Raw genomic sequence first — 42,170 nt, forward strand, 5'->3', positions numbered from 1 at the left:
TGCATATCGTCGGCAGCGTCAGATGTGTATAAGAGACAGGCCCCCGCCGCGCCCACCGCCCCCGCCCCGTCCGCTCCTGCCGAGCCCGCTCCGGCCCAGCCCGCTCCCTCCGGCAGCCCGCAGCCCAGCCAGACCCCTGGAAGGTGACGTCGTGACGCGGATCCCGTCCGAACCAGCCACCGGAGCGCCGCGGACGGTGGCCGGGTGAGCCCCCAGGAGCCGCCGCGACGGCGGGTGCCCGGCCCCGCCCGGCCGGCCCGCCCGGGCGACCGGCCCCGGTCCACCGCCCGCCCGGCCTCCCGGCCCGCGACCCGCCGCCCCGCCGGCCCGCGCCCGCCGCACACCATCCGCCTCGGCAGCCCCCGGCCCCGGCTGCGGCTGGTCGGCGTCGGTCTGACCCTCGTCATGCTCGCCTTCGTGGTCCGGCTGCTCCAGGTACAGGCCGTCGACGCCTCGTCCTTCTCCGCGGCCGCCTCCAAGAACCGGTACACCAGCGTCAAACTGGCCGCCGAGCGCGGCGAGATCACGGACCGCAAGGGCGTCGCCCTCGCCACCAGCGTTGACGCGTACGACATCACCGCCGACCCGAAGATGTTCACCCCGCAGGAGAGCAAGGCCCCCGACGCCCCCGAGCAGGCGGCGGCACTCCTCGCGCCCATCCTCGGCAAGGACGCCAAGGAGCTCACGGAGAGGCTCAGGACCAAGAACAGCCGGTACGTGGTCCTCGCCCAGCGGCAGACCCCGCAGGTCTGGAACCAGATCAAGGACCTGAAGCGCGTCTTCGCCGAGAAGGCGACCGCCGACAAGAGGAACAACGGCCCCGGCGCCAACGTCCTGGCCGGCGTGTTCAAGGAGGACAGCAGCAAGCGCGTGTACCCGGGCGGGGACCTCGCCGCCGGGATACTGGGTTACGTCAACGCCGAGGGCAAGGGCGCCGGCGGGCTGGAGTCCTCCCTGGACAAGAAGCTGGCCGGCAAGGACGGGGAGATCACCTACGCCCAGTCCGGCGGCCGCAAGGTCCCCACCGCAGGCTCCAGCGAGAAGCCCGCCGTGCCCGGCGACGACATCGAGCTGACCATCGACCGGGACATCCAGTGGGCGGCGCAGAGCGCCATCGCCGAGCAGGTCCGCACCTCCGAGGCCGACCGCGGCTACGTCATCGTCCAGGACACCCGCACCGGCGAGGTGCTGGCCATGGCCAACGCTCCCGGCTTCGACCCCAACGACCTGACCCGGGCCAGCTCCGCCGCCATGGGCAACGCCGCGCTGCAGGACGTCTTCGAACCCGGCTCCACCGCCAAGGTGATGTCGATGGCGGCCGTCCTGGAGGAGAAGAAGGCGACCCCCGACACGCGCGTCGAGGTCCCCAACCGGCTCCACCGCGGCGACCGGCTCTTCAAGGACGACGTCGACCACCCCACCTGGTACCTGACCCTCAACGGGGTCCTCGCCAAGTCCTCCAACATCGGCACCATCCTGGCCACCGGTCAGCTCGGACCGACCCAGGCCGATGCCAACAAGGTCCTGCACTCCTACCTGACCAAGTTCGGCATCGGCCGCCCCACCGGCCTGAACTACCCGGGTGAGTCCCGCGGCATCCTCGCCGAACCGCAGGACTGGTCCACCTCCCAGCAGTACACGATCCCTTTCGGCCAGGGACTGTCCCTCAACGCCATGCAGGCGGCCTCCGTGTACTCGACCATCGCCAACGGCGGAGTCCGCATCGAGCCGACCCTGGTCCGCGGCACCAAGGGCCCCGACGGCCGCTTCACTCCAGCCCCGGCCCCCGAACAGAACCGCGTGATCAGCCAGGAGACCGCCAAGACGCTCGCGGCGATGCTCGAATCCGTCGTCGACGACCAGGAGGGCACCGGAACCAAGGCGAAGATCCCCGGCTACCGCGTCGGCGGGAAGACCGGCACCTCCAACCGGGTGGATCCGGCCACCGGCCGCTACAAGGGCTACACGGCCTCCTTCGCCGGCTTCGCCCCCGCGGACAACCCGCGCATCACCGTCTACTGCGCCATCCAGAACCCCACCAAGGGCAGCTACTTCGGCGGCCAGATCTGCGGCCCCGTCTACAAGCAGGTCATGGAGTTCGCCCTCAAGACCCTCCAGATCGCCCCCACCGGCACCGCCCCCGCCGGGCTCCCGGTCACCTACGAGCCCGGCCCGCAGGCCGCCCGACAGCCCGCCCCGCAGCCCAGTCCGCAGCCCGGCCAGTGACCCACGGCCAGGGCCTGCCCGCCAGAAAAGCGTGAGGCACCACCAGTGACAACGATCACCCCGAAACCCGGGAACCGACCGGCCGCCGGAGCCGAGGCCGGGCCCTCACTTCGCGGCCCGGCCGCCGCGCCCGGTACGCTCACCGCCGTGCCCCACGCTGATCAGCCCAGAACCACCCAGCAAGACGCCCCGGCAGCGCCGCCGGGAGCGCCCAGGCCCGCGTCCGCCACTCCGAGCCCGCTGGGCGAGCTGGCCGCGCTGCTGGGCATCCCGTCGCCCGGCGCGGCGCAGATCACCGGGATCACGCACGACTCCCGTGCGGTCCGCCCGGGAGACCTGTACGCGGCCCTCCCCGGAGCCAGGACCCACGGCGCGGACTTCGCCGCCCAGGCCGCCGGCCTCGGCGCGGCCGCCGTGCTGACCGATCCCGCCGGCGCCGAACGCGCCGCGGCGACCGGCCTGCCGGTCCTGGCCGTCGCCGATCCGCGCGGCCGGATGGGCGAACTCGCCGCCGCGATCTACGGACACCCCGGCGCGGACCTGCTCCAGATCGGCATCACCGGAACGTCCGGCAAGACCACCACGGCGTACCTCGTCGAAGGCGGCCTGCGCGCGGCGGGCCGCAGCACCGGACTGGTCGGCACCGTCGAGATGCGCATCGGCGACGAGCGCATCAAGTCGGAGCGGACCACCCCCGAGGCCACCGACCTCCAGGCCCTCTTCGCGGTCATGCGCGAACGCGGCGTCGAGGCCGTGGCCATGGAGGTCTCCAGCCACGCCCTGGTGCTCGGCCGCGTCGACGGCTGCGTCTTCGACGTCGCCGTCTTCAACAACCTGAGCCCGGAACACATGGAGTTCCACTCCGACATGGAGGACTACTTCCAGGCGAAGGCGGGGCTCTTCACGCCCCGCCGGGCCCGCCTGGGCGTGGTCAACCTCGACGACGAGTACGGCCGCCGCCTCGCCAAGGAGGCGACGATCCCGGTCGTCACCTTCTCCGCCGCGGGCGACCCGGCCGCCGACTGGCGGGCCGAGGACGTCGTCACCGGCCACATGGACTCCACGCTGACGCTCGTCGGCCCCGAAGGACAGCGCGTCCGGGCGAAGGCCCCGCTGCCCGGCCCGTTCAACGTCGCCAACACCGTCGCCGCGATCGTCACGCTCGCCGCCGCCGGCCTCGACCCGCAGACCGCCGCCGACGGCGTCGCTGCGGTCCCCGGGGTCCCGGGACGGCTGGAGCGGGTGGACGCCGGCCAGCCGTACCTCGCCGTCGTCGACTACGCGCACAAGACCGATGCCGTCGAATCGGTGCTGCGGGCCCTGCGCGAGGTCACCACCGGCCACCTGCACATCGTCCTCGGCTGCGGCGGCGACCGCGACACCACCAAGCGCGCCCCGATGGGCGCCGCGGCGGCCCGGTTCGCCGACGTGGCCGTCCTGACCTCCGACAACCCGCGTTCCGAGGACCCGCTCGCGATCCTCGCCGCGATGTTCGGCGGCGCCGTGTCCGTACCGCCCGCCGAGCGCGGCACCGTCCTCGTCGACGCCGACCGGGCGGCGGCCATCGCCGCGGCCGTCGCGCGCGCCGAGCCCGGCGACACCGTGCTCGTGGCGGGCAAGGGCCACGAACAGGGCCAGGACACCGCCGGTGTCGTCCGGCCCTTCGACGACCGCACGGTGCTCCGCGCCGCGATCGAACGCCAACTCGTGCTCGATCGAACGACCCAGGTCCGACAGGCCGAGGTGAACCAGTGATCGCCCTTTCCCTCGCCGAGATCGCCGACATCACCGGCGGGCGGCCCCACGACATACCGGATACGTCCCTCCAGGTCACCGGTCCCGTCGTCTACGACTCCCGCGAGGTCCGGCCCGGCAGCCTGTTCGCCGCCTTCGTCGGCGAGCGGGTCGACGGCCACGACTACGCCGAAGGCGCCGTCGCCGCCGGAGCCGTCGGCGTCCTCGCGACCCGGCCCGTCGGCGTCCCGGCCATCGTCGTCCCCGACGTCGTGGCCGCCCTCGGCGCGCTCGCCCGCGCCGTCGTCGCCCGCCTCGGCACCGACGTCGTCGCCCTCACCGGGTCCGCCGGCAAGACCTCCACGAAGGACCTCATCGCGCAGGTGCTCCAGCACCACGCGCCGACGGTGTGGACCCCCGGGAACCTCAACAACGAGATCGGCCTGCCGATCACGACCCTGCGCGTCACCGAGGACACCCAGCACCTCGTCCTGGAGATGGGCGCCCGCGGCATCGGGCACATCCGCTACCTCACCGGGCTGACGCCCCCTCGGATCGGCCTCGTCCTCAACGTCGGCACCGCCCACATCGGCGAGTTCGGCGGCCGCGAGCAGATCGCCCAGGCCAAGGGCGAGCTGGTCGAGGCGCTGCCGGCCGAGGCGGAGGGCGGTGTCGCCGTCCTCAACGCCGATGACCTGCTGGTCCGTTCCATGGCCGCGCGCACGAAGGCGCGTACGGTGCTGTTCGGCGAGGCCGACGACGCCGACATCCGGGCCACGGAAGTCCGCATGACGGACAAGGGACAGCCTTCCTTCACACTGCACACACCGACCGGGTGCAGCGACGTGACCTTGCGGCTGTACGGTGAGCACCACGTGTCGAACGCGCTCGCCGCGGCCGCCGTCGCCCACGTCCTGGGCATGTCCGCCTCGGAGATCGCCACCGCGCTCTCCGGAGCGGGCACGCTGTCGCGGTGGCGCATGGAGGTCACCGAGCGGGCGGACGGTGTGACGATCGTCAACGACGCCTACAACGCGAACCCGGAGTCCATGCGGGCCGCACTGCGCGCGCTGGCCGCGATGGGCGGCGGCGGCAGGGCGAACGGGGGGCGCACGTGGGCGGTGCTCGGCCCGATGGCCGAGCTCGGAGACGACGCTCTCGCCGAGCACGACGCGGTCGGACGACTTGTCGTCCGGCTCAACGTGAGCAAGCTCGTCGCGGTCGGGGGCAGGGAAGCCTCCTGGCTGCAACTGGGCGCATATAACGAGGGTTCGTGGGGTGAGGAGTCGGTGCTCGTGTCCGACGCGCAGGCGGCGGTCGACCTGTTGCGCAGAGAACTGCGCCCGGGTGACGTCGTGCTGGTGAAGGCTTCCAGGTCGGCCGGTCTGGAGCGGGTGGCGCAGGCCCTGCTCCAGGACACTGTCGAGGGCGAGGTCACCGGCCGATGAGGCAGATCCTGTTCGCCGGTGTCATCGGCATGTTCCTGACCGTCATCGGCACCCCGCTGCTGATCAAGCTGCTCGCCCGCAAGGGCTACGGCCAGTTCATCCGCGACGACGGCCCGCGCGGCCACGCCGGCAAGAAGGGCACGCCCACCATGGGCGGTATCTCCTTCATCCTGGCCACGCTCGTCGCGTACGCCCTGACGAAGCTCCTGACCGGCTCGGAGCCCAGCTTCTCGGGCCTGCTCGTGCTCTTCCTGATGGCGGGCATGGGCCTGGTCGGCTACCTCGACGACTACATCAAGATCGTCAAGCGGCGCTCGCTGGGTCTGCGGGCCAAGGCCAAGATGGCCGGCCAACTCATCGTGGGCATCGCCTTCGCGGTGCTCGCCCTGCAGTTCAAGGACTCGCGCGACCTCACCCCGGCCTCCACCAAGCTGTCGTTCGTCACCGACTTCGGCTGGTCGATCGGCCCGGTGCTCTTCGTGGTCTGGGCGCTGTTCATGATCCTGGCCCTGTCCAACGGCGTGAACCTGACCGACGGTCTGGACGGTCTCGCCACCGGCGCCGCCGTGATGGTCTTCGGCGCCTACACCTTCATCGGCGTCTGGCAGTTCCAGGAGTCGTGCGCGATGGCGGCCGACCTGACCAACCCCAACGCCTGCTTCGAGGTGCGCGACCCCCTCGACCTCGCCGTCGTGGCCTCCGCCCTGATGGGCGCCTGCTTCGGCTTCCTGTGGTGGAACACCTCGCCCGCCAAGATCTTCATGGGCGACACCGGCTCGCTGGCCCTCGGCGGCGCGCTCTCGGGCCTGGCCATCTGCTCCCGCACGGAGCTCCTGGTGGCGCTCCTCGGCGGCCTCTTCGTGCTCATCACGATGTCGGTCGTCATCCAGGTCGGCTCCTTCAAGCTGACCGGCAAGCGCGTCTTCCGGATGGCGCCGCTGCAGCACCACTTCGAACTCAAGGGCTGGTCCGAGGTCCTCGTCGTGGTCCGCTTCTGGATCATCCAGGGCATGTGCGTCATCGTGGGTCTCGGCATCTTCTACGCGGGATGGGCAGCCGACAAGTGAGCGCCTCCGACCTGGCCGGCCTGCTCGGCCCCGACGCCCTGGGCCGCTTCGGCCTGCCGGGCCGGATCACCGTGGCAGGGCTCGGCATCAGCGGGATCAGCGCCGCCCGGGCCCTGGCCGGGCTGGGCGCGCGCGTGACCGTCGTCGACAACGGCGACGGTGACGCGCACCGGGCCCGGGCCGCAGAGCTCGCAGAGCTCGGCATCGAGGTCCGCCTCGGCCACCTGCCCGACGGATCCCGGGCCGGCGAGACCCTGCCCGAGGGCACCGAACTGGTCGTCACCTCGCCCGGCTGGCCGCCGCAAAGCCCGCTCTTCCTGGCCGCCGCCGCAGCGGGAGTCGACGTCGTCGGCGACGTCGAGGTCGCCTGGCGGCTGCGCGCGGCCGGCGCGGAACTGCGTGCCGCCCGCCGGGCCGCGGCGCAGGAGGCCGGCGAAGGGGCCGACGGGGCCGCGGCCGGCGACCGGGCCCCGGCGGGGCCCGCCGAATGGCTCGCCATCACCGGCACCAACGGCAAGACCACCACCACGCAGATGTTGGCGTCGATCCTGAAAGCCGCCGGGCTGCGCACCGCGGCCGTCGGCAACATCGGCACCCCGATCATCGACGTGGTGCTCGGCGAGCAGGAGTACGACGTGCTCGCCGTCGAACTCTCCAGCTACCAGCTGCACTGGGCTCCCTCGCTGCGCGTCCACTCGGCGGCCGTCCTCAACCTGGCGCCGGACCACCTCGACTGGCACGGTTCGATGCAGGCGTACGCCGCCGACAAGGGCCGGATCTACGAGGGCAACACGGTGGCCTGCGTCTACAACGTGGCCGACCCGGCCACCGAGGACCTGGTCGTCGAGGCCGACGTCGAGGAGGGCTGCCGCGCGATCGGCTTCACCCTCGGTGCCCCCGGCCCCTCCATGCTCGGCGTCGTCGACGGCATCCTCGTCGACCGGGCCTTCGTGGAGAACCGGCAGAAGAACGCCCAGGAGCTCGCCGAGGTCAAGGACGTCAACCCGCCGGCCCCGCACAACATCGCCAACGCCCTCGCCGCGGCGGCGCTGGCCCGCGCCTTCGGCGTGGAGCCGCGCGCGGTCCGCGACGGGCTGCGCGACTTCCGTCCGGACGCCCACCGGGTCGCCCGGGTGGACGAGGTCGCCTCCGTCGTCTACGTCGACGACTCCAAGGCCACCAACACGCATGCCGCACAGGCCTCCCTCGCCTCCTTCGACAAGGTCGTCTGGATCGCCGGCGGCCTCGCCAAGGGCGCGACCTTCGACGAGCTCGTGCAGAAGTCGGCCGAGCGGCTGCGCGGCGTCGTCCTGATCGGCGCCGACCGGGGGCTGATCGCCGAGGCGCTGGCGCGACACGCCCCCGAGGTCCCGGTCGTCGACCTCGACCGGACCGACACTGGGGCGATGCTCGCAGCGGTCCGGGAAGCGGCCGCGCTCGCCGAGCCCGGCGACACGGTCCTGCTGGCACCGGCCTGCGCCTCGATGGACATGTTCGCGAACTACAACAAGCGCGGGGAAGCGTTCGCCGACGCGGTGCGTGAACTGGCCGCCGACAGCGCCGCGGACACGGCCTAGGCCGGGGGCGCCGGGACAGGTTCCCTCCGGCCGGATGCTCGCCTCGTACGAGTGGAGGGGAAGATCACAGATGCCGGCCAAGCAGATGCTGCCGGGGCGGCGGCCGTCCGCCGTGAAGGCGCAGGGCCGCAAGCGGCCCGGGGTGAGTGCGAAGCGCCCGGCGCGGCCCGCCGGGCGCGGGCCGCTGGCCGGTCTCCGGCGTACCCAGTACCAGGTGCGCAGGGCGTGGGACCGTCCGCTCACGGCCTATTACCTGATCTTCGGCAGTTCGCTGCTCATCACCGTGCTCGGCCTGGTGATGGTGTACTCCGCATCCATGATCAAGGCGCTCCAGCTGGGCCTGGGAGACGCCTACTTCTTCAAGAAGCAGTTCCTGGCCGCCCTCATCGGCGCGGTCCTGCTGCTGGCAGCCTCCAGGATGCCCGCGAAGCTGCACCGCGCACTGTCCTACCCCGTGCTCGCGGGCACCCTGTTCCTCATGGTCCTGGTCCAGGTCCCCGGGATAGGGGTCTCGATCAACGGCAACCAGAACTGGATCTCCCTGGGCGGGCCGTTCATGCTGCAGCCCAGCGAGTTCGGCAAGCTGGCCCTGATCCTGTGGGGCGCCGACCTGCTGGCCCGCAAGGGCGACAAGGGGCTGCTGAGCCAGTGGAAGCACCTGCTGGTGCCCCTGGTTCCCGTCGCCTTCCTGCTGCTCGGCCTCATCATGCTGGGCGGCGACATGGGCACCGCGATGATCCTCGGAGCCATCCTGTTCGGCCTGCTCTGGCTCGCGGGCGCCCCCACCCGGATGTTCGTCGGCGTCCTGGGCTTCGCGGCTGCGATCGTCGCCGTGCTCATCAAGACCAGTCCGCACCGGATGGACCGCCTGGAGTGCATCGGCGCGACAGAACCGGGCAAGAACGACCTTTGCTGGCAGGCCGTACACGGCATCTACGCCCTCGCGTCGGGCGGCTGGTTCGGTTCCGGCCTCGGTGCGAGTGTGGAAAAATGGGGTCAACTACCCGAAGCCCACACCGACTTCATCTTCGCCATCACAGGGGAGGAACTGGGACTGGCGGGGACGCTGTCGGTGCTCGCCCTGTTCGCGGCTCTAGGCTATGCGGGTATCCGCGTGGCCGGACGCACGGAGGACTCCTTCGTACGGTTTGCCGCGGGAGGCGTGACCACCTGGATCACGGCCCAGGCCGTGATCAACATCGGTGCGGTGCTCGGCCTGCTGCCGATCGCCGGAGTCCCGCTCCCGCTGTTCTCCTACGGGGGGTCGGCCCTGCTGCCGACCATGTTCGCGGTCGGACTGCTCATCGCCTTCGCGCGGGAGGAGCCCGCCGCGCGCGCGGCCCTCGCGATGCGACAGCCGAAGACCGGCTGGCGGCGGACCGGGGTGAGATGGAAGTCGATGAGACGGCGCGTCAAGAAGCGTCCGTCCGGAGAGCGGTGAATTTCGGTGCATGTCGTACTCGCCGGTGGGGGGACCGCCGGCCACATCGAGCCGGCGCTGGCCCTCGCGGACGCCCTGCGCAGGCAGGACCCTTCAGTGGGCATCACCGCCCTGGGCACCGAACGCGGACTCGAAACCCGCCTGGTGCCGGAGCGCGGCTACGAACTGGGGCTGATCCCGGCCGTACCGCTGCCCCGCAAGCCCACCCCGGAGCTGATCACCGTCCCCGGACGGCTGCGCGGCACCATCAAGGCCGCCGAGGAGATCCTCCTGCGCACCAAGGCCGACTGCGTCGTCGGCTTCGGCGGGTACGTGGCGCTGCCCGGCTATCTGGCGGCCAAGCGGCTCGGGGTGCCGATCATCGTCCACGAGGCCAACGCCCGGCCCGGACTGGCCAACAAGATCGGCTCGCGGTACGCGCACGCCGTCGCGGTCTCCACGCCCGACAGCAAGCTGCGCGGCGCCCGTTACGTGGGCATCCCGCTGCGCCGCTCCATCTCCACCCTCGACCGCGCCGCCGTGCGCCCCGAGGCGCGCGCCGCGTTCGGCCTGGACCCCAACCTGCCCACCCTGCTGGTCTCCGGCGGCTCGCAGGGCGCACGCCGCCTCAACGAGACCATCCAGCAGGTCGCTCCGACCCTGCAGCGCTCCGGGGTGCAGATCCTGCACGCCGTCGGGCCGAAGAACGAACTGCCGCGTGTCGACAACATGCCCGGGATGCCGCCCTATGTGCCGGTACCGTACGTGGACCGGATGGATCTCGCGTACGCCGCCGCCGACATGATGCTGTGCCGGGCGGGAGCGATGACCGTCGCCGAACTGTCCGCCGTCGGGCTGCCCGCCGCCTACGTCCCGCTGCCGATCGGCAACGGCGAACAGCGGCTCAACGCCCAGCCGGTGGTCAAGGCCGGCGGCGGCCTGCTCGTGGACGACGCGGAACTGACGCCCGACTGGGTGCTCGGCCAAGTCCTCCCGGTGCTGTCCGACCCGCACCGCCTGTACGAGATGTCCCGCGCCGCCGGTGAGTTCGGCCGCCGGGACGCCGACGAGCTGCTGGTCGGCATGGTGTACGAGGCGATCGCAGCCCACCGGTCCCGCTGACGCGGGAGCACGGACGCAGGAGGCACAGGAGTGGCCGGAGCGACGACCGCGCAGCGCGGAACCCCGTCTCCCGATCGGCCCGGCCGGTCGCCCCGCCAGGGCGCCGGCCCGGCCCGGCCGCCCAGGAGCCCGAAGTCCGCGAAGCCCGACCGGCCCGCGAAGGCCGAGGGGCGGACCGCCCCGCGGGGCCCCGGCGCGCAGCTGCGCCGGGCCCCCGTGCTGGCCTCCCTGGCCGCCGCGGTGCTCCTCGTGGGGGGCGGCGCGTGGGTGCTCTACGGGTCCTCCTGGCTCCGCGTCGAGAAGGTCACCGCCACCGGCACGCAGGTGCTCACGCCCGAGCAGGTGCTCTCCGCCGCCGCCGTGCCGCTGGGCGCACCCCTCGTGAGCGTCGACACCGACGAGATCGAGAGCCGCGTACGGGGCCGTCTGCCCCGTATCGATTCGGTCGATGCGGTGCGGGCCTGGCCGCACGGAATCGGACTGAAGGTGACCGAGCGCAAACCCGTCCTGCTCATCAAAAAGGACGCCAACTTCGTGGAAGTGGACGCATCGGGTGTGCGATTCGACACGGTTCCGAAAGCACCCGCGGGTGTTCCGGTCCTCGAATTGAACGCGGCGGGCTCCCCGAGCGCCCGCCGCTTCGACGAGGAGCGGCTGCTGCACGAGGCCGTGCTCGTCGCCGGAGCGCTCCCGGCGCCGATCGCGAAGCAAACCGCGCAGGTCAAGGTGGGTTCCTACGATTCGATCGTGCTGGAGCTGACCGGAGGCCGGACCGTGCGCTGGGGCAGCGGCGAACAGAGTGACGCGAAGGGACGCGCGCTGACCGCTTTGCTGAAAGCCGCGCCGGGCGCCCGCCACTTCGACGTGAGCGTTCCCACCGCCCCTGCGGCGGCCGGGAGTTGACGTCAGGTCGAACAGCGGCGCACCCTGGTTGGCCAGCGATACGGGTGATCACATAGGGTGAAAAGAAAAACGGGAGGTTCGGCGTGTTCGTTGAACACGCGCTACTTGTCGACTTAGTGTCCTGTTCGGAAGAGTCCAAGGAACAGACACACCCCTAACCCTAAACTTCAGGGTGAGGGTTCGGGTCGGCGCGTTCGGACCGTCCCTATTTCGGCATCAGTCGTCGCAACGCAGGCCCGCGAGGCGGCGACACGTAACTCGAGGCGAGAGGCCTTCGACGTGGCAGCACCGCAGAACTACCTCGCAGTCATCAAGGTCATCGGTGTCGGCGGCGGTGGTGTCAATGCCATCAACCGAATGATCGAGGTCGGTCTCAAGGGCGTCGAGTTCATCGCCATCAACACCGACGCCCAGGCGCTGTTGATGAGCGACGCCGACGTCAAGCTCGACGTCGGCCGTGAACTCACCCGGGGCCTCGGCGCCGGAGCCAACCCGGCCGTCGGTCGCAAGGCGGCAGAGGACCACCGCGAGGAGATCGAGGAGGTCCTCAAGGGGGCCGACATGGTCTTCGTCACCGCCGGTGAAGGCGGCGGCACCGGCACCGGCGGCGCACCCGTCGTGGCCAACATCGCGCGCTCGCTGGGCGCCCTGACGATCGGTGTGGTCACCCGGCCCTTCACCTTCGAGGGCCGGCGCCGCGCGAACCAGGCGGAGGACGGCATCGCCGAGCTCCGCGAAGAGGTCGACACCCTCATCGTCATCCCCAACGACCGCCTGCTGTCCATCTCGGACCGCCAGGTCAGCGTCCTGGACGCCTTCAAGTCGGCGGACCAGGTCCTGCTCTCGGGCGTCCAGGGCATCACCGACCTCATCACCACCCCGGGCCTGATCAACCTCGACTTCGCCGACGTCAAGTCCGTGATGTCCGAGGCCGGCTCGGCCCTGATGGGCATCGGCTCCGCCCGCGGCGACGACCGCGCGGTGGCCGCCGCCGAGATGGCCATCTCCTCGCCGCTGCTGGAGGCGTCCATCGACGGCGCACGCGGCGTGCTGCTCTCCATCTCCGGCGGCTCGGATCTCGGTCTCTTCGAGATCAACGAGGCCGCGCAGCTGGTCAGTGAGGCCGCGCACCCCGAGGCGAACATCATCTTCGGCGCCGTCATCGACGACGCGCTCGGCGACGAGGTGCGGGTCACCGTCATCGCCGCCGGCTTCGACGGCGGACAGCCCCCGGCCCGCCGGGACAACGTCATCGGCGCGGCGTCCACCAAGCGCGAGGAGCCCGCACCGGCTCCGGTCCGCGCCGCCGAGCCGGCCCGCCCGGCCTTCGGCGGACTCGGCACGGTTCCGCCGCGCGAGGAGCCTCCGGCCCCCGCCGAGCCGGCCCCGGTCGAGGTCCAGGCCCCCGCGCCGCAGGTCCCCACGGCTCGGCCGTACCAGGACAGCCCGGCCGAGGAACTGGACGTACCGGACTTCTTGAAGTGACACCGGAGCAGCACCACGTGGGCGGCGCCCACTTCGCCTTCACCGACCGGTGGGGCGGAGTGAGCGCCGTTCCGTACGAAGAGCTCAACCTCGGCGGCGCGGTCGGAGACGACCCGGCCGCCGTTCTCGCGAACCGGGCCCTGGCGGCGCGCTCCCTGGGGCTCGACCCGGACCGGGTGGTCTGGATGAACCAGGTGCACGGCCGGGACGTCGCGGTCGTCGACGGACCCTGGGGCGCGGACACCGCGATCCCCGCCGTGGACGCGGTGGTGACCGCCCGTCGGGGGCTCGCCCTCGCCGTGCTCACCGCCGACTGCACGCCCGTCCTGCTGGCCGACCCCGTCGCCGGCGTCGCCGCGGCCGCCCACGCCGGACGGCCCGGACTGGTCGCCGGGGTGGTGCCCGCCGCCGTGCAGGCGATGGTCTCCCTCGGCGCCGAGCCCGGGCGGATCGTGGCCCGGACCGGACCCGCGGTCTGCGGGCACTGCTACGAGGTGCCGGCCGAGATGCGCGAGTCGGTGGCGGCGGCGGTGCCCGCCGCCCGGGCCGAGACCAGCTGGGGAACGCCGGCGGTCGACGTGGCCGAGGGGGTCCGTGCGCAGCTCGCGGAGGCGGGGGTGGTGAACTGGTCGCGCTCACCGGTCTGCACACTGGAGTCGCGGGACCACTTCTCGTACCGCCGCGACCGGGTCACCGGGCGGCTCGCGGGATATGTGTGGTTGACGGAGCATTCCCGGGGGGAGGACCCCCGGGCGCCGGGGGAAGGGAAGAATGACGGATCGTAAGTCGGAACTCGCCGGGAACCTGGCGCGGGTGGAGGAGCGCATCTCGTCCGCCTGCGCGGCGGCGGGCCGTGAGCGGGAGGAGGTGACCCTCGTCGTGGTCACCAAGACCTACCCCGCGAGCGACGTACGACTGCTGGCGGAGCTGGGCGTCCGCCATGTTGCGGAGAACCGCGACCAGGATGCCGCCCCCAAGGCCGCGGCCTGCGCGGATCTGCCGCTCACCTGGCACTTCGTCGGCCAGTTGCAGACCAACAAAGTCCGTTCCGTGGCGGGATACGCGCACGTGGTGCAGTCGGTCGACCGGCCCCGGCTCGTCACCGCCCTCTCGGCGGCCGCGACGGGCGCCGGCCGGGAACTCGGCTGCCTCGTCCAGATCGCCCTCGACGCCGAGTCGGGCGAGCGGGGGACCCGGGGAGGTGCCGCACCGCAGCAGCTCCCCGAGTTGGCGGACCTCGTCGCGCAGGCCCCCGGACTGCGGATCGACGGACTGATGACCGTCGCACCCCTGTCCGGCCCCTACGCGGGACGCGAACAGGCCGCCTTCGAGCGGTTGATGGAATTGTCATCCCGCCTGCGCGCGGACCATCCGACTGCCACGATGGTGTCGGCCGGGATGAGCGCAGACCTGGAACAGGCCGTTGCGGCCGGTGCGACACATGTACGCGTCGGCACTGCGGTACTCGGCGCGAGACCCCGGCTCGGGTAACGTCGCGAAGAAAGTCGGACCACAGCAGAAAATATGGTCATTCCCGTCGATGAGCGGGCAGACCACGTGGATCGCGGGCAGTTGGTGACATTCGTGACACGGCGGCACCTGCGACAGGGCGATCCACCACAGAGCGGAGGACTCGGAGAATGGCCGGCGCGATGCGCAAGATGGCGGTCTACCTCGGCCTCGTGGAGGACGACCGGTACGACAACCCGGGGTACGACCCCGACGACGAGTTCGAGCCCGAGCCGGAGATGGAGCGGGCTCGGGAGCGGGATCGCCGACAGCAGCCCGTGCACCAGTCGCCCGTATCGGACGAACCGGTACGAGTCGTACAGCCTCCGGCGCAGAGGGAACCTATCCCAATTCCGGTGGAAAACGGACGTCCTGCGCGAATCGCCCCCGTGGCATCCATCACACCTGATCGCACGAACCTGGAGAAGAACGCCCCCGTGATCATGCCCAAGGTCGTCTCCGAGCGGGAGCCGTACCGCATCACGACACTGCACCCCCGGACCTACAACGAGGCCCGTACCATCGGGGAACACTTCCGTGAGGGCACTCCGGTGATCATGAATCTCACGGAGATGGACGACACGGACGCGAAGCGTCTCGTGGACTTCGCCGCCGGACTCGTGTTCGGTCTGCACGGCAGCATTGAACGCGTGACACAGAAGGTGTTCCTGCTGTCGCCTGCTAACGTCGATGTCACGGCGGAGGACAAGGCCCGCATCGCGGAGGGCGGGTTCTTCAACCAAAGCTAGACCGAACCGTCAGACACGGGCCCGGGAACAGATCGGAAAACGGGGAGAGGGAAGCACGGGATGGGCATCGCACTGCAGGTGGTCTACGTCGTGCTGATGTGCTTCCTGATCGTGCTGATCTTCCGACTGGTCATGGACTATGTGTTCCAGTTCGCACGTTCATGGACACCCGGCAAGGCGATGGTGGTCGTTCTGGAGGCCACCTACACTGTCACCGATCCACCGCTCAAGCTCCTTCGGCGGTTCATCCCGCCGTTGCGTCTCGGCGGCGTGGCACTCGACCTGTCCTTCTTCGTTCTGATGATCATCGTTTACATCCTCATCAGCTTCGTGAGCACCGCTGCGAGAAGCGTGTGAACGATGAGCTTCCCCGCACGCGCGGGGACGGTCCCGATACGGTCTTGCCGACTGCCGACGACTACGTAGAGGTGAAGAAGACATGCCGCTGACTCCCGAGGACGTGCGGAACAAGCAGTTCACGACCGTCCGCCTCCGAGAAGGCTATGACGAGGACGAGGTCGATGCCTTCCTCGACGAGGTCGAGTCCGAACTGACGCGCCTGCTGCGCGAGAACGAGGACCTGCGCGCCAAGCTGGCTGCCGCCACGCGTGCCGCCGCGCAGAACCAGCAGCAGCAGAACATGCGCAAGCCCGAGCCCCAGGACCAGCGCGGCCCCGGCGCCCCCGTGCCCGCGGCCATATCCGGCCCGCCGCAGCAGCAGAACCCGCAGATGGGCCCGCCCCAGCTGCCGGGCGGCGCGCCGCAGCTCCCGCCGGGCCCCGGCGGCCAGGGCCAGCAGGGCCCCGGTCCGATGGGTGGCCCCATGGGCGGACCCATGCAGCAGCACCCCATGGGCGGACCGCAGGGCATGGGCCAGCAGCCCATGGGCCAGCAGCAGTCGATGGGCGGCCAGAACCCGCTCGGCCAGCAGATGCAGCCCATGGGCCAGCAGATGCAGCCGATGGGCCAGCAGATGCAGATGGGTCAGCCCATGCAGCAGATGCAGCAGCCGCAGCTCCCGCAGCAGGGCCCCGGTGGCGACAGCGCAGCCCGCGTCCTGTCGCTGGCGCAGCAGACCGCCGACCAGGCGATCGCGGAGGCCCGCTCCGAGGCCAACAAGATCGTTGGCGAGGCCCGGTCGCGCGCCGAGGGCCTGGAGCGGGACGCCCGCGCCAAGGCCGACGCGCTGGAGCGGGACGCGCAGGAGAAGCACCGCGTCGCGATGGGCTCGCTGGAGTCCGCCCGCGCCACGCTGGAGCGCAAGGTCGAGGACCTGCGGGGCTTCGAGCGCGAGTACCGTACGCGTCTGAAGTCCTACCTGGAGTCGCAGCTGCGCCAGCTGGAGACCCAGGCCGACGACTCCCTGGCCCCGCCGCGCAACCCGGCCGGTCCCGCGCTGCCCCCGTCGCCGTCGCCCTCGATGGCTCCGGCCGGTGCGATGGGCCACTCCATGGGCGGTCCGTCCATGGGCGGTCCCTCCCCGATGGGTGCCGGTCCGTCCTACGGCGGCCAGCAGCAGATGTCCCCGGCGATGACCCAGCCGATGGCTCCGGTCCGGCCGGCTGCGCCGCAGCCGATGCAGGCGCCGTCGCCGATGCGGGGCTTCCTGATCGACGAGGACGACAACTAGGCGCCGCCGCGCAGTCGGCAGTCACGGGCCGGGCCCGGTTCCCCCACGGGGGCACCGGGCCCGGCCCGTTTCCGTTGCCGGCACCGACCGTCGCCGCCTCGCCGCCTCGCCGCCCGCCGGCCGGGCGTCGGCCGTTCCCGTTCCCGGGAGGACCGCCGGCTCGTGGCCGGGGACATGGGAACGGCCCGCCCCCGGGAGGGGACGGGCCGATTCCGGTGGGTGTTACGCCTTGCGGAGGCGGAACGTCAGGGACAGGGGCTCGTCCGTGAACGGGTCGCCGTAGGACGCGTCGGCGTCGCCAGAGGCGAAGTCCGTGGCGAGGACCTCGTCCGCGATAAGGCCCGCGTGGTCCGTCAGGGCCGTCACGACCTCCGGGTCCGCGGAGGACCACCGCAGGGCGATCCGGTCCGCCACGTCCAGGCCGGAGTTCTTCCGGGCCTCCTGGATCAGGCGGATCGCGTCACGGGCCAGGCCCGCCAGCCGCAGCTCCGGGGTGATCTCCAGGTCCAGGGCCACCGTCGCGCCCGAGTCGGACGCCACCGACCAGCCCTCGCGCGGGGTCTCGGTGATGATGACCTCCTCCGGGCTGAGGGCCACGGTCTCGCCGTTCACCTCGACCTCGGCGGAGCCGGACCGCAGCGCCAGCGACAGCGCCGCCGCGTCGGCCGCGGCCACCGCCTTCGCCACGTCCTGGACGCCCTTGCCGAAGCGCTTGCCCAGCGCGCGGAAGTTCGCCTTCGCCGTGGTGTCCACCAGGGAACCGCCGACCTCCGAGAGGGAGGCCAGGGAGGAGACGTTCAGCTCCTCCGTGATCTGGGCCTGGAGCTCCGGCGAGAGCCCGTCGAAGCCCACCGCGCCGACCAGCGCGCGCGAGAGCGGCTGGCGGGTCTTCACACCGGACTCGGCGCGCGTGGCGCGGCCCAGCTCCACCAGGCGGCGCACCAGCTGCATCTGCTGCGACAGCGCCGGGTCGATCGCCGCCGTGTCCGCGACCGGCCACGTCGACAGGTGCACCGACTCGGGGGCGTCCGGGGTGACCGGCACCACCATGTCCTGCCAGACCCGCTCCGTGATGAAGGGGGTCAGCGGGGCCATCAGCCGGGTGACCGTCTCGACCACGTCGTGCAGGGTGCGCAGCGCGGCCGCGTCGCCCTGCCAGAAGCGGCGGCGCGAGCGGCGCACGTACCAGTTGGACAGGTCGTCCACGAAGGCGGACAGGAGCTTGCCCGCCCGCTGGGTGTCGTAGGACTCCATCGCCTCCGTGACCTCGGAGACGAGCGCGTGCAGCTCGGAGAGGAGCCAGCGGTCGAGGACCGTGCGGTCCGCCGGGGCCGGGTCGGCCGCCGAAGGCGCCCAGTTCGACGTACGGGCGTAGAGGGCCTGGAAGGCGACCGTGTTCCAGTACGTGAGGAGGGTCTTGCGGACGACCTCCTGGATCGTGCCGTGGCCCACGCGGCGCGCCGCCCACGGGGAGCCGCCGGCGGCCATGAACCAGCGGACCGCGTCCGCGCCGTGCTGGTCCATGAGCGGGATCGGCTGGAGGATGTTGCCCAGGTGCTTGGACATCTTGCGGCCGTCCTCGGCGAGGATGTGGCCGAGGCAGACCACGTTCTCGTAGGACGACTTGTCGAAGACGAGGGTGCCGACCGCCATCAGCGTGTAGAACCAGCCCCGCGTCTGGTCGATGGCCTCCGAGATGAACTGCGCCGGGTAGCGCTTCTCGAAGATCTCCTTGTTCTTGTACGGGTAGCCCCACTGCGCGAAGGGCATCGAGCCCGAGTCGTACCAGGCGTCGATGACCTCCGGCACGCGGACCGCTTCGAGGGCGCAGCCCTCGTGCGTGCAGGGGAAGGTGACGTCGTCGATGTACGGGCGGTGCGGGTCCAGGTCCGAGTGGTCCCGGCCGGACAGCTCGCCCAGCTCGGCGCGCGAGCCGACGCAGGTGAGGTGGTTCTCCTCACAGCGCCAGATCGGCAGCGGGGTGCCCCAGTAGCGGTTGCGCGAGAGCGCCCAGTCGATGTTGTTGTTCAGCCAGTCGCCGAAGCGGCCCTGCTTGACGGAGTCCGGGAACCAGTTGGTCTTCTCGTTCTCCCGCAGCATCGCGTCCTTGACGGCGGTGGTGCGGATGTACCAGGACGGCTGCGCGTAGTAGAGCAGGGCCGTGTGGCAGCGCCAGCAGTGCGGGTAGCTGTGCTCGTAGGCGATGTGCTTGAAGAGCCGGCCGCGCGCGTCCAGGTCGGCGGTCAGCTTCTCGTCGGCCTTCTTGAAGAAGACGCCGCCCACCAGCGGGACGTCCTCCTCGAAGGTGCCGTCGGGGCGGACCGGGTTCACGACCGGCAGACCGTACGAGCGGCAGACCGCGAGGTCGTCGGCGCCGAAGGCGGGGGACTGGTGCACCAGACCGGTGCCGTCCTCGGTCGTGACGTACTCGGCGTTCACGACGTAGTGGGCGGGCTCGGGGAACTCGACGAGGTCGAAGGGGCGCTCGTAGGTCCAGCGCTCCATCTCCTTGCCGGTGAAGGACTCGCCTGTGGTCTCCCAGCCCTCGCCGAGCGCCTTCTCCAGCAGCGGCTGGGCGACGACCAGCTTCTCGGTGCCGTTCGTGGCGACGACGTAGGTGACCTCGGGGTGGGTGGCGACCGCCGTGTTGGACACCAGGGTCCAGGGGGTGGTCGTCCAGACCAGCAGGGCCGCCTCGCCGGCGAGCGGGCCGGAGGTCAGCGGGAAGCGGACGAAGACGGAGGGGTCGACGACCGTCTCGTAGCCCTGCGCCAGCTCGTGGTCGGACAGGCCGGTGCCGCAGCGGGGGCACCAGGGGGCGACGCGGTGGTCCTGGGTGAGCAGGCCCTTGTTGAAGATCTCCTTCAGCGACCACCACACGGACTCGACGTACTCGGGGTCCATGGTCCGGTAGGCGTCGTCCAGGTCGACCCAGTAGCCCATGCGGGTCGTGAGCTCGGCGAACGCGTCGGTGTGGCGGGTCACGGACTCGCGGCACTTGGCGTTGAACTCGGCGATGCCGTACGCCTCGATGTCCTGCTTGCCGTTGAAGCCGAGCTCCTTCTCGACGGCGAGCTCGACGGGCAGGCCGTGGCAGTCCCAACCGGCCTTGCGGGCCACGTGGTAGCCGCGCATCGTGCGGAAGCGGGGGAAGACGTCCTTGAAGACGCGGGCCTCGATGTGGTGCGCGCCGGGCATGCCGTTCGCGGTGGGCGGGCCCTCGTAGAAGACCCACTCGGGGCGGCCCTCGGACTGCTCCAGGGTCTTGGCGAAGGTCTTGCTCTCGCGCCAGAAGTCGAGGACCGCGTGCTCTAGGGCAGGCAGGTCGACCTGGGCGGGTACCGGGCGGTACTGCGGCGGTGTGGTCATGAGGCTGAACTCTTCCTCCGGCGGGGTGTCGCTTCCGTCCGGAGGGACGAGAGCCGACTGCTGCTCCCGCGGTACCACCCTCCTTGGCCGCCGGACGGATCCGGTGGCCCCCTCATTGGGGTGCGAAGCCGGTTCTACTCGCCCTGCGGGGGACCCGCGGCTTTCTTCCGGCGGCTCAGGGGTGATCCTTCACGTCGCGCTCGCCCCCGGGCTCTCACCGTCCCCGGGTCGCTCCTGGCTGCGTCCGACGCTACTCGTCCCCGTCCATGCCTTTCGCTGGGCCCAGTGTACGGGTGCGGGGGGTGCTCGGCAGACCGGTTTGCCGGGGCCCCGCGGCGGCTGCGGCCCCGACACGGCGGGGCCCGGGCGCGGGGGAGTCGGCGGGGCCGACGGTGACCCGAACGGGCCAGCGGCGCAGGTGCGGGACCGGGTGGGGCGGGAGGGGCGGATTACCGGGGCTCCGGCTGGGCACAACGGATGCAGGTTGACCTCGACGGATGCGTGCCCCGTTGCCGCGGGGGCGGAGCCGATTTATCGTTCCGGCACGATTCGCGAGCAATATCACGGTATGCGAAGGGGCCGCGGCCATGGTGGCGAAGAAGACAGCGGTCTCCGGCGAGCCGCCTCCCGCCGAGAAGGCGGTGGCGGCCACCAGGGCGACCGCCGACAAGGCTCCGGCGAAGAAGGCATCGGCGAAGAAGGCGGCCGCCGGGAAGACGGCCGCCAAGACCACGAAGACCACGAAAACCCTGAAGACCACGAAGACCGCGAAGACCGCGAAGAAGACGGCCGCGGCCGCCGAGGCTCCGGCCGGGAAGGCGACCGCGGACGGCACGAGGAAGACGACCGCAGTCAGGAAGACGACCGCCGTCGAGAAGCGGACAGCCACGGCCGGCCCGGCCGGGGCCCAGGGGGCGGCGCACGCCGCGAAGAAGACGGGAGTCCGGAACGTGGTTGCCAAGAAGAGCACCGCAGCGACGCGGAAGGCGGCCGCGGCCGCCACGAGCGGCCTGCCCAAGGCCGGGGCCACGGTGGTGGCGGCCGCCGCCCCCGGGGAGCTCGCCGTACGGCCCGGAGAGGACCCCTGGACGCCCGGGGAGGTGGAGGAGGCCCGAACGGAGCTGGCGTCGGAGGTGCTGCGGCTGCGCGCCGAACTCGACGCCTCCGAGGTGGCCATCTCCGGTCTCATGCGGGACTCCGGCGACGGCGCCGGCGACGACCAGGCCGACACGGGTACCAAGAACATCACCAGGGAGTCGGAGCTGGCGCTCGCGGCGAACGCCAGCTCGATGCTGGAGCAGACCGAGCGGGCCCTGGAGCGCCTGGAGGCGGGCACGTACGGACTCTGCGAGAACTGCGGGCAGCCCATCGGGAAGGCCAGGATGCAGGCCTTCCCCCGGGCCACCCTCTGCGTGGACTGCAAGCAGAAGCAGGAGCGCAGGCACTAGGGCGAGGGCGCTCTGCGGGGGCCCTGACGTACCCTCGTCTGGTCAGGGTCCAGGAGAAGCCTGGGTCGGCTAGTTCGAGGGACTCACGTGGCAGAGGCGGAGCGCATCATCGGTACGCCGGAGGTCGGGGACGACGCCCAGCCGGATCCGGCCGCGCCCAAGGGGCATCGGCGGATCGCGGCACTGATCGTCGTGGCGGTGCTCGCCTACCTGCTGGACCTCGGCACCAAGATGCTGGTCGTGGCGAAGCTGGAGCACCAGCGGCCGATCGAGATCATCGGTGACCTGCTCAAGTTCGAGGCGGTCCGCAACCCGGGCGCGGCCTTCGGCTTCGGCGAGGCGTTCACCGTCATCTTCACGGCCATCGCCGCGGCGGTGATCGTGGTGATCGTGAGGCTGGCCCGCAAGCTCTACAGCCTGCCGTGGGCCATCGCCCTGGGCCTGCTGCTGGGCGGTGCGCTGGGCAACCTGACCGACCGGATCTTCCGCTCGCCGGGCGTGTTCCGCGGGGCGGTCGTCGACTTCATCGCCCCGGCCCACTTCGCCGTCTTCAACATCGCCGACTCGGCGATCGTGTGCGGCGGCATCCTCATCGTGCTGCTGTCCTTCAAGGGCCTGGACCCGGACGGCACCGTCCACAAGGACTGATCGACGGGCCGATCGGGGACGGGCCGGTCCGTCGAGTCCGGCATACTCGACGGGTGAGTACGATTCCCGAGATCCGCACCCTGCCCGTTCCCGATGGCCTCGAAGGCGAGCGCGTCGACGCCGCCATCGCCCGCATGTTCGGTTTCTCCCGGACCAAGGCGGCCGAGCTCGCGGCCGAGGGGAAGGTGTCGGTCGACGGCAGCGTCGTCGGGAAGTCCGAGCGCGTGCACGGGGGCGCCTGGCTGGAGGTCGAGATGCCCGCGCCGCCGCGTCCGGTCGAGGTCGTGGCCGAGCCGGTGCCGGGCATGGAGATCGTCCACGACGACGACGACATCGTCGTGATCATGAAGCCGGTGGGTGTCGCCGCGCACCCGAGCCCCGGCTGGAGCGGCACCACCGTCATCGGCGGCCTCGCCGCCGCGGGCTACCGCATCTCCACCTCCGGCGCGTCCGAGCGCCAGGGCATCGTGCACCGCCTCGACGTCGGCACCTCCGGCCTGATGGCCGTCGCCAAGTCGGAGCGCGCCTACACCTCGCTGAAGAACCAGTTCCGTGAGCGCGTCGTCGACAAGCGCTACCACGCGCTGGTCCAGGGGCACCCGGACCCGATGAGCGGCACGATCGACGCGCCGATCGGCCGCCACCCGAGCGCCGACTACAAGTGGGCGGTGACCCAGGACGGCAAGCCGTCCGTCACCCACTACGACCTGATCGAGGCCTTCCGCGCCGCCTCGCTGCTGGACATCAAGCTGGAGACGGGGCGCACCCACCAGATCCGCGTGCACATGTCCGCGCACCGCCACCCCTGCGTCGGTGACCTCACCTACGGCGCCGACCCGACCGTCGCGAAGCGGCTCGGGCTGACCCGCCAGTGGCTGCACGCGGTCCGGCTGGGCTTCGAGCACCCCTCGGACGGGCAGTGGGTGGAGTTCGAGAGCACCTACCCGGCCGACCTCCAGCACGCCCTCGACGTGATCCGGGCCGAGAGCGAGTAACGGCTCCCGGCCCGCCGCAGGGGGCCGGCGGCCCCCGACACGCGCGCCCGGCCCGGTGCGCCGCGACCGGGCGCGGCGGACTGGCAGGGTGGGGGAGTGGATCAGCTTGCTCTGCTGTTCGTCCTCCTCCTCGGGGCCGTGGTCATGGTGCCGCTCGGGGACCGGTTGGGGCTGCCCGCGCCGGTCCTGATGACCCTGGGCGGGATGGTCCTCGCCCTGGTGCCGGCCGTGCCGGACGTCGACGTCCCACCCGAGTACATCCTGGCGCTGGTGCTGCCGCCGCTGCTGTACGCCTCCGTGCAGCGGACCTCGTGGCGGCAGTTCGCCGCCAACGTGCGGCCCATCCTGCTGCTGGCCGTGGCCCTGGTGTTCGTCACGACCGCGGCGGTGGCCGCCGTCGCGTACTCCGTGGTGCCCGCGCTGCCGATCGCCGCCGCCGTCGCGCTCGGCGCGCTCGTGGCTCCGCCCGACCCGGTCGCCGCCACCGCCGTCGCGGGGTCGCTCGGGCTGCCCCGCCGCATGGTGTCGATCCTGGAGGGCGAGGGGCTCTTCAACGACGTGACGGCCATCGTGCTCTACCACGTGGCGATCGCCGCGGCCGTCAGCGGCAGCTTCTCCTGGCCCGACGCGCTCGGCGAGTTCGTGCTGTCTGCCGTCGTCGCCGTGGTCGTCGGCCTCGCCCTCGGTTGGACGGCGAACCGGCTGATGGGCGGTCTCGGCGATGCCACCCTCCAGATCGGGCTGACGCTGCTGGTGCCGTTCGTGTCGTACGTGGTCGCCGAGGAACTGCACGGGTCCGGGGTGCTGGCCGTGCTGACGACGGCGCTGTTCCTCGCCGAGTACGCCTCCGACGCCGACGACGTACTGGGCCGCCTGGCCGGGCACACCTTCTGGGAGGTCGTGGACACGCTGGTCACCGGTGTGGCGTTCGGGCTGATCGGGCTGGAGCTGCACAACGTCCTCGGGACGGCGCAGGACCGCGCGTGGCAGATGGCCGGCTGGGCGGCCGTCGTCGTCGCGGTGGTGGTCGGCGTGCGGCTGCTGTGGCTGCTGCCCGCCGCATGGCTCGCGAAGAAGCTGCACCAGCGCCGCGACTACGACGAGGAGATCCCGCTCAGCTGGCGGGAGAGCGTCGTGATGTGGTGGGCGGGGATGCGCGGGGTGGCCTCGGTGGCCCTGGCCCTCGCCATCCCCCTGAAGACGGACTCCGGCGAGCCCTTTCCGGCGCGGGACGAGATCGTCTTCATCGCCTTCGCGGTGATCATGGTGACCCTGGTGTGCCAGGGGCTGACGCTGCCGTGGCTGGTGCGGCGCCTCGGGGTGGAGGAGGACACCGACGCGCGGCGGGACGCGGAGCGGCAGCTGGCGATCCGCGCAGCCCGGGCGGCGAAGCGGCGGCTGAAGGAGATCGAGGCCGTCGAGGACCTCCCCGAGGACCTGATCGAGCAGCTGAGCCGGCGCGCATACGACGTCGGGGCCAGGATCAGCCCGGACATGGTCGACGAGGAACGGCGCGAGGCCTACGCGCAGCGGGTGCAGAGGCTCCACGACATCCAGCGCATCCAGCGGGAGATGATGTCCGCCGCCCGCCACGAGGTGCTGGCCGCCCGCAGCGAACCCGGCTCCGACCCGGAGGTCGTCGACCGGGTGCTGCGGCACCTGGACGTACGCAGCCTGCGCGCCCCTTAGGGAGTGTCCTCCGGATCAGGCCGTCTCAGGTCGCAGGCCGCGTGACCAGGCGTTCCAGGCCGCGGAGGAAGCGGACGTACGGGGACCAGCGGGCCGGGCGGGCGACGGTGCCCGTGCAGGCCAGTTCGGCGCGGTCCAGGCTGTCCTCCAGCACGGCGTCGTGTGCCGGACGGTAGGCGAGCGGCCAGGTCAGGCGGCTGACGCCGCTCAGGGTCATCGCGAGCGTGTGCCGCAGCACGGTCCGCTCCGCGTCGACGGGCTGCACGGTGAACTCGTGGAAACCGTGGAACCCGCGGGGCCCGGTGAAGGTGAAGCGCACCCAGGTCCCCGGCACGTACGCGGTGACCGTGTAGCGCACCGGGCCGTGTCCGCCCACCGCCCCCACGGCCAGCGGGCGGTCGAACTCCATCTCCTCCCACTGGCGGCCCGGCCACAGCCGGTCGTCCTCCCCGCCGGCCAGCGTGTCGATGAGTGCGCCGACCCGGTCCGGTCCGGCCGCCAGCAGGCGTTCGTGCACGTTGAATACGCCCATCGGTCCTCCCCTCCAGATTATTAGAGATGGGTCTCTAATAATCTGGAGGGTACTCTCTGATTCATGGCCAGACCACCCCGCTTCGACAGCGACCAGATCCTCGACGCCGCGGTGCGGCTGGCCGCCTCGGCCGGACCGGCCGGCGTCACCATGTCCGCCGTCGCCCAGGCGATCGGCGCGCCCAGCGGTTCCATGTACCACCGCTTCGCCGGACGCACCGCCCTGCTCGCCGAGGTGTGGCTGCGGACCGTCGAGCGGTTCCAGGAGGGCTACCTCGCCGGCCTCCAGGGCGAGCCCGACCCGCCCAAGGCCGCCCGTACGGCCGCCCGCCACGTCGTCGCATGGAGCCGCGCCCAGCCGGAGGAGGCCGCCCTCCTCCTCCACGGCGCCGCGGAGTTCGGCCGTGCCGACTGGTCCGAGGAGCACATCAGGCGTGCCGACGCCGGAAACGAGCGCGTGTACGCGGCCGTCGGCGGCCTCGCCGCGGCTCTGGGGGCCGCCGACGCCCAGGGCCGGGACCGGATCGCCCTGGCCCTGATCGACCTGCCGCTGTCGGTCGTCCGCCGCTACCTGCGCGCCGGCGAGCCGCTGCCCCCTCATGCCGAGGACCTGGCCGAGGAATGCGCGGCAGCGCTGCTCGCCGGCCGGTAGGGCCGCACACCCCCTAGGCCCCGGGCACCTCCCTCCGCGCGTCCGGGGCGGGCACCGCGGGGGCCGTGGCGATGCGGGGGAGGGCGTAGGGGTGGTGGGCGGCCAGCCAGGTGATCATCTGCTCGCGGACCGTGCAGCGCAGCGTCCAGAGGTCGTCGGCGTCCTTGGCGGTGACCACGGCGCGGATCTGGACCGTGTGCGGTGTGGTGTCCGTCACGGCCAGGCCGCCGCCGCGGCCGTCCCATTCGGGAAGTTCCGCCAGGACCTGCCGGAACCGCTCGCGCATCAGGTCCACGGGAGCGCTGTGGTCCAGGTGCCAGAAGACCGTGCCGGTCATCTGCGCGCCGCCGCGCGACCAGTTCTCGTACGGCTTGCTCGTGAAGTACGACACAGGCATCGTGATGCGGCGCTCGTCCCAGGTGCGGACGGTCAGGAAGGTCAGGGTGATCTCCTCGACCCGGCCCCACTCCTTGTCGACGACCACGGTGTCGCCGATGCGGACGGTGTCGCCGAAGGCGATCTGGAGGCCGGCGAAGAGGTTGCTCAGCGAGGACTGGGCGGCGATGCCGGCGACGATGCCGAGGACGCCGGCGGAGGCCAGCAGCGAGGCGCCGACCGTGCGCATGGGCGGGAAGGTCAGCAGCATCGCGGCCGCCGCCACCACGACCACCACCGCCGCGACCACGCGTTGGATCAGCGTGACCTGGGTGCGCACCCTGCGTACCCGGGCCTCGTCCGCCGCCACGGCGGCGTAGCGCGCGTACGCGGAGTCCACCGCGGCCGTCGCGATGCGCACCGCCAGCCACGCCGCCGAGGCGATCAGCACCAGGGTGAGGAGGCGGCCGACGCCGAGCGGATGGTCGGGCAGGATGCCCGCCCGGCGGTAGGAGCCCCGGAGCAGGGAGGTGCACAGCACCACCTGGAAGGGGACCCGGCAGCGGCGCAGCAGTCCCCACAGGGGGGTCTCGGGATGCCGGGCGTCGGCCCGGCGCAGCAGCAGGTCGAGCACCCAGCCCGCGGTCAGGGTGGCGACCAGGACGGCGCCGACGACCGACAGCGGGCGCAGGAAGTTCTCCGTCTCCATGGGGACGAACGTAGCGGGAAGCCGCAGGGCCGTGGAGCCCGCGTCGGCTGGCACGATGGAGGCATGAACATCATGCTCTTCCACTCGACGTACGGGTTGCGGCCCGCGGTGCACGCGGCGGCCGACCGGCTGCGCGCGGCCGGTCACCAGGTCCAGGTGCCGGACCTCTTCGACGGGCGCACCTTCGACACCGTCGAGGAGGGCATGGCCCACCAGGAGGAGATCGGCCGTGACGAGCTGCTGAAGCGGGCGGTGCTGGCCTCGGCCCCGCACTCCGACCAGGGACTGGTCTACGCGGGCTTCTCCTTCGGCGGTTCCCTCGCCCAGCACCTGGCGCTGGCCGACGAGAAGGCGCGCGGCCTGCTGCTCCTGCACGGCACGGCGGACCTGGAGGACGGCGCCTCGGTGGACGAACTCCCGGTGCAGCTGCACATCGCCGACCCGGACCCGTTCGAGCCGCACGACTGGCTGACGGCCTGGTACCTGCGCATGCAGCGGGCCGGGGCGGACGTCGAGGTCCACAGCTACCCGGGTGCCGGGCACCTGTTCACCGACCCGGACCTCGACGACTACGACGCCGAGGCGGCGGAGGAGGCGTGGAGGACCGCTGTCGGCTTCCTCGACAGCCTGTAGGCAGCGTCGGGCTGCCGGACGTGCAGAAGGGCCCGGACCGGCGGATGCCGGCCCGGGCCCTCCTCGTCCGGGGGGTCAGCCCGCCCGGTAGGCAGTCCAGTTGCTGCTCATGCGGGCCACCTGGCCGGCCGTGAACTGGTACATGCAGGAGTCGTACGTGTAGTCCATGAAGTTGCGGATCGGGTCCGCGCCGGGCTTGCTGGCGCAGCTGTCGCGCCCGGTCGGGCACTCGTACGCGGCGCTCTTCTCGGCCGGGGTGTCGGAGACGTAGTCGCCGTTGCCGTTGCAGCCGCCCTGGAAGGTGTGGTACAGCCCGAGCCAGTGGCCGACCTCGTGGGTGGCGGTGTCGCCCTCGTTGTAGTTGGCCGAGGAGCCGCCGGGCAGCGAGCTGTCCAGCACGACCACGCCGTCCATCTTCGGGTTGGAGGCGTAGGAGGTCGGGAAGGTCGCCCAGCCGAGGAGGCCGCCGGAGAGCTTGGCGGTGTAGAAGTTGAGCGCGCCCGGGCCGCCCTGGCGCAGGGTGTTCTTCATGTCCTTCTCGGCCTGGGAGCCGGAGGCCAGGTTGTACCAGGACGCGTTGTCCGTGTAGTCGGTCGACGCCAGGGTGAACTGGAAGTTCGTGTTGACGTTGCCGGTGCCCTGGCCGCCGTAGGCCGCGTTCAGGACCGCGAGCTGCTTGCTGACGTCCGTGGACGTGAGCTTGCCGGTGGTGCCGGAGTGGATGACGTGGAAGTACACGGGGATGTTCACGACGGCCTCGGCGGCGGCGAGGCTGCGCTGCGGCTGGTTCTTGAGGGCCTTGTCCAGCTTCGACTTCAGGTCGGCGTCCATGGCCTTCGCCTGGGCGTCGGTGACCTCGTTCGGCTCGTGCGCGTGCTCGTCGTGGGCGCGGGCGACGCGGGCGTTGGCGGGCGCGGCGGCCTCGTCGGCGCACACCTCGGCGGGGGTCTTGGCGGCCGCGAGCGTGGTGGGCGCGGCGAGCGGGGTGAAGGCCAGGGTGCCGGCCAGCACGGCCGTGCCCATGAGGCGGCGGCGAAGAAGGGGGGATATGCGGGCGTTCGCGCGCACGTGTGCTCCTCGCGAGTGGGGATCGTGGGGGGTGGTGGCCTGAAGGATCTTCTTCAGCTGGCGGGAAGCTTATGTGTGCATGACATATTCAGGTCAAGTGTCTTACGTAAAAGATTTGTTGCCGAAGACGCACAGGGGGCGCCTGGTATGTACCAGACGCCCCCTGTCGCAACAGATTTGACAGTGGATCAGCGGACCGGCTGGTGCACCCGCTCGACCTTCTGGGTGCCGTTCAGGGTGCGGTAGGAGCGGGACCACGCGGACGTGGCGCCGGGCCGGCGCTTGTCGGAGATGACGTAGTAGTCCATCTGCGAACGCTCCGGCGTCACGTCCAGCACGCCGTAGCCGTGCGCGTCCATGTCGAGCCACTTCACGTGCCAGTTGGCGGCCTTGATCGCGGACTCGGCCACCAGCGAGACCGTGTCCGGCAGCACGTGGAGGATGTCGTCGAGGTTGTCCGAGGTCACCGACGTGACGACGAACTCGGTCGCCGCCGTGCCCGACCCGGGGTAGGTGGCCATGTTCACCGGGACCTCGTTCGCCCAGGCCATGTGGATGTCACCGGTCAGGAACACCGTGTTCTTGACGTTCCGGTCCTTCAGGTGGCCCAGCAGCTCCTTGCGGTCGTCCGTGTACCCGTCCCACTGGTCGACATTGACGGCTATGCCGCCCTCGGGCAGGCCGAGCAGCTCGGCGAGCGGCCCCAGCAGGTGAGCGGGCAGCGAGCCGAAGGCGACCGGCGAGATCATCACGGACGTGCCGACCAGCTTCCAGGTCGCGTCGGATCCGGCGAGGCCCGACTTGAGCCAGTCCAGCTGGGCGCGCCCGGTGATGCTGCGCTCCGGGTCGTCCACCGCGCCGCTCCCCACCTTGGCCTGCTGGGAGCGGAAGGAGCGCAGGTCCAGCAGGTGGAGGTCGGCGAGGGTGCCGAAGCGCAGCCTGCGGTAGACGGTCCCCGCGGTCGAGGTCCGTACCGGCATCCACTCGAAGTACGCCTGCTTCGCGGCCTCGGCGCGCGCCGCCCAGTCGCCCTCGGCGCCCGCCGTGTGGTTCTCGGCGCCGCCGGACCACATGTCGTTCGCGAACTCGTGGTCGTCCCAGATGGCGATGACCGGGTGCGCCCGGTGCAGCGCCTGGAGGTCCGCGTCCGTCTTGTACGTGCCGTGCCGGGTGCGGTAATCGGCCAGCGAGAGGATCTCGTGCTTCGGATCGTGCTGGCGCACGGTGTACTTGGCCTCCGGGTAGCCCCCGGACGGGTACTCGTATATGTAGTCGCCCAGGTGCAGGACCGCGTGCAGGTCCGTACGGGCGGCCAGGTGGCGGTAGGCCGAGAAGTAGCCGGACTCCCAGTTGGCGCAGGAGACCACGCCGAGGCGGACCTGCGCGGTGGTCACGTCGTGGCCGGGGGTGGTCAGGGTGCGTCCGACGGGGGAGACGGCGGAGCCGGCGGTGAACCGGTACCAGTAGGGCGTCTGCGGCTGGAGCCCCCGCACGTCCACCTTGACCGTGTGGTCGGCGGTCGCGCTCGTGGTGACGGTACCCCGGGCGACGACACGGGAGAAGGCCTGGTCCGCGGCCACCTCCCAGCCCACCTGGACGGCCGGGCCGAGTCCGGAGCCGGGGGCGGCCTCGGGGGCGGGGGTGACGCGGGTCCACAGCAGGACGCCGTCGGGCAGCGGGTCGCCGGAGGCGACGCCGTGCAGGAAGGCGGGCGCGGTGCCCGCCGCGTGGGCGGTTCCGGCGCCCAGCGAGGTGAGAGGGGCCAGCGTGGCCGTGGCCGCCGCAGCGAGGACGACGGTACGGCGCCGGGGCGTTGCCGCGGCCTGGGAAGGGATGAGATGACTGGTCACGGCCGGTCATATTACCGACGGGTACAGGGCGGGGAACAGATGTCGGAACGCAACGGGCGGGCGAACTCTGGGAGTTCGCCCGCCCGTTGGCCCGTGTGCGGGCCGGCCGGTCCGGAAGTACCCGTCCCGGAACGTCCGGATCAGCCCTGCAGGGCCTTGTCGATCGCCGCCGTGAACTGCTCCGCCGTCTGCGGAGTGTCGATCTTCTTGCCGTCCATCTTCAGGGTCGGCGTACCCTTCACGCCCGACTTGTCGAAGGCCTTCGACATCTCCAGCGCCCACCGGTCGAACGTGCCGTCCTCGACGGCCTTCTTGAACTCGGCGTTGCCCTTGAGCGCCGGGACGGTGTCCGCGACCTTCAGCAGGTAGTCGTCCTTGGCGAAGCTGTCGACGGTCTCCTCGGGGTGCTGCTCCTTGGAGTACAGGGCGCCCTTGAACTCCAGGAACGCCTCCGGGCTGACGTTCAGCGCCGCGCCCAGCGCGCTCAGCGCGTTCTTCGAGCCCTCGCCCTTGACCGCGTTGTCGATGAAGGTGGCGCCCACGTACTGGAGCTTGTACTTGCCCGCGTCGACGTCCTTCTTGATCTGCTCGCCGGCTGCCTGCTCGAAGGAGGCGCAGGCCGGGCAGCGCGAGTCCTCGTACAGCTCCAGCGTCTTCTTCGCGTCGGCCTTGCCGACGACGACCGTGGTGCCGTCCTCGCCCGTGGTGTTCTTCGGCTTGACCAGCTCGGCCTTGGCGGCCTTCTCCCAGTGGTCGGGCTCGTTGGCCTTCATGACCCCGTAGGCGATACCGCCGGCCAGACCCAGCGCGGCGACCACGCCGACGCCGACTATGACCTGCCTCCGGATCCGGTCCTTCTTGGCCTGCGCCTCGCGCTCGGCGCGCAGCCGCTCGCGGGCCGCCGCCTTGTTCGCCTGGCTGTTGCGTGAACTCATCATGATCTCCGTGGTGTGTGACAGGGGGAAGGGACTGCCGTACGTGCGTCAGGCGCGCGCGAGCGCACCGAGCACGGGAGGTCCCCGCCGTCCCACGGAGTGCGCGGGGAAACGCGTACGGGCCCCGGCACCCGCCGCCACCGCCCGCAGCCCCCGCCGTACCGGCCCGGAAGCCACCGCGACCGCGGCCGCCGCCAGTCGCAGCGGCCGGAACGCGAAGGCCGCCACCGCCCGCAGCAGCCGGCCCACCGCCCGCTCGCCGTGGCGCAGCCAGAGGGCGGCGAGCAGCCCCACCGACACGTGACCGCCGAGCAGCAGCCACGGCGTGTACGGCCCCGGCGAGGACAGCAGCGCCGCCGCGTCCGCGGCGGGCCCCGCCACCTCGGTCAGCGGTCCGCCCACCGGGGCGCCCCCGCACAGCTCCTCCAGGCCCATGGCGCGCAGCGGACCCGAGACGGGCCCGCCGGCCGGGCCGTAGCAGAGGTGCTGGCCGGCGGTGAAGACGGTGTCGGCGGCCAGCTCCAGCGGTACGAGCAGGCCCGCGATGGGGCCGAAACCCCGCTCACGGCCGGCGAGGGCGTAGGCGATCACGAACACGCCCGCGAAGGCCCCGCCGACCAGCGAGGGCGGCAGCGGGACCTGGGACATCAGGACGTGCGAGCCGGACGAGAGCAGCACGACGAGCGCGCTGAACAGCGCGGCCCGCAGCCCCCTGAGTCCCGTCCCGGAAAAGTCCATCCTCGCGAGTGTGCCACGTGTTCCTGTGGGCGCCGGTTCAGGGGGTGAGACGGCCGTTGCGGAACAGGTCCACGAAGATCTGGTGGTCGGCGCGCGCCCGCGCCCCGTACGCGTGCGCGAAGTCCACCAGCAGCCCCGCGAAACCCTCCTCGTCGGCGGCGATCGCCGCGTCGATGGCCCGCTCGGTGGAGAACGGCACCAGCGACTGCCCGCTCTCCGCCTCGTCCGCAGACGCGTGCATGGTCGCCGTGGCCCGGCCCAGGTCCGCGACGACCGCCGCGATCTCCTCCGGGTCGTCCAGGTCCGACCAGTCCAGGTCCACCGCGTACGGCGAGACCTCCGCGACCAGCTGACCCGCCCCGTCCAGCTCCGTCCAGCCCAGCCACGGGTCGGCGTGCGCCTGGAGCGCCCGCTGCGAGATCACCGTGCGGTGCCCCTCGTGCCGGAAGTACTCCCGCACCGCCCGGTCCGTGATGTGCCGGGACACCGCCGGGGTCTGCGCCTGCTTGAGGTAGATCACGACATCGTTCTCCAGGGCGTCGCTGTGCCCCTCCAGCAGGATGTTGTAGGAGGGCAGGCCCGCCGAGCCGATGCCGACGCCCCGGCGGCCCACCACGTCCTTGACCCGGTAGGAGTCCGGCCGCACCAGGGACTCGTCGGGCAGCGTCTCCAGGTACCCGTCGAAGGCGGCCAGCACCTTGTAGCGGGTCGCGGCGTCCAGCTCGATCGACCCGCCGCCGGAACGGAAGCGGCGCTCGTAGTCCCGTATCTCCGTCATCGAGTCCAGCAGCGCGAACCGCGTGCGGGACCGGGCCGAGCGCAGCGCGCCCAGCAGCGGGCCCTCGGCGGTGTCCAGGGTGAAGGAGGGGACCTCCTCGTACTTGGCGCCCGCCGCCAGCCGGTGGATCCGCTCCCGGTAGGCGACCGCGTAGATCCGCACCAGCTCGCCTATCTGGTCGTCGCTGAGCGCCTTGGTGTAGCCGATCAGTGCGACGGAGGCCGCGAAGCGCTTGAGGTCCCAGGTGAAGGGGCCGACGTAGGCCTCGTCGAAGTCGTTGACGTTGAAGATCAGTCGGCCGTTGGAGTCCATGTACGTGCCGAAGTTCTCGGCGTGCAGATCGCCGTGGATCCACACCCGGCCGGTCCGCTCGTCCAGGTAGGGGCCGCCGTGCCGGTCCCGCTCCAGGTCGGAGTAGAAGAGGCAGGCCGTGCCGCGGTAGAAGGCGAAGGCCGAGGCGGCCATCTTGCGGAACTTGACCTGGAAGGCAGCGGGGTCGGCTGCGAGCAGTTCACCGAACGCGGTGTCGAACACGTCGAGGATCTCCTCGGCGCGCTGCTCGTCGGTCGTCACGGGGACCGCCATGGCGGGTTCCTCCTGGTGCACGGGGTGGTACGGGCTCTGCCGGACGGGACGCCGGACCTGCGCCCCTGGTTCTGCAACGCCCGACCGTACCCCCGCGTGCCCGTGATCTGTCACCCGTGGGACGTAGGATTCGAAGCTGCCCCCTCCCCCCGCCGCCAGGAGACCAGCGCCGTGACCAAGACGCCGTTCACGCACCTGCACGTCCACACCCAGTACTCGCTGCTGGACGGTGCTGCACGGCTGAAGGACATGTTCAACGCGTGCAACGAGATGGGCATGACCCACATCGCCATGTCCGACCACGGCAACCTGCACGGCGCCTACGACTTCTTCCACTCCGCCCAGAAGGCCGGGGTCACGCCCATCATCGGGATCGAGGCGTACGTCGCCCCCGAGTCCCGGCGCAACAAGCGGCGCATCCAGTGGGGCCAGCCCCACCAGAAGCGCGACGACGTCTCCGGTTCCGGCGGTTACACCCACAAGACGATCTGGGCGGCGAACGCCACCGGCCTGCACAACCTCTTCCGGCTGTCCTCCGACGCCTACGCCGAGGGCTGGCTCACCAAGTGGCCCCGCATGGACAAGGAGACCATCAGCCAGTGGTCCGAGGGCCTGATCGCCTCCACCGGCTGCCCGTCCGGCGAGCTGCAGACCAGGCTGCGCCTCGGCCAGTTCGACGAGGCCCTGAAGTCGGCCTCCGAGTACCAGGACATCTTCGGCAAGGACCGCTACTTCCTGGAGCTGATGGACCACGGCATCGAGATCGAGCGCCGGGTCCGCGACGGACTGCTGGAGATCGGCAAGAAGCTCGGCATCCCGCCCCTGGTGACGAACGACTCGCACTACACGTACGCCAGCGAGGCCGCCGCCCACGACGCCCTGCTGTGCATCCAGACCGGCAAGAACCTCTCGGACCCCGACCGCTTCCGCTTCGACGGCTCCGGCTACTACCTGAAGTCGACCGACGAGATGTACGCCATCGACTCCTCGGACGCCTGGCAGGAGGGCTGCGCCAACACCAGGCTGGTCGCCGACCAGATCGACACGGAGGGCATGTTCACCTTCCGGAACCTGATGCCGAAGTTCGACATCCCGGAGGGCTACACCGAGGTCACCTGGTTCCGCGAGGAGACCATGCGCGGCATGCACCGCCGCTTCCCCGGGGGCATCCCCGAGGACCGCATGAAGCAGGTCGAGTACGAGATGGACACGATCATCTCGATGGGCTTCCCCGGCTACTTCCTCGTCGTCGCCGACTTCATCATGTGGGCGAAGAACCAGGGCATCGCCGTCGGCCCCGGCCGAGGCTCCGCGGCCGGCTCGATCGTCGCCTACGCCATGGGCATCACCGACCTCGACCCCATCCCGCACGGCCTGATCTTCGAGCGCTTCCTCAACCCCGAGCGCGTCTCCATGCCCGATGTCGACATCGACTTCGACGAGCGCCGGCGCGTCGAGGTCATCCGGTACGTGACCGAGAAGTACGGCGCCGACAAGGTCGCCATGATCGGCACCTACGGCACCATCAAGGCCAAGAACGCGATCAAGGACTCCGCCCGCGTGCTGGGCTACCCGTACGCCATGGGCGACCGCCTCACCAAGGCCATGCCCGCCGACGTCCTCGGCAAGGGCATCCCGCTCTCCGGCATCCTCGACCCCTCGCACCCGCGCTACAGCGAGGCCGGCGAGATCCGCTCGATGTACGAGAACGAGCCGGACGTGAAGAAGGTGATCGACACCGCCCGCGGCGTCGAGGGCCTGGTCCGCCAGATGGGCGTGCACGCCGCCGGCGTGATCATGTCCAGCGAGAGGATCACCGACCACGTACCCGTCTGGGTGCGGCACACCGACGGCGTCACCATCACCCAGTGGGACTACCCGAGCTGCGAGTCGCTCGGCCTGCTGAAGATGGACTTCCTCGGCCTGCGCAACCTCACGATCATGGACGACGCCGTCAAGATGGTGAAGGCCAACAAGGGCGTCGACATCGACCTCCTGGCCCTCCCGCTCGACGACCCCAAGACCTTCGAGCTGCTCCAGCGCGGTGACACCCTCGGCGTCTTCCAGTTCGACGGCGGCCCCATGCGCTCCCTGCTGCGCCTGATGAAGCCCGACAACTTCGAAGACATCTCCGCCGTGTCGGCCCTCTACCGGCCCGGCCCGATGGGCATGAACTCGCACACGAACTACGCCCTGCGCAAGAACAAGCAGCAGGAGATCACCCCGATCCACCCCGAGCTGGAGAAGCCGCTCGAAGAGGTGCTCGCGGTCACCTACGGCCTGATCGTCTACCAGGAGCAGGTGCAGAAGGCCGCCCAGATCATCGCCGGCTACTCGCTCGGCGAGGCCGACATCCTCCGCCGCGTGATGGGCAAGAAGAAGCCCGAGGAGCTGGCCAAGAACTTCACCATCTTCCAGGAGGGCGCCCGCAGGAACGGCTACTCCGACGAGGCCATCCAGGCCCTCTGGGACGTGCTGGTCCCCTTCGCCGGCTACGCCTTCAACAAGGCCCACTCGGCCGCGTACGGCCTCGTCTCCTACTGGACCGCCTACCTCAAGGCGAACTACCCGGCCGAATACATGGCGGGCCTGCTCACCTCGGTCAAGGACGACAAGGACAAGTCCGCGATCTACCTGAACGAGTGCCGCCGCATGGGCATCAAGGTGCTCCCGCCGAACGTCAACGAGTCGGAGTCGAACTTCGCCGCGCAGGGCGACGACGTGATCCTCTTCGGCCTCACCGCCGTCCGCAACGTCGGCCAGAACGTCGTCGACTCGATCATCAGGACCAGGAAGGCCAAGGGGAAGTTCTCCTCCTTCCCCGACTTCCTCGACAAGGTCGAGGCCGTCGTCTGCAACAAGCGGACCATCGAGTCGCTGATCAAGGCCGGCGCCTACGACGAGATGGGCCACACCCGCAAGGGCCTCGTCGCCCACCACGAATCGATGATCGACAACGTGGTCGCCGTCAAGCGCAAGGAGGCCGAGGGGCAGTTCGACCTCTTCGGCGGAATGGGTGACGAGGGCGGCGCCGACGAGCCCGGCTTCGGCCTGGACGTGGAGTTCTCCGACGTCGAGTGGGAGAAGTCCTACCTGCTGGCCCAGGAGCGCGAGATGCTCGGCCTCTACGTCTCCGACCACCCGCTCTTCGGCCTGGAGCACGTGCTCTCCGACAAGACCGACGCGGGCATCTCCCAGCTCACCGGCGGCGAGCACTCCGACGGCGCCGTCGTCACCATCGGCGGCATCATCTCCGGCCTCCAGCGCAAGATGACCAAGCAGGGCAACGCCTGGGCCATCGCCACCGTCGAGGACCTGGCCGGCTCCATCGAGTGCATGTTCTTCCCCGCGACCTACCAGCTCGTCTCCACCCAGCTGGTCGAGGACACCGTCGTCTTCGTCAAGGGCCGCCTCGACAAGCGCGAGGACGTCCCCCGCCTGGTCGCCATGGAGATGATGGTCCCCGACCTCTCCTCCGCCGGCACCAACGCCCCCGTGGTCCTCACCATCCCCACCGTCAAGGTCACCCCCCCGATGGTGACCCGTCTGGGCGAGATCCTGCGCCACCACAAGGGCAACACCGAGGTACGGATCAAGCTCCAGGGGCCGCGGACCACCACCGTGCTCCGCCTCGACCGGCACCGCGTCCAGCCCGACCCGGCGCTCTTCGGCGACCTCAAGGTCCTGCTCGGACCGTCCTGCCTGGCCGGATAGCAGCCGACCCCACACACGACGAGGGCCTGCCCGGCCGTACCGGGCAGGCCCTGCGCGCTCACGGCCGCAACCGGCCGGTGCGCGGTGGGTCAGTTGTGGCCGAACCGCTTCTGCTTGCTCTTGTGGGCCAGGTCCATGGGACTCGGCGCCTGGGACGACTGCTCGTGCGAGGAATCCGCCCGCGACACGTCCTGCCCGCCCGCGCGGGTCTGCTGCTTCGCCGGCTGCTTCTGGTTCTTGTTCTTGGCCATGGTGGAGCCTCCGTGAGGGTCTAGGGGCCAGGACCGCCTTCACCCTCACACAGCCCCGGAAAGCGCGCATTTTGGATCATTGCCGCGCATCGCGGCAGGCGGCTTCCTGCCGCCCCGTGAGATCCGCCACGCCGATGATCGAGTTCCGGCCTTCAACACCCGCGAGGTCGGGCAGACTCGGGGAACCCCGGAAAACGACATGGGGACCCCCAGGGAAGAGGGTGGAACGCGTGGACCGCTGCGTCGTCCTGGTGGACGCCGGCTACCTGCTGGGCGCCGCCGCCAGCCTTCTCGCTGGGGAGCCCTCCCGCTCCCGGATCACCGTCGACCACGCCGCCCTCATCCAGGGCCTGCGCGAGCGCGCCGAAGCCGACACCCAGCAGCCCCTGCTGCGCATCTACTGGTTCGACGGCGCACCCGACCGGGTCCCGCAGCCCGAACACCGCAGGCTGCGCGTCATGCCCCGGGTCACCGTCCGCCTCGGCGCCCTGACCCGCAGCGACGGCCGCTGGGCGCAGAAGGGCGTCGACGCCGCCATGCACGCCGAACTCACCGAGCTCGCCCGCAACCGCGCCTGCTCCGACGTGGTCCTGGTCACCGGCGACGGCGACCTGCTGCCGGGCCTGATGTCCGCCAAGGAGCACGGCGTCGCCGTCCACCTGTGGGCCGTCCAGGCCGCCGACGGCGACTACAACCAGTCCGAGGACCTCGTCGCCGAGGCCGACGAACGCCGCGTCCTCGACCGCGCCTGGATCACCCGGGCCGTCCGCGCCAAGGACCTCGCCGGACTGTGCTCGCCGCCGCCCGTGCCCCGCCCCGACATCGCCGCCATCCTCTCGGCGCCGCTGCCCGAGGCCGCACTCGCCGAGGCCGCCCGCAACGGCACCGCCGCCCCCGCCGCCGCCGAGCGCGAGCAGGCCCCCGTACCGGCACCCACCACCCCCGGCGGAAAGAGCGTCCCCACCCCCAAGGACCTCGCCGGGGCCCTGCGCGCACCCGGCAGCCACAGCGCCCCGCACTCCGCCGCGACCACCACGCCGTCCCCGGCCAGCGCCCTGCGCTGGTCCTCCGACAAGGGCTGGATCGACCGCGCCGGCCCCCTCGGTGAACCCGCCGAGACCGCCTCCCTGCCCACCCTCGCCCAGCTCACCAGCGCCGAACAGCGCTGGGCGGACCGCGAGGAGGACATCACCACCGTCGGCGGCGACCCCTTCGAAGTGGGACAGGTGTTCGCCCGGCGGTGGATGGAACGGCTCCCCGAGACCCTGCACCTGCAGAAACTGGCCACCATGTACCCGCGCATCCCGCACCGGATCGACGGCGAACTGCTGCGCTACGCCGCCCGCTTCGGCCTGCTCGCGCACAAGGACGACCAGATCGACGAGCACGACCGCTACGCCATCCGCGCCGGGTTCTGGAGGGAGATCGACGTCCGCGCCGCCGCCGAGCACGTCGCGGCAGTACCGGCCGCCGCGCCCGGAACCGCACCCGCCGACCTCCCGGCCCCGCTGACCCCGGCGGCCGAGTAGGGGCGGGAACCCCGTAGGCTGCTCCCTCGTGAGTACGGGCACAACACAGGCGCAGAACAGCACGGCGGCGGCCGCGGACGCGGCGTCGGACGTGGTCTGCGCGGTGCGTGACCTGGTCAAGACGTATCCGGCCGTCCGCGGACGGCGCGGCGCACCCGCCCTGCCCGAGACCCGCGCCAACGACGGCATCAGCCTCGACGTCCGGCGCGGCGAGGTCTTCGGCCTGCTCGGCCCCAACGGCGCGGGCAAGTCCACCCTGGTACGCCAGCTCACCGGCCTGATGCGGCCCGACGCGGGCACCGTGACCCTCCTCGGCCACGACCTCGTACGCCACCCCGGACGGGCCTCCCGGCTGCTCGCCTACCTCGGGCAGGAGTCCACCGCCCTCGACGAGCTCACCGTGGCCCTGGCCGCCGAGACCACCGGCCGGCTGCGCGGACTCGACGTACGGGCGGCACGCGCCGCGCGGGACGCCGTACTGGACGAACTCGGCCTGACCGGCATCGCCGCACGGCCCCTGAAGAAGCTCTCCGGCGGCCAGCGGCGCCTCGCCTGCTTCGCCACCGCGCTCGTCGGCGAGCGGCCCGTACTCGTCCTCGACGAACCCACCACCGGTATGGACCCCGTGGCCCGGCGGGCCGTGTGGGCGGCCGTGGACCGGCGCCGCGCACAGCACGGCGCGACCGTCCTGCTCGTCACCCACAACGTCATCGAGGCCGAGACCGTCCTCGACCGGGTCGCCGTCATCGACCAGGGCAAGGTCATCGCCTGCGACACGCCGACCGCGCTGAAGGCGCAGGTCTCGGGCGAGGTACGGCTGGAACTGGTGTGGCGCGAGGGCGCCCCGCTGACGGTGCCGGAGGTCGCCCGGCTGCGCGCCCGGGCCGTCGAGTCCGGCCGCCGCTGGGTACTCCGGCTCGCGCCGGACGAGGCCCGGGCCGCGGTGGCCTCGGTCACCGGCGGCCCGGCCTTCGCCGCGCTCGACGACTTCACCCTGGCCACCCCCAGCCTCGAAGACGTGTACCTGGCCCTCGGCGGCAAGACGAAAGGGCTGGTGAAGTCGTGAGCGACCGCTCCACAGGAGCCGTCCGGGCAGCGGTCGCGCCCGCGCCCGACGCCGTACCCACACCGGCACCGGCACGGGCGCCCGTGCCGGTGGCCGCGCCGCTGGCGCCCGGCGCGCGGTTCTTCCCCTCCCTGGCCGCCGTCTACCGGGCGCAGCTGTCCCGGGCCCGGGTGGCGCGCATCCCGCTGCTGTTCGTGGCCACCTTCCAGTCCGTCGGGATCATGGTCCTGATGCGCGGCGTCGTGGACGGGGGCTCGGAGGCCCGGGCCGTCGTCGCCGGGTCCTCGGTGCTGGTCGTCGCCTTCGTCGCACTGAACCTGCTCGCCCAGTACTTCGGGCAGCTGCGGGCCGGCGGCGGACTCGACCACTACGCCACCCTGCCGGTGCCGCCCGCCTCGGTGGTACTGGGCGCCGCCGCCGCGTACGCCTCCTTCACCCTGCCGGGCACGCTGGTCACCGCCGTCTTCGGCTGCCTGCTGTTCGGCCTGCCGATGAGCGCGCTGTGGATCCTGGCCGCCGTCGTCCCCCTGGCCGGGGCCGCGCTGGCCGGGCTCGGCGCCGCGCTCGGGCTGCTGGCGCCCCGGCAGGAGCTCGCCACCCTCGCCGGACAGCTCGGCATGTCGGCGGCGCTGCTGCTGGGCGTGCTGCCGCCCGAGCGGATGCCGGCCGTCATCGTCTGGGCGCGGGACCTGCTGCCTTCCACGTACGGGGTGGAGGCCTTCGCACGGACCTTCGCACCGGACCCGGACTGGGCCGCCGTCGCCTTCGACCTCGGCGTGTGCGGGGCCGTCGGGGTGGTCTCCCTGGCCGTGGCGACCTGGGCCTACCGGCGGGCGTCCGTGCGCTGAGCGGTCCGCCCGCGCGGTGCGCCGAGCGGTCCGCCGACGCCGGGGCCGGGCACACCTGGCACGATGTGGGGGTGACCGAAGCCGAGACCCCGCAGTCCCCGTTCGACCCGCCGCCGTCGCCGCCCCAGAAGCCGGGTGCCACCGCCGCGGCCATCACCCCGGAGGACGTCCGCGACGGGGCCGTCGTGGCCCTCGCGGTCGGGGTGGCCGGGCTGCTCCTCGGACTGCTGTGGGCCTGGCTGGCGCCGCGCGTGCAGTACGTCTCCAACGGGGAGGCGGTCTTCCTGCGCAACAGCGAGAGCGAGGCGCGGATCGCCGCCGACGGGACCTTCTTCCTGCTCTCGGTGGGGCTGGGCGTGCTCAGTGCCGTCGGCACGTTCCTGTGGCGCCGCGCGGGTGGTGTGCCGCTGGTCGTCGGGCTGGCCGTCGGGTCCGCCTTCGCCGCGCTGGCGGGGTGGCGGTTCGGGCTGTGGCTCGGATCGTCGCCGTCGGACCTGGCGGCCGCGGCGGCCGCGGCCGGCAAGGGAGTGCCGTTCGACGCGCCGCTGGAGCTGCTGGCCCATGGGGCGCTGCTGGTCTGGCCGATGACCGCCGTGCTGGTGCACCTGGGGTGCACCGCGCTGTGGACGCCGCGGGATCCGGAGCCGGATCCGCTGGCCGGGTGGAGCGGGTACTACCGGCCGGCCGCGCCGCTGCCGCCGACCGAGGCCGGTCCGACCGCGTCGGAGGCCCCGCGGGCCTGACCCCGCCGCCGCGCGGAGCGTGTCCCCGCCCCGCCCTTTCTCCGTTTCCCGGGGCCCTGCCCCGGTCCCCCCGGGGCTCCGCCCCGGACCCCGTGCCGCAAACGCCGGCGGGGCTGGGGGTGGGGGCTCAAGCGCCGGTGGGGCTG

34 protein-coding genes are annotated in these 42,170 nt (G+C 71.7%); 25 read left to right on the forward strand and 9 right to left on the reverse strand.

From position 1 onward, the window contains the following. The first annotated feature begins 204 nt into the window (after positions 1-204). The 14 genes from IF89_RS0130000 (at position 205) to IF89_RS0130065 (ending at position 16,870) form a co-directional block, all read left to right on the forward strand. Positions 205-2,226 carry a peptidoglycan D,D-transpeptidase FtsI family protein gene (locus tag IF89_RS0130000; RefSeq protein ID WP_107047390.1) on the forward strand — a complete coding sequence of 674 codons (2,022 nt, stop codon included), beginning with the start codon at positions 205-207 and terminating at the stop codon, positions 2,224-2,226. 45 nt (positions 2,227-2,271) lie between these two features. Continuing rightward, positions 2,272-3,981 carry a UDP-N-acetylmuramoyl-L-alanyl-D-glutamate--2,6-diaminopimelate ligase gene (locus IF89_RS0130005; protein WP_030774777.1) on the forward strand — a complete coding sequence of 570 codons (1,710 nt, stop codon included), beginning with the start codon at positions 2,272-2,274 and terminating at the stop codon, positions 3,979-3,981. Continuing rightward, entirely contained in the window at positions 3,978-5,408 is a 1,431-nt protein-coding gene (locus IF89_RS0130010; RefSeq protein ID WP_030774778.1) for a UDP-N-acetylmuramoyl-tripeptide--D-alanyl-D-alanine ligase, read from the forward strand. Before IF89_RS0130005 ends, IF89_RS0130010 begins: the two co-directional genes overlap by 4 nt. Then, positions 5,405-6,475, forward strand: a complete 1,071-nt coding sequence (gene mraY / locus IF89_RS0130015) for a phospho-N-acetylmuramoyl-pentapeptide-transferase (protein ID WP_030774780.1) — start codon at positions 5,405-5,407, stop codon at positions 6,473-6,475. The genes IF89_RS0130010 and mraY overlap by 4 nt, the downstream gene beginning before the upstream one ends. Beyond that, a complete protein-coding gene (gene murD, locus IF89_RS0130020; protein WP_234327916.1) occupies positions 6,457-8,052 on the forward strand; it encodes a UDP-N-acetylmuramoyl-L-alanine--D-glutamate ligase in 1,596 nt (531 codons plus the stop codon). The genes mraY and murD overlap by 19 nt, the downstream gene beginning before the upstream one ends. Before the next feature lie 70 nt (positions 8,053-8,122). After that, a complete protein-coding gene (ftsW, locus tag IF89_RS0130025) occupies positions 8,123-9,493 on the forward strand; it encodes a putative lipid II flippase FtsW (RefSeq protein WP_030774785.1) in 1,371 nt (456 codons plus the stop codon). Between the two features lie 6 nt (positions 9,494-9,499). Further along, on the forward strand, positions 9,500-10,594 hold the full coding sequence (gene murG / locus IF89_RS0130030; RefSeq protein WP_030027892.1) for an undecaprenyldiphospho-muramoylpentapeptide beta-N-acetylglucosaminyltransferase: 1,095 nt from the start codon (positions 9,500-9,502) through the stop codon (positions 10,592-10,594). A gap of 30 nt (positions 10,595-10,624) precedes the next feature. After that, on the forward strand, positions 10,625-11,497 hold the full coding sequence (locus tag IF89_RS0130035) for a cell division protein FtsQ/DivIB (RefSeq protein ID WP_420706981.1): 873 nt from the start codon (positions 10,625-10,627) through the stop codon (positions 11,495-11,497). 279 nt (positions 11,498-11,776) lie between these two features. After that, positions 11,777-12,982: a cell division protein FtsZ gene (ftsZ, locus tag IF89_RS0130040; protein WP_030774788.1), complete on the forward strand. Its 1,206-nt coding sequence runs from the start codon at positions 11,777-11,779 to the stop codon at positions 12,980-12,982. Then, on the forward strand, positions 12,979-13,767 hold the full coding sequence (pgeF, locus tag IF89_RS0130045) for a peptidoglycan editing factor PgeF (protein WP_234327917.1): 789 nt from the start codon (positions 12,979-12,981) through the stop codon (positions 13,765-13,767). The genes ftsZ and pgeF overlap by 4 nt, the downstream gene beginning before the upstream one ends. Further along, on the forward strand, positions 13,754-14,473 hold the full coding sequence (locus IF89_RS0130050; protein WP_030774791.1) for a YggS family pyridoxal phosphate-dependent enzyme: 720 nt from the start codon (positions 13,754-13,756) through the stop codon (positions 14,471-14,473). Before pgeF ends, IF89_RS0130050 begins: the two co-directional genes overlap by 14 nt. A gap of 149 nt (positions 14,474-14,622) precedes the next feature. Next, the gene (locus IF89_RS0130055) at positions 14,623-15,240 is read left to right on the forward strand and encodes a cell division protein SepF (RefSeq protein WP_030774792.1); all 618 of its coding nucleotides are present in this window, start codon (positions 14,623-14,625) and stop codon (positions 15,238-15,240) included. A 60-nt stretch (positions 15,241-15,300) separates the two neighbouring features. Beyond that, positions 15,301-15,597: a YggT family protein gene (locus IF89_RS0130060; protein ID WP_030664053.1), complete on the forward strand. Its 297-nt coding sequence runs from the start codon at positions 15,301-15,303 to the stop codon at positions 15,595-15,597. Between the two features lie 82 nt (positions 15,598-15,679). Continuing rightward, the gene (locus IF89_RS0130065) at positions 15,680-16,870 is read left to right on the forward strand and encodes a DivIVA domain-containing protein (protein ID WP_030774794.1); all 1,191 of its coding nucleotides are present in this window, start codon (positions 15,680-15,682) and stop codon (positions 16,868-16,870) included. A 222-nt stretch (positions 16,871-17,092) separates the two neighbouring features. Here IF89_RS0130065 and ileS read toward each other — a convergent pair whose 3' ends face one another. Next, complete coding sequence (ileS, locus tag IF89_RS0130070) at positions 17,093-20,239, reverse strand: isoleucine--tRNA ligase (protein ID WP_030774796.1); 3,147 nt, start codon at positions 20,237-20,239, stop codon at positions 17,093-17,095. Positions 20,240-20,826: 587 nt separating this feature from the next. On the opposite strand from ileS, the gene IF89_RS41065 reads away from it, so the two are divergent. The 4 genes from IF89_RS41065 (at position 20,827) to IF89_RS0130090 (ending at position 25,019) form a co-directional block, all read left to right on the forward strand. Continuing rightward, positions 20,827-21,687, forward strand: a complete 861-nt coding sequence (locus IF89_RS41065; RefSeq protein ID WP_030774798.1) for a TraR/DksA family transcriptional regulator — start codon at positions 20,827-20,829, stop codon at positions 21,685-21,687. 87 nt (positions 21,688-21,774) lie between these two features. Further along, positions 21,775-22,335 (forward strand): signal peptidase II, encoded by a 561-nt coding sequence (gene lspA / locus IF89_RS0130080; RefSeq protein ID WP_030774799.1) that lies wholly within the window; start codon positions 21,775-21,777, stop codon positions 22,333-22,335. Between the two features lie 53 nt (positions 22,336-22,388). Next, a complete protein-coding gene (locus IF89_RS0130085; protein ID WP_030774800.1) occupies positions 22,389-23,330 on the forward strand; it encodes an RluA family pseudouridine synthase in 942 nt (313 codons plus the stop codon). A gap of 96 nt (positions 23,331-23,426) precedes the next feature. Further along, on the forward strand, positions 23,427-25,019 hold the full coding sequence (locus IF89_RS0130090) for a Na+/H+ antiporter (protein ID WP_030774801.1): 1,593 nt from the start codon (positions 23,427-23,429) through the stop codon (positions 25,017-25,019). Positions 25,020-25,044: 25 nt separating this feature from the next. Here IF89_RS0130090 and IF89_RS0130095 read toward each other — a convergent pair whose 3' ends face one another. After that, positions 25,045-25,551, reverse strand: coding sequence for a hypothetical protein (locus tag IF89_RS0130095; RefSeq protein WP_030774803.1), 507 nt, complete (start codon positions 25,549-25,551; stop codon positions 25,045-25,047). A 63-nt stretch (positions 25,552-25,614) separates the two neighbouring features. On the opposite strand from IF89_RS0130095, the gene IF89_RS0130100 reads away from it, so the two are divergent. After that, entirely contained in the window at positions 25,615-26,202 is a 588-nt protein-coding gene (locus tag IF89_RS0130100; RefSeq protein WP_030774805.1) for a TetR/AcrR family transcriptional regulator, read from the forward strand. Positions 26,203-26,215: 13 nt separating this feature from the next. On the opposite strand, the gene IF89_RS0130105 is transcribed toward IF89_RS0130100, so the two are convergent. Continuing rightward, positions 26,216-27,286 carry a mechanosensitive ion channel family protein gene (locus tag IF89_RS0130105; RefSeq protein ID WP_030774807.1) on the reverse strand — a complete coding sequence of 357 codons (1,071 nt, stop codon included), beginning with the start codon at positions 27,284-27,286 and terminating at the stop codon, positions 26,216-26,218. A 63-nt stretch (positions 27,287-27,349) separates the two neighbouring features. On the opposite strand from IF89_RS0130105, the gene IF89_RS0130110 reads away from it, so the two are divergent. Further along, positions 27,350-27,919, forward strand: coding sequence for a dienelactone hydrolase family protein (locus tag IF89_RS0130110; protein WP_030774809.1), 570 nt, complete (start codon positions 27,350-27,352; stop codon positions 27,917-27,919). Between the two features lie 75 nt (positions 27,920-27,994). Here the strand turns inward: IF89_RS0130110 and IF89_RS0130115 are convergent, their stop codons facing one another. From IF89_RS0130115 to IF89_RS0130135, 5 genes are all read right to left on the reverse strand, one after another. Then, positions 27,995-28,942 carry a zinc metalloprotease gene (locus IF89_RS0130115; protein ID WP_030774810.1) on the reverse strand — a complete coding sequence of 316 codons (948 nt, stop codon included), beginning with the start codon at positions 28,940-28,942 and terminating at the stop codon, positions 27,995-27,997. Positions 28,943-29,175: 233 nt separating this feature from the next. Further along, entirely contained in the window at positions 29,176-30,837 is a 1,662-nt protein-coding gene (locus tag IF89_RS0130120; protein ID WP_234327918.1) for an alkaline phosphatase D family protein, read from the reverse strand. A 140-nt stretch (positions 30,838-30,977) separates the two neighbouring features. After that, the gene (locus IF89_RS0130125) at positions 30,978-31,772 is read right to left on the reverse strand and encodes a DsbA family protein (RefSeq protein WP_030774814.1); all 795 of its coding nucleotides are present in this window, start codon (positions 31,770-31,772) and stop codon (positions 30,978-30,980) included. 48 nt (positions 31,773-31,820) lie between these two features. Further along, positions 31,821-32,510: a hypothetical protein gene (locus tag IF89_RS0130130; protein WP_030774816.1), complete on the reverse strand. Its 690-nt coding sequence runs from the start codon at positions 32,508-32,510 to the stop codon at positions 31,821-31,823. Between the two features lie 37 nt (positions 32,511-32,547). Continuing rightward, positions 32,548-33,873, reverse strand: a complete 1,326-nt coding sequence (locus IF89_RS0130135) for a DUF2252 domain-containing protein (RefSeq protein ID WP_030774817.1) — start codon at positions 33,871-33,873, stop codon at positions 32,548-32,550. Positions 33,874-34,044: 171 nt separating this feature from the next. Between IF89_RS0130135 and dnaE the strand changes: the two genes are divergently transcribed. Further along, on the forward strand, positions 34,045-37,587 hold the full coding sequence (gene dnaE / locus IF89_RS0130140) for a DNA polymerase III subunit alpha (protein WP_030774818.1): 3,543 nt from the start codon (positions 34,045-34,047) through the stop codon (positions 37,585-37,587). Between the two features lie 89 nt (positions 37,588-37,676). Here the strand turns inward: dnaE and IF89_RS47145 are convergent, their stop codons facing one another. Then, positions 37,677-37,838 (reverse strand): hypothetical protein, encoded by a 162-nt coding sequence (locus IF89_RS47145; RefSeq protein ID WP_199820583.1) that lies wholly within the window; start codon positions 37,836-37,838, stop codon positions 37,677-37,679. Positions 37,839-38,059: 221 nt separating this feature from the next. On the opposite strand from IF89_RS47145, the gene IF89_RS0130150 reads away from it, so the two are divergent. The 4 genes from IF89_RS0130150 (at position 38,060) to IF89_RS38435 (ending at position 42,024) form a co-directional block, all read left to right on the forward strand. Continuing rightward, positions 38,060-39,367, forward strand: a complete 1,308-nt coding sequence (locus IF89_RS0130150; RefSeq protein ID WP_234327919.1) for an NYN domain-containing protein — start codon at positions 38,060-38,062, stop codon at positions 39,365-39,367. Between the two features lie 28 nt (positions 39,368-39,395). Continuing rightward, positions 39,396-40,433 (forward strand): ABC transporter ATP-binding protein, encoded by a 1,038-nt coding sequence (locus IF89_RS0130155; RefSeq protein WP_030774820.1) that lies wholly within the window; start codon positions 39,396-39,398, stop codon positions 40,431-40,433. Beyond that, positions 40,430-41,281 (forward strand): ABC transporter permease, encoded by an 852-nt coding sequence (locus IF89_RS0130160; protein WP_078628604.1) that lies wholly within the window; start codon positions 40,430-40,432, stop codon positions 41,279-41,281. Before IF89_RS0130155 ends, IF89_RS0130160 begins: the two co-directional genes overlap by 4 nt. Positions 41,282-41,352: 71 nt before the next feature. Further along, positions 41,353-42,024 (forward strand): hypothetical protein, encoded by a 672-nt coding sequence (locus IF89_RS38435; protein WP_199820584.1) that lies wholly within the window; start codon positions 41,353-41,355, stop codon positions 42,022-42,024. Positions 42,025-42,170 lie beyond the last annotated feature (146 nt).

The organism is Streptomyces sp. NRRL F-2664, from assembly GCF_000719345.1.
Taxonomy (GTDB): domain Bacteria; phylum Actinomycetota; class Actinomycetes; order Streptomycetales; family Streptomycetaceae; genus Streptomyces.

Coding starts and splice junctions, on each gene's coding strand:
- mraY (WP_030774780.1), top strand. CDS start 5,405: ATGAGGCAGATCCTGTTCGCCGGTGTCATCGGCATGTTCCTGACCGTC.
- murD (WP_234327916.1), top strand. CDS start 6,457: ATGGGCAGCCGACAAGTGAGCGCCTCCGACCTGGCCGGCCTGCTCGGC.
- ftsW (WP_030774785.1), top strand. CDS start 8,123: ATGCCGGCCAAGCAGATGCTGCCGGGGCGGCGGCCGTCCGCCGTGAAG.
- IF89_RS0130050 (WP_030774791.1), top strand. CDS start 13,754: ATGACGGATCGTAAGTCGGAACTCGCCGGGAACCTGGCGCGGGTGGAG.
- IF89_RS0130055 (WP_030774792.1), top strand. CDS start 14,623: ATGGCCGGCGCGATGCGCAAGATGGCGGTCTACCTCGGCCTCGTGGAG.
- IF89_RS0130060 (WP_030664053.1), top strand. CDS start 15,301: ATGGGCATCGCACTGCAGGTGGTCTACGTCGTGCTGATGTGCTTCCTG.
- IF89_RS0130065 (WP_030774794.1), top strand. CDS start 15,680: ATGCCGCTGACTCCCGAGGACGTGCGGAACAAGCAGTTCACGACCGTC.
- ileS (WP_030774796.1), bottom strand. CDS start 20,239: ATGACCACACCGCCGCAGTACCGCCCGGTACCCGCCCAGGTCGACCTG.
- IF89_RS41065 (WP_030774798.1), top strand. CDS start 20,827: ATGGTGGCGAAGAAGACAGCGGTCTCCGGCGAGCCGCCTCCCGCCGAG.
- IF89_RS0130095 (WP_030774803.1), bottom strand. CDS start 25,551: ATGGGCGTATTCAACGTGCACGAACGCCTGCTGGCGGCCGGACCGGAC.
- IF89_RS0130100 (WP_030774805.1), top strand. CDS start 25,615: ATGGCCAGACCACCCCGCTTCGACAGCGACCAGATCCTCGACGCCGCG.
- IF89_RS0130105 (WP_030774807.1), bottom strand. CDS start 27,286: ATGGAGACGGAGAACTTCCTGCGCCCGCTGTCGGTCGTCGGCGCCGTC.
- IF89_RS0130110 (WP_030774809.1), top strand. CDS start 27,350: ATGAACATCATGCTCTTCCACTCGACGTACGGGTTGCGGCCCGCGGTG.
- IF89_RS0130115 (WP_030774810.1), bottom strand. CDS start 28,942: ATGGGCACGGCCGTGCTGGCCGGCACCCTGGCCTTCACCCCGCTCGCC.
- IF89_RS0130125 (WP_030774814.1), bottom strand. CDS start 31,772: ATGAGTTCACGCAACAGCCAGGCGAACAAGGCGGCGGCCCGCGAGCGG.
- IF89_RS0130130 (WP_030774816.1), bottom strand. CDS start 32,510: ATGGACTTTTCCGGGACGGGACTCAGGGGGCTGCGGGCCGCGCTGTTC.
- IF89_RS0130135 (WP_030774817.1), bottom strand. CDS start 33,873: ATGGCGGTCCCCGTGACGACCGACGAGCAGCGCGCCGAGGAGATCCTC.
- IF89_RS47145 (WP_199820583.1), bottom strand. CDS start 37,838: ATGGCCAAGAACAAGAACCAGAAGCAGCCGGCGAAGCAGCAGACCCGC.